46 protein-coding genes and 1 pseudogene (1 of these 47 cut by a window edge) are annotated in these 56,385 nt (G+C 68.2%); 15 read left to right on the forward strand and 32 right to left on the reverse strand.

Going from position 1 to position 56,385, the window contains the following annotated elements; all coding sequences use genetic code 11:
* Both ACIRRY_RS43720 and ACIRRY_RS43725 read left to right on the forward strand, forming a co-directional pair.
* Window positions 1-1,037, forward strand: partial view of an aldehyde dehydrogenase family protein gene (locus tag ACIRRY_RS43720; RefSeq protein ID WP_403984505.1) — the 3' portion only. Its footprint begins 427 nt before the window's first position; the window shows 1,037 of its 1,464 coding nt (coding positions 428-1,464); its start codon lies beyond the left edge, outside the window; the stop codon is at window positions 1,035-1,037.
* 245 nt (window positions 1,038-1,282) lie between these two features.
* Window positions 1,283-2,137, forward strand: coding sequence for a hypothetical protein (locus ACIRRY_RS43725; protein ID WP_403984507.1), 855 nt, complete (start codon window positions 1,283-1,285; stop codon window positions 2,135-2,137).
* Here the strand turns inward: ACIRRY_RS43725 and ACIRRY_RS43730 are convergent.
* The 3 genes from ACIRRY_RS43730 to ACIRRY_RS43740 form a co-directional block, all read right to left on the reverse strand.
* On the reverse strand, window positions 2,118-3,605 hold the full coding sequence (locus ACIRRY_RS43730) for a long-chain fatty acid--CoA ligase (protein WP_403984509.1): 1,488 nt from the start codon (window positions 3,603-3,605) through the stop codon (window positions 2,118-2,120). The genes ACIRRY_RS43725 and ACIRRY_RS43730 overlap by 20 nt on opposite strands.
* A 190-nt stretch (window positions 3,606-3,795) precedes the next feature.
* Window positions 3,796-5,145, reverse strand: a complete 1,350-nt coding sequence (locus ACIRRY_RS43735; RefSeq protein WP_403984511.1) for a ferric reductase-like transmembrane domain-containing protein — start codon at window positions 5,143-5,145, stop codon at window positions 3,796-3,798.
* Window positions 5,146-5,503: 358 nt separating this feature from the next.
* Complete coding sequence (locus ACIRRY_RS43740) at window positions 5,504-6,403, reverse strand: alpha/beta fold hydrolase (protein ID WP_403984513.1); 900 nt, start codon at window positions 6,401-6,403, stop codon at window positions 5,504-5,506.
* A 473-nt stretch (window positions 6,404-6,876) separates the two neighbouring features.
* On the opposite strand from ACIRRY_RS43740, the gene ACIRRY_RS43745 reads away from it, so the two are divergent.
* On the forward strand, window positions 6,877-7,524 hold the full coding sequence (locus tag ACIRRY_RS43745; protein WP_403984515.1) for a TetR/AcrR family transcriptional regulator: 648 nt from the start codon (window positions 6,877-6,879) through the stop codon (window positions 7,522-7,524).
* Window positions 7,525-7,943: 419 nt separating this feature from the next.
* On the opposite strand, the gene ACIRRY_RS43750 is transcribed toward ACIRRY_RS43745, so the two are convergent.
* From ACIRRY_RS43750 to ACIRRY_RS43780, 7 genes are all read right to left on the reverse strand, one after another.
* Complete coding sequence (locus tag ACIRRY_RS43750; protein WP_403984517.1) at window positions 7,944-9,230, reverse strand: PucR family transcriptional regulator; 1,287 nt, start codon at window positions 9,228-9,230, stop codon at window positions 7,944-7,946.
* 63 nt (window positions 9,231-9,293) lie between these two features.
* Entirely contained in the window at window positions 9,294-10,472 is a 1,179-nt protein-coding gene (locus ACIRRY_RS43755) for an FAD-dependent monooxygenase (RefSeq protein WP_403984519.1), read from the reverse strand.
* Between the two features lie 20 nt (window positions 10,473-10,492).
* Window positions 10,493-11,401, reverse strand: a complete 909-nt coding sequence (locus ACIRRY_RS43760) for a fumarylacetoacetate hydrolase family protein (protein ID WP_403984521.1) — start codon at window positions 11,399-11,401, stop codon at window positions 10,493-10,495.
* Window positions 11,402-11,424: 23 nt separating this feature from the next.
* On the reverse strand, window positions 11,425-12,540 hold the full coding sequence (locus ACIRRY_RS43765) for a cupin domain-containing protein (RefSeq protein WP_403984523.1): 1,116 nt from the start codon (window positions 12,538-12,540) through the stop codon (window positions 11,425-11,427).
* 119 nt (window positions 12,541-12,659) lie between these two features.
* Window positions 12,660-13,547, reverse strand: coding sequence for a MarR family winged helix-turn-helix transcriptional regulator (locus ACIRRY_RS43770; RefSeq protein WP_403984525.1), 888 nt, complete (start codon window positions 13,545-13,547; stop codon window positions 12,660-12,662).
* 80 nt (window positions 13,548-13,627) lie between these two features.
* A complete protein-coding gene (locus ACIRRY_RS43775) occupies window positions 13,628-14,638 on the reverse strand; it encodes a PDR/VanB family oxidoreductase (protein WP_403984527.1) in 1,011 nt (336 codons plus the stop codon).
* Window positions 14,635-15,747 carry a Rieske 2Fe-2S domain-containing protein gene (locus ACIRRY_RS43780; RefSeq protein WP_403984529.1) on the reverse strand — a complete coding sequence of 371 codons (1,113 nt, stop codon included), beginning with the start codon at window positions 15,745-15,747 and terminating at the stop codon, window positions 14,635-14,637. The genes ACIRRY_RS43775 and ACIRRY_RS43780 overlap by 4 nt, the downstream gene beginning before the upstream one ends.
* Before the next feature lie 512 nt (window positions 15,748-16,259).
* Between ACIRRY_RS43780 and ACIRRY_RS43785 the strand changes: the two genes are divergently transcribed.
* Together ACIRRY_RS43785 and ACIRRY_RS43790 are read left to right on the forward strand one after the other, a co-directional pair.
* Window positions 16,260-17,705, forward strand: coding sequence for an aldehyde dehydrogenase (locus ACIRRY_RS43785; RefSeq protein WP_403984531.1), 1,446 nt, complete (start codon window positions 16,260-16,262; stop codon window positions 17,703-17,705).
* Between the two features lie 491 nt (window positions 17,706-18,196).
* On the forward strand, window positions 18,197-19,642 hold the full coding sequence (locus ACIRRY_RS43790) for a carotenoid oxygenase family protein (protein WP_403984533.1): 1,446 nt from the start codon (window positions 18,197-18,199) through the stop codon (window positions 19,640-19,642).
* A 501-nt stretch (window positions 19,643-20,143) separates the two neighbouring features.
* Here the strand turns inward: ACIRRY_RS43790 and ACIRRY_RS43795 are convergent.
* Together ACIRRY_RS43795 and ACIRRY_RS43800 are read right to left on the reverse strand one after the other, a co-directional pair.
* The gene (locus ACIRRY_RS43795; protein ID WP_403984535.1) at window positions 20,144-20,497 is read right to left on the reverse strand and encodes a DoxX family protein; all 354 of its coding nucleotides are present in this window, start codon (window positions 20,495-20,497) and stop codon (window positions 20,144-20,146) included.
* 350 nt (window positions 20,498-20,847) lie between these two features.
* Entirely contained in the window at window positions 20,848-21,795 is a 948-nt protein-coding gene (locus ACIRRY_RS43800; RefSeq protein WP_403984537.1) for a zinc-binding alcohol dehydrogenase family protein, read from the reverse strand.
* A gap of 533 nt (window positions 21,796-22,328) precedes the next feature.
* Here ACIRRY_RS43800 and ACIRRY_RS43805 point away from each other — a divergent pair.
* The 8 genes from ACIRRY_RS43805 (at window position 22,329) to ACIRRY_RS43840 (ending at window position 31,247) form a co-directional block, all read left to right on the forward strand.
* Window positions 22,329-23,039 (forward strand): TetR/AcrR family transcriptional regulator, encoded by a 711-nt coding sequence (locus tag ACIRRY_RS43805; protein ID WP_403984539.1) that lies wholly within the window; start codon window positions 22,329-22,331, stop codon window positions 23,037-23,039.
* Window positions 23,040-23,283: 244 nt separating this feature from the next.
* Window positions 23,284-24,213: an ABC transporter ATP-binding protein gene (locus ACIRRY_RS43810; RefSeq protein WP_403984541.1), complete on the forward strand. Its 930-nt coding sequence runs from the start codon at window positions 23,284-23,286 to the stop codon at window positions 24,211-24,213.
* On the forward strand, window positions 24,213-25,091 hold the full coding sequence (locus ACIRRY_RS43815; protein ID WP_403984543.1) for an ABC transporter permease: 879 nt from the start codon (window positions 24,213-24,215) through the stop codon (window positions 25,089-25,091). Before ACIRRY_RS43810 ends, ACIRRY_RS43815 begins: the two co-directional genes overlap by 1 nt.
* 25 nt (window positions 25,092-25,116) lie before the next feature.
* Window positions 25,117-26,511, forward strand: a complete 1,395-nt coding sequence (locus tag ACIRRY_RS43820) for a sensor histidine kinase (protein WP_403984545.1) — start codon at window positions 25,117-25,119, stop codon at window positions 26,509-26,511.
* Complete coding sequence (locus ACIRRY_RS43825; RefSeq protein ID WP_403984547.1) at window positions 26,508-27,176, forward strand: response regulator; 669 nt, start codon at window positions 26,508-26,510, stop codon at window positions 27,174-27,176. The genes ACIRRY_RS43820 and ACIRRY_RS43825 overlap by 4 nt, the downstream gene beginning before the upstream one ends.
* 332 nt (window positions 27,177-27,508) lie before the next feature.
* The gene (locus ACIRRY_RS43830; protein ID WP_403984549.1) at window positions 27,509-28,141 is read left to right on the forward strand and encodes a TetR/AcrR family transcriptional regulator; all 633 of its coding nucleotides are present in this window, start codon (window positions 27,509-27,511) and stop codon (window positions 28,139-28,141) included.
* 285 nt (window positions 28,142-28,426) lie between these two features.
* Window positions 28,427-29,044 (forward strand): TetR/AcrR family transcriptional regulator, encoded by a 618-nt coding sequence (locus ACIRRY_RS43835; protein WP_403984551.1) that lies wholly within the window; start codon window positions 28,427-28,429, stop codon window positions 29,042-29,044.
* A gap of 505 nt (window positions 29,045-29,549) precedes the next feature.
* On the forward strand, window positions 29,550-31,247 hold the full coding sequence (locus ACIRRY_RS43840; RefSeq protein WP_403984553.1) for an MFS transporter: 1,698 nt from the start codon (window positions 29,550-29,552) through the stop codon (window positions 31,245-31,247).
* A gap of 324 nt (window positions 31,248-31,571) precedes the next feature.
* Here ACIRRY_RS43840 and ACIRRY_RS43845 read toward each other — a convergent pair whose 3' ends face one another.
* The 14 genes from ACIRRY_RS43845 to ACIRRY_RS43910 form a co-directional block, all read right to left on the reverse strand.
* Window positions 31,572-32,720, reverse strand: coding sequence for an NAD(P)/FAD-dependent oxidoreductase (locus tag ACIRRY_RS43845; RefSeq protein WP_403984555.1), 1,149 nt, complete (start codon window positions 32,718-32,720; stop codon window positions 31,572-31,574).
* Window positions 32,717-32,914, reverse strand: a complete 198-nt coding sequence (locus tag ACIRRY_RS43850) for a ferredoxin (protein ID WP_403594770.1) — start codon at window positions 32,912-32,914, stop codon at window positions 32,717-32,719. Before ACIRRY_RS43850 ends, ACIRRY_RS43845 begins: the two co-directional genes overlap by 4 nt.
* Before the next feature lie 62 nt (window positions 32,915-32,976).
* A complete protein-coding gene (locus ACIRRY_RS43855; protein WP_403984557.1) occupies window positions 32,977-34,158 on the reverse strand; it encodes a cytochrome P450 in 1,182 nt (393 codons plus the stop codon).
* A gap of 93 nt (window positions 34,159-34,251) precedes the next feature.
* Window positions 34,252-35,322, reverse strand: coding sequence for an alkene reductase (locus ACIRRY_RS43860; protein WP_403984559.1), 1,071 nt, complete (start codon window positions 35,320-35,322; stop codon window positions 34,252-34,254).
* A 178-nt stretch (window positions 35,323-35,500) separates the two neighbouring features.
* Window positions 35,501-36,316: a phytanoyl-CoA dioxygenase family protein gene (locus tag ACIRRY_RS43865; RefSeq protein WP_403984561.1), complete on the reverse strand. Its 816-nt coding sequence runs from the start codon at window positions 36,314-36,316 to the stop codon at window positions 35,501-35,503.
* Window positions 36,317-36,588: 272 nt separating this feature from the next.
* Complete coding sequence (locus ACIRRY_RS43870) at window positions 36,589-37,356, reverse strand: flavin reductase family protein (RefSeq protein ID WP_403984563.1); 768 nt, start codon at window positions 37,354-37,356, stop codon at window positions 36,589-36,591.
* Window positions 37,253-38,623, reverse strand: coding sequence for an acyl-CoA dehydrogenase family protein (locus tag ACIRRY_RS43875; RefSeq protein ID WP_403984565.1), 1,371 nt, complete (start codon window positions 38,621-38,623; stop codon window positions 37,253-37,255). Before ACIRRY_RS43875 ends, ACIRRY_RS43870 begins: the two co-directional genes overlap by 104 nt.
* A gap of 560 nt (window positions 38,624-39,183) precedes the next feature.
* Window positions 39,184-39,336 carry a hypothetical protein gene (locus tag ACIRRY_RS43880; RefSeq protein WP_403984567.1) on the reverse strand — a complete coding sequence of 51 codons (153 nt, stop codon included), beginning with the start codon at window positions 39,334-39,336 and terminating at the stop codon, window positions 39,184-39,186.
* An 867-nt stretch (window positions 39,337-40,203) separates the two neighbouring features.
* The gene (locus tag ACIRRY_RS43885; protein ID WP_403984569.1) at window positions 40,204-41,190 is read right to left on the reverse strand and encodes a hypothetical protein; all 987 of its coding nucleotides are present in this window, start codon (window positions 41,188-41,190) and stop codon (window positions 40,204-40,206) included.
* 26 nt (window positions 41,191-41,216) lie between these two features.
* Window positions 41,217-41,756: an acyl-CoA dehydrogenase family protein gene (locus ACIRRY_RS43890; RefSeq protein WP_403984571.1), complete on the reverse strand. Its 540-nt coding sequence runs from the start codon at window positions 41,754-41,756 to the stop codon at window positions 41,217-41,219.
* Window positions 41,757-42,020: 264 nt separating this feature from the next.
* Window positions 42,021-42,881, reverse strand: a complete 861-nt coding sequence (locus ACIRRY_RS43895; RefSeq protein ID WP_403984573.1) for a fumarylacetoacetate hydrolase family protein — start codon at window positions 42,879-42,881, stop codon at window positions 42,021-42,023.
* A gap of 208 nt (window positions 42,882-43,089) precedes the next feature.
* Entirely contained in the window at window positions 43,090-44,736 is a 1,647-nt protein-coding gene (locus ACIRRY_RS43900) for a bifunctional 3-(3-hydroxy-phenyl)propionate/3-hydroxycinnamic acid hydroxylase (RefSeq protein ID WP_403984575.1), read from the reverse strand.
* A 97-nt stretch (window positions 44,737-44,833) separates the two neighbouring features.
* Window positions 44,834-45,211 carry a carboxymuconolactone decarboxylase family protein gene (locus ACIRRY_RS43905; RefSeq protein WP_403984577.1) on the reverse strand — a complete coding sequence of 126 codons (378 nt, stop codon included), beginning with the start codon at window positions 45,209-45,211 and terminating at the stop codon, window positions 44,834-44,836.
* Window positions 45,212-45,582: 371 nt separating this feature from the next.
* Window positions 45,583-46,098, reverse strand: a complete 516-nt coding sequence (locus ACIRRY_RS43910; protein WP_403984579.1) for a VOC family protein — start codon at window positions 46,096-46,098, stop codon at window positions 45,583-45,585.
* Between the two features lie 275 nt (window positions 46,099-46,373).
* Here ACIRRY_RS43910 and ACIRRY_RS43915 point away from each other — a divergent pair, with 275 nt between their 5' ends.
* On the forward strand, window positions 46,374-47,045 hold the full coding sequence (locus ACIRRY_RS43915; protein ID WP_403984581.1) for a GntR family transcriptional regulator: 672 nt from the start codon (window positions 46,374-46,376) through the stop codon (window positions 47,043-47,045).
* Between the two features lie 178 nt (window positions 47,046-47,223).
* Here ACIRRY_RS43915 and ACIRRY_RS43920 read toward each other — a convergent pair.
* The 6 genes and pseudogenes from ACIRRY_RS43920 to ACIRRY_RS43945 form a co-directional block, all read right to left on the reverse strand.
* A pseudogene (locus ACIRRY_RS43920) lies at window positions 47,224-48,064 on the reverse strand (YceI family protein).
* 289 nt (window positions 48,065-48,353) lie between these two features.
* A complete protein-coding gene (locus ACIRRY_RS43925) occupies window positions 48,354-48,533 on the reverse strand; it encodes a hypothetical protein (protein WP_403984582.1) in 180 nt (59 codons plus the stop codon).
* 149 nt (window positions 48,534-48,682) lie between these two features.
* Entirely contained in the window at window positions 48,683-50,932 is a 2,250-nt protein-coding gene (locus ACIRRY_RS43930) for an MMPL family transporter (RefSeq protein ID WP_403984584.1), read from the reverse strand.
* 126 nt (window positions 50,933-51,058) lie between these two features.
* Entirely contained in the window at window positions 51,059-51,679 is a 621-nt protein-coding gene (locus ACIRRY_RS43935; RefSeq protein WP_403984586.1) for a TetR/AcrR family transcriptional regulator, read from the reverse strand.
* Between the two features lie 699 nt (window positions 51,680-52,378).
* Window positions 52,379-54,001 (reverse strand): ISL3 family transposase, encoded by a 1,623-nt coding sequence (locus tag ACIRRY_RS43940; RefSeq protein WP_403984588.1) that lies wholly within the window; start codon window positions 53,999-54,001, stop codon window positions 52,379-52,381.
* A 590-nt stretch (window positions 54,002-54,591) separates the two neighbouring features.
* A complete protein-coding gene (locus tag ACIRRY_RS43945) occupies window positions 54,592-54,762 on the reverse strand; it encodes a helix-turn-helix transcriptional regulator (protein WP_385444328.1) in 171 nt (56 codons plus the stop codon).
* A 386-nt stretch (window positions 54,763-55,148) separates the two neighbouring features.
* Here ACIRRY_RS43945 and ACIRRY_RS43950 point away from each other — a divergent pair.
* Window positions 55,149-56,385, forward strand: a 1,237-nt coding sequence (locus ACIRRY_RS43950) for a tyrosine-type recombinase/integrase (protein WP_403984591.1), incomplete at its 3' end; no start/stop codon positions are given.

Below are 56,385 nucleotides of genomic sequence, written 5' to 3' on the forward strand. Positions count from 1 at the left end.
GCGCGGTGGGCGTGGTGGGGGTCATCTCCCCGTTCAACGCGCCGATGTTGCTGGCCATGCGGGCGTTGGCGCCGGCGCTGGCCCTCGGCAACGCGGTCGTCCTCAAGCCCGATCCGCGCACCGCGATCTGCGGCGGCGTCACCATCGCGCGGGTCTTCGAGGAGGCAGGGCTTCCCGAGGGCGTGCTGCACGTCCTGCCCGGTGGCGCCGATGTCGGTGCGGCGCTGGTCGACGACCCGCGCGTGCCCGTCATCGCCTTCACCGGGTCCACCGAGGCGGGGAAGGCGATCGCCACGGCAGCCGCGCAGCGGTTGAAGCGGGTGCACCTGGAACTGGGCGGGAACTCGGCGCTGATCGTCCTGGACGACGCCGACCTGGACAAGGCCGTCTCCGCGGGCGCGTTCGGCTCCTTCCACCACTCGGGTCAGATCTGCATGGCCTCCAGCCGCCATCTCGTCCACGCCTCGATCGCCGAGGAGTACACCGCCCGCCTCGCCGAGCGCGCCGACGCGGTGCCCGTGGGCGATCCGATGACGGGCGCGGTCCTCATGGGCCCGATGATCGACGAGCGTCAGCTGCGAGCGACCCACACCGTCGTCTCCGACAGCCTGGCCGCCGGCGCACGGCTCGCCGCGGGTGGCACCCACGAGGGCCTGTTCTACCGGCCCACGGTCCTGGCCGACGTGCCGCTCACCGCCCGCGCCTACGCGGAGGAGATCTTCGGCCCGGTCGCGCCCGTGGTGGCCTTCCACGATCTAGACGACGCCGCACACCTGGCCTCCGACACCGAGTACGGCCTCTCCCTGGGCATCCTGACCCGCGACGTGGCCAAGGGGCTGGCGCTGGCCGACCGCATCCCGACCGGGCTGGTGCACATCAACGACCAGACCGTCAACGACGAGGCGACCTCCCCGTTCGGCGGCGTCGGCGCCTCCGGCAACGGCGCCCGCCACGGAGGTGCCGCCGCCAACGTCGAGGCATTCACCGAGCAGCAGTGGGTCACGGTCCGCGGTGAGATCCCCGGCTATCCGTTCTGAGTCCGCCATCACGGCTCCCGTTCTCGCGGTCCAGTTGAGCGCCGCCGGCGTCAGCACCGCCCTGCTGATCGGATTGCCGAGGACAGGTGTGGAGGTGGTCTGCACGGTGCTGATGGGCAGCCTCCTAGCATGCTTCGCCTCCCTCGGGGCCTGAGGGCTACCAGCTGCATGCACATGGTCAAGGTGACACTTGCCCTCGTGGCCCTCGCGCTGCTTTCGGCGCTCGGCCGCCTCAGATAGTTCGCGTGGAATCCAGAGACTTTCTCTCGGCCGCGGTGATGAAGAGCGTGGCACCAGACCGTTACTTGAGCCCGGGGCTCGGGCAGTACGCGCACGTCATCGAGCCGCTCAAGACGGTGGGCACGCATGTCGCCGTGATTTTCGACGCAGCCACCATGCCTCACATGTTGCTGCGCCTCAACGCGTCCCGGACCGGCCGGTCCGCGCGACGTTCCGCGAGTATTGCCGTGGGTCTGTTCGGCATCTTCCTGCTGCTCCTCATCACGGCGGGCTTCGGCTTCGCTTCGGCAGCCGTGGTGGGCGGTGCGGGCATCGCAGCCGACGCCTCTGGGCAGTCGTCCCTGATCTTGTTGGCCTCGCATGTGGTCGATGAAGGCTCACCACTGCGTACGGCGCTGATCACCCTCCTGGGATGCGTCATCTTTCTCACCGTGCTCACGACCGTCGCCAGTGTGACCTTCGCTGCCGCCGTGCCGCTGACTCACGGTGTCCGCGCGCGAGGCAAGCGCGTCCAGGCCCCCGAGGCGGGAAACCGGACCATAAGTGTCGCCGTCGCCTTGGGGGTCGTGGGCCTGTCGCTGTCAGCGGTCCCACACGGGTATCCGACCGAGTTCCTGAGCACCTTCTCGCTGAGCGCCGCGGCTTCGTGCATCTTTCCGGCGCTGGTCTACTCCCTGTTCTGGCGTAGGTTCTGTCGCAGGAGGCTGGTGCGGTGCGTCTATGGAGGACTGCTGCTGTCACGATCTTGCTGGAACGGGACACCAGCCACTGAGCCGGCGTCGAGCCGGTCGACGGCTCGGGCACAACGGCCCGCCGTGGCGCCTGCACAGACCGACTTACTCACACTGCGGGTGCGCTGATCTCCCGCTTCAGTACCTTGCCGCTCGGTCCCATCGGCAGCCTGTCCATGAGCCACACAGCCCGGGGGTACTTGTACGCCGCCACCCGGTCCTTGACGTACTGCCGCAGCTCCTCAGGTGTGGCCTGCGCACCCGGGCGCAGTACGACCGCGGCCGCGACCTCCTCGCCGAGCTGCTGATGGGGTACGCCCACCACCGCGGCGAGGGCGACAGCTGGGTGCTCATGGAGGACCTCCTCGATCTCGCGCGGGTAGACGTTGTAGCCGCCGCGGATGATCATGTCCTTCTTCCGGTCCACGATGTAGAAGTAGCCGTCCTCGTCCCGCCGGGCCAGGTCGCCGGTGCGCAGCCAGCCGTCCGGGATCGCGACCGCGGTCTCCTCGGGACGGTTCCAGTAGCCCTTCATCAGGTTGGGGCCGCGCACGGCCAGCTCGCCGATCTCGTCGGCGCTCACATCCTGGCCCTTCTCGTCCAGCAGCCGGACCTCCACGTCCTGGATCGGGGTGCCGATGGACCCTGCTTTGCGGGGCCGGTCGAGGTGGTTGAACGTCACCACCGGACTCGTCTCGGACATGCCGAAGCCCTCCAGAACCGGGCAGCCGAAGCGCTCCTCGAAGCCGCGCAGGACTTCCACCGGCAGTGACGCGCCGCCGGAGACGCACATCCGCAGCGTCGACACATCAGCCTGCGTCGGGTGGTGCAGCAAGGCCGCGTACATGGTCGGCACGCCCCCGAACACCGTCGCCCGGTCGCGGGTGACCGCGTCCAGCACGGTCTGCGGGTCAAAGCGCGGGATCAGCGTGAGTGAGGCGCCGCTGCGGACGGCCACGCTCATCGCGCAGATCTGGCCGAAGATGTGGAACAGCGGCAGACACCCCACCACCACGTCCTCCGACGTCATCCGCTGGACGTAGACCCCGTTGACCTCGGTGTTGTGCCGCAGCCCGCCGTGGGTGAGCGCGGCACCCTTGGGCTTTCCGGTGGTGCCGGAGGTGTACAGCAGGACAGCCACGTCGTCGCCCGCCGTCGGCGCCACCTCCGTCAGCGGTTCGTGCCCTGCCAGTAGGGCGGCGAAGGACGAAGACTCCACTGCCATGTGCCGAACCCCGGCAGCGGCCGCGCCCTGGCCGCCCTCCCCCGGCGCCTGGTGCCATTCGAAGAGCAGCACGGCGCCGGAGTCGGTGAGGTGGTACGCGGTCTCCCGCTCCTTCAGCAGCGGGTTCATCGGCACCACGATCGCCCCGGTGCGGAGCGCACCGTAGTAGAGCACCACGAACTCCGGGACGTTCGGCAGCATCAGGGCGACGCGGTCTCCCGGCCGTACGCCTTCGGCCCGCAGCAGCGCCGCCGCACGGGCGCTCTGCTCGTCCAGCTCCGCGTAGGTGGTGATGTTCGTCCCCAGCCGCAGCGCGGGGCGTTCCGGCCTCCGGGCCGCCGTCCGCACCAGGAACTCCGCCAGATTGGCCATGATCAGCCTCCATTGACTCATCGTCGAAATCCGTTGCGCACGTTCACGACATCCTGCTGTGGTCCGCCGGTGACGGGTCGTCAGGACTCGTTCCTGTGCTGGGGTATGCCGTCCCCTGCCACGGCGGCAGCGGGCCCTTGATGTTTTTTGAGAGCGCCTCGGCGCAGGGACACCGGGTTCTACGAGTCCATCAGCGGAACGCGAAGTGTTCGGTGTGCAGGTGGTCTCTCGATATGCCCGAGCGGCGCAGATCGCGGGTCAGTGTGCTCAGCATCCGGTCCGGTCCGCACAGGAAGATGTGGACGTCCGGGCCGATCGGTCCGACCTCCCCGAGGACGCGGGCCGCGGTCAGACGGCCGTCGGTCGAGCTGAACACCGGGTGCAACTGCAGCGCGGGGGTGCTCTCCGCGGCCGCGGAGAGCTCACGCAGGAACGGTGCCTGGTCAGCGCTCGGTGTGCAGTAGTAGAGGTCCGTGCTAGGTAGCGGTGCGTCGGTGCGGTCGAGCCACCCCAGGAATGGGGCGATCCCGATTCCCGCGCCGATCCAGATCTGGCGGGCCCCGCCGAGGGTGTGGTCGAACATGCCGTAGGGCCCGCTGAGCGTGGCGGGGGTCCCCGTGCACAGATCGGCGTGGAGATCGCGGGTCGCGTCGCCGAGTGCGCGGATGGTGAGGCGGACCGCACCGTCCCCGTTGACGCCGGCGACGCTGAAAGGGTGCTCGTGCCAGGCGTGGTCGCCGCCGACCTTCATGTAGACGAACTGGCCACCGGCGATCGGTAGAGCCGTCGTCCCGTCGGCCGGGTGGAGTGTGACGTCCACGATGCCCTCGCCCGGTCGGGAGACGGAGCGGATCGTGTAGTGCGCCGACGGTTCCTGTCGTCGGCGCACGAGTTCGGCGTACACGTAGGAGATCAGCCCGACCGTCGCGATGACCGGGTACGCGCTGTCGGCCAGGCCGGACGAGGCGAGCACCGGATCGAGCAGCCAGCCGTGCAGCACCGACGTGCCCACCAGCACTCCGATGAACCGGTGGATGAACAGCCACCGCTCGTACGGCAATCGGATGATGCTGCTCACCTTCGGCAGCGAGATGAGCACGAGCAGGCCCAGTGCGACGCCGGAGATGATGCCGAGCGCGAGCCCCGTCGCGATCGAGTTCGATGCCCCGGGGTCCATGCGACCGCCGTCCCACTGCGTCGAAACGATGTGCAACGTGATCAGCGCGATCGCCCACAGCGAGTATCTCTTGTGCCACAGATACATGCGGTCCAGCCCGCCGAACCATGGTTCCAGCCATTGGATGCGGGTGGCGAGTACCAGGCTCAGCGTCATCATGTAGACCGCCATCAGACCGGCCAGGTCGCCGAGGAAGTAGATTCCGCCGACCCCGGTGGGCCGGCCTTCGTCCCATACCAGGCCCAGGTCGACGGCCAGCACCGTGACGAAGATGGGGCCGAAGTAGCGCTTCTTCAGTCGTCCGTCGAGTGGTCGTCGCAGGATGCGCAGGGCGTACAGGGCGATCGCGATCAGCAGGCTCACAGCAGTTCTCCGTATCTCGGTCCCGGAGGCCCTCAGCCCGCCGAGGCGTTTCACAGTCGGCCCGGGTGCGCGTTGCCGGTCAGCGTGCCGATCGCCGGGATGTTCAAGGACGAAGGCGGGACCACAGAGCTGGAGTGGACGACTCGGACTCTTCGTCGACGGAATGCCGGACACCGATGCCCGACGTCGGGCGGACGGCTCGGGAGCCGCCGTCGGCACATCGGGTGGGTACGGGATCTCGTCACTCGCCTTGCCGTTGTTCGTCGTCATCGGCGAGGGGATGTGGCGGGCCCTGGACGGAGGATTGGTCTGGGACGGAGACATCGTTGAGCGCGCCCTGATATTTCGATCTCTGCGGTCATTGGTCGATGCGATCGCTCCTGGCGGTTATGAAGGAGGACACCAGCTCTGCGGTTTCCCCGGGCCGCTCGTACGGAGCCATGTGCCCACAACCCTCGATGATCTCGGTGTGCCTCGGCCGAACCAGGTCACGGGCTCGGTCCAAACCGCTGATGGGGGTGATCCGGTCCTCGGTCGCCCACGCCAGCAGGGTCGGGATGCCGAGGCTGCCGGCTCGCCTGTAGAGGTCCTCGCGGCCGGAGATCGGGTAGTTCTGCAGAGTGGAGAAGAAGGAGTACATCGATCCCTCGAACCGGTAGCAGTCCGAGATCATGGTGGTCAGGGGCTCGACGAGGGCGGGATCGAAGACGTTGCGTCCGAGATGGCCGAGCAGGATCTTGCGCCCGAAGCGCCGTGCGGCGAACGAGGCGATCCGGTCGGACCTCAGTGCACGCTGCTGGAGCGCGGTGTCGGTGGACAGACCCGCGGGACCGATGAGCGTGAGGGTCCGGACCGAGTCGGGGCGGTCGAGGAGGTAGGTCATCGCACCCAGCGCCCCCATCGACGTCCCCACGAGGTTCACTGGCGTGTCGATGCCGAGGAACGAGAGCAGTTCGCGGAGCTGGCGTACGAACATCGCCTCGTCGTAGCGGCCTTGAGTGCGGTCGGAGTAGCCGCGTCCGTACGCGCTGAAGGCCAGTGTCCGGATGCCGCGCGCATGCAGCTTCGACGCCATACCGTCCCAGTAGAACAGCGGGATGGTCATGCCCGGCGCCAGGACGGCGAGCTCGCCGGTCTCGGGACCACCCAACTCGTAGTGCGTGAACCCGTCGGAGAGCTGGGCGAAGCTGCCGCGCAGCGTTTGCCGAGCATTCGCGTCAAGCCGGAGATCCTCGTCCGGCATTACGAAGTACTTCATCGAGGCGTCTTTCCTTCGAGTGTCTGGAGGAGTCGTTCAGTGCCACGCCGACCGGGTCGGGCCGCCACTGCGGTCGGGCCGTCACTGCGGAGGAAAAGTGGCCGCGATCGGCATGGACACGTTGGATCGAACCGGGTAGGTCCCGGGCTGCGTGCCGACCGCCTACCGCTCAGGACGAGGGCGGATGGATCGCCCCAGAGTCCAACCCTGAACACCGTGGATCCGACGAGCAAGGCCATAACGGCTACATCGTTACCATAACTAGCCCGGAAGTCAAGAGGAACGCGGCGCCAGCCGGGGAATGCGGGGCACACATGAACCGCATGTCCTCGCGCGAGACGTTCCGCGTCGCCCACCGCTCCCGCATAACGGTTACAGTGATTCCGTTACGGTCCCCCTGGCCAAGCAGGCATACTTTCCCCGTGCCAACCTCACGAGATCAGGTGCGAGAAGGCGGGTCGTCGGCGCGGCGCTTGCCCGGCCGTCCACCCATCCCGCTCGAGCGGATCGTCGCCGCGGCGGTGCAGATCGTCGACGAAGAGGGGGCCGAGGCCCTGTCGATGCGGACGCTCGCCCAGCGCCTGGGTTCCGGCACGGCGACGCTCTACCGGCACTTCGACAACCGCGCGGCTCTCGTGGCCCATGTCGTGGACCGCCTGTTCGGCGCGGTCGAGATCCCGGCAGACGAACTTGGGGGCATGGGCTGGCGGGAAGCGTGCCGCACAGTGGTGCAGGCCATGTTCGACGCCCTGAGCCGGCACGGGAACGTGGCACCCCTGCTTGTCGAGCGGATCCCCGTAGGCCCGAACGCGATGGCCGTACGGGAGCGTTGCATCGCCTTCCTGCTCGCCGACGGATTCCCCCCGCAGGTGGCGGCGCACGCCTACGCAACCCTGTCCCGCTACGTGCTCGGCTTCGCGATCCAGCTTCGAGGACCTCACGACGCGGGACAGCCGGGCAGCGACGCCCAGGCGACCACCGTCTTCCGAGCCGCCGATCCGTCCCTGTTTCCCGCCACTGCGGCGGTGGCCGACTGGCTTCCGGTCCCACTGGAGGACGAGTTCACCTTCGGTCTGGAGCTCGTCCTCGACGGACTCAGTCGACTGCGGGACGGTGACTGACCGCAGCGAGACGCGTTGCCGCGGCGGGTGGCCACCGCGCACCCATCCTCGCTCGGCCGCAGGGGCCGAACGGTGCCCCTGTAGACGACCTACGCCTGGAGCCAAAGTGCTGCAGGAGTAGGCCATTGCACACGCCCCCTCCCGCAGCACAATCAACCGCGCATGCAGCCCGGTGCCCACAGGGCCGGTGTCCGGGTAAGACCGGACGTCCTGCGGTGGCAGGCGGAGGCCGAGAAGTACGCACGCCGCAAGCGGTTCGATGCGGTGGTGACGATTGAGCGCATCAGCGCTGCGCTCGGCAACCCCCCTCGCCTCCCGCTTCCCCAGGGAGAGCAACCGGGCACCCGCGCACCAGCTCCTCGCCGTCTTCGCCCGCTGGAGATCCCGAAGGGGCCGATTCGACCTCCGGTTCAACACGGTCACTCAAGCAAGGCGTCGTATCCGTCAGCGAGTTGCAGGGCCAAGTGGATCTGCAGGCGGTGATCAGCGAGCGGCATCGGCAGCAACTCCTCGATACGGCGCAGCCGGTACACGACGGTGTTGCGGTGCACATGCTGTTCTTCGGCGGTGCGCACCAGGCTCTGGCTGCTATGGAGGTAGCTGAGCAGAGTCGCGCGATGTTCGGCGGCGGCCCGGTCGTGGGCGGCGAGGGGGCCGAGAGTCTCCTCGATGAACCAGCGGACGCGTTCGGGATCGGGATGGGCCGTAGCCAGCAGGCTGATGGCTTGCCAGTCGATGACGTCGTCCGGTCCCGGCCGGGCCTGGGCGACACGTGCCGCGTCGAGTGCCTGCAGGTGGGTGCGACGGAAGCCTTCGGTACCGGAGGCAGGGGGGCCCAGGGCCACCCGTGTTCCTTCGAGTCCGGGGCGAACGGAGACCAGATCCTGCCATTCACGCGCATTGGGACGCTGGACACGGCTGAGCCAGGCCCACAGGTACTCACCGTCGGCGGCGACAGTGAGCAGCGTGGCCCCGGGAACACGGCCGGCGAGCTGGGCGGCGACCCGGCTCAGCCTGGCTCCCGTCGCCCCGCCGGGGCGCCACAGCACGACGCCGATGTGATGGTCGGCGAGGGTGAGGCCGAGATCACCTTCGATACGGTCGGTGCCGACCGGTCGACGCTCGAGAACGGCCTGGACGGTGGAGCGCCGCCGAGCTGCCCTGCCCTGGGCGAGACGGTCCTGTTCGGCCAGGTAGGCACCGACGATCCGGGTGATCGCGATGTCGGTCACCTCGGCGACGGTCAGAGTCAGCGCGGCCAGTGCCTCGGCGGCCAGACTCGTACGCACGCGTGACAGCAACTGTTCGAGCCACATCCGCTGGCAGTCGCGGATGCTGTGGACCACGGTCTCGAACGAAACCGCCTGCTCGGCGGCGGAAGCCGCGATCTGGCGGTAGTTGTCGGCGACGCCCGGTTGGAAATCGTGTCCGCCCAGTCGGGCGAGGATCTCCAGGAGCAACGCCTCCGCCGCACGGCGGATGGCAAGGACAGGCAGCTCGGTGCGCTCCGCTTCCTGGCGGACGATCACCTCCAGGGCACGGGCGCTCCACTCCACGGCCCAGGAAACCGGTCCGGGACCAAGGATGTCGGTCGCCTCTTCGAGTACTTCCGACCCCAGGGTCGGGCGCACGGGAGCGGCACCCGGTCTCTGGACGGGGCTCAGTACCGCGATCGCGGCGGCGATGTCGTCGGCTGGGCCCCGCACAGCTCTCCCTCGCATTGTCCCAGGTCATGTGTGCCGTGCCCTGGTTTCTTCATGGTAGGGGTGTCAGGCCCCCACAGGCAGGTACAGCCAGTCGGTGTGGCTGTAGTCGTCGGCGGACCGGCTGCTGAAGACATGGTTGCGCAGCGTCCTGCCGATGCCGTCGGTGTGCCACATCTCGCCCCAGGTCCTGGCGGTGGTCTGGCAGAGCGACGCCTTGGGCAGGCGCTCGTGCTCGTAGGCGGTCCAGGCCTTGGCATAGTTGTCACCGTGCTCGCCGAGCAGGCGGCCGACGGCTTCGGCGTCCTCCAACGCCTGGCAGGCACCCTGTCCCAGGTACTGAAGCATGGGGTGGGCGGCATCGCCCAGGAGGGTCACCCGGCCGGTGGTCCAGCGGTCGAGGGGGTCGCGGTCATAGGTCTTCCAGTGGCGGCTGCGGTCGATGAGCGCCACACCGCGGCGGACCTCCTCGCATCCTGTGGAGAACCGGGCGTCGAGTTCCGCGGGGCTGCCCCATTCCGCGGCGCCCTGCTCGTAGGCGTCGCTGTGGAAGACGGCGACGGTGTTGTACAGCTCACCGCGCCGGATCGGGTACTGGATCAGGTGCATGCCTGGTCCCACCCACAGCACGACGTCGTCCCCTGAGACGTCCACGGCAGCGCTGCCCATGGGCATGGTGCCGCGGTAGGCCACGTACCCGGAGGTGACCGGTTCGTCGTCGGACAGCAGCTTGCGCACGCGGGAGTTGATGCCGTCGGCGCCGATCACGGCATCCGCGTCATAGGCGCTGCCGTCGGCACACTCGACGCGCACCGTGCGGCCCTCGTCGCGAACCTCGGTGACCTCCTTGCCGTTCTCGAGGGTGATCAGGTCGTTGTCGCGGCAGGCATCAAGGAGGACGTCCAGCAGGTCGCTGCGGTGCAGGACGACGTACGGCGCCCCGTAGCGTTCGCGGAAGGCGGGGCCGAAGTCGAGCGCGGTCAGGTACTTCCCGGTGACCGCGTCCATGAAGACACCGCGCTCGGGAAAGACTGCGACCTCCTTGATCCTGGGGTACAGGCCCAGGTTCGTCAGGACACGGATGGCGTTGGGGCCGACCTGGAGACCGGCGCCGATCTCGGTGAAGGCCGGCGCGCGTTCCAGCAGCCGGACGGGGCGTCCTGCGCGGGCGGCGCTCAGCGCGGTGGCCATGCCGCCGATGCCGCCGCCGACGATGAGCAGCTCGGTGCGTTCGGTGGTGGTCATGAGGGCTCCTTGGATCGTGGTCACTTGTGGCGCTCGAGTGCGGGCGGCGGAACTGGACCGCGGTCCGCACCGCCGGTCGGGCAGGGCACGGCGCCGTCCGCGCTGACGGCGGCGCGCAGGCTGCCGATGCGGTCCACGCGTAGTTCGACGGTGTCGCCGTGTTCAATGGGGGCGACGCCGGCGGGCGTCCCGGTGGTGACCACGTCACCGGGTTCGAGCACGGTCACGGTGGAGGCGTAGGACAGGAAGCGGGCCGCCGACCAGATCAGGTCACGGGTGTTGGCCTTCTGCCGCGGCTCTCCGTTCACGGTCAGTTCCAGTTCCACGTCCTCGGGGGATCCGAGTTCGTCGGGGGTGACGATCCACGGGCCCAGCGGAGTGAAGGTGTCGAAGGACTTGCGGGTCGAGCGGTCCTCGCCGCCGCGCATGGTGATGTCCATCAGGCCCGTGTAGCCGAAGACGTGCTCCAGCGCCTGCTCTGGCGTGACGTGGCTGGCACGCCGGCCGACGATGAGCGCGAACTCGGCCTCGTGGTCGAAACGCCGGTCGGTGTAGGGCAGCCGGATCGTACCGCCGGGGTCGAGGAGCGAGGACGGCGACTTCAGGAAGAACCCGAGCGCGCTGATGTGGAAGGCCTCGTTCATCTCGGACTGGTGGTCGCGGTAGTTCACCGGCGCCGCGACGATCTTCGTCGGGTCGGGTACGGGGGCCAGCAGCCGTACGTTCTCCACCGGCAGTCCGGCAGAGGGACCGGCCGCGTCCACGATGTCGTCCAGCAGCGGGCGAACGGCGGCGAAGTCGCTGATCAGGCGGCGGATGAGACTGCGGGGGGCGGTGGGAAGGCGTCCGGCAAGCTGGTCGGTGACATCGAGGACTCGGTCGTCTAGGACGACGCCGATGCGGTCGTCGTCGAAGCGTGCGATGCGCATGATGTTGCTCCTGCGAGAGTCGGTCAGAAGGTGTCGGTGGCGGCGGGGACCTGTTCGGTCCGGTAGAGAGCCAGGGCTTCCAGAACGGGGGCATCGCTCACCGCGAACAGGTCCAGCCGCTGGTCGGCGACCACCCGCTGGGAGGTCCACGACGGGACGGCGATCAGATCACCGGGGGCGACGTCGTACCGCACGCCGTCGAGGACGACGGCGCCGGTGCCGTGGAAGACCGCGATGAGGGAGGAACCGGTGCGGCGCTCCTCGGGTTCGGTGTGACCGGGCAGATAGCGGTGCATCTCGCAGCGCATCGTGGGCATGACGTCCCGGCCGTTGGTGGGATCTGCAAACCTGACATGCGCATGTCCGGAACGGGCGGCACTGGAGGCGGAGTCGTGCAACTGGCCGTTCAGCGCCCGGTCGGTGTCCGTCCAGCGGTACCGCAGCAGCGGGGAGTGCGCGGGTGCAGGGGTGGTGGCTCCACCGGGAAGCAGTCCCGGACCGCCGCCGAAGTGCCGCTCGGAGGCCGAACGTCCCGGGGCCGAAGGCTCGGAGGCCGAACCCCCGGGGTTCGCCGGCTCGGCGGTGCGCCCGGCGCCCGGCTCGAAGAACACCGCGTCCAGCGCCTCCACCAGAGGGAGGTCCAAGGCGTCGAACCACGTCATCGGGGCGGCCCCGGGGTTGTGGTGCTCGTGCCAGGTCCAGCTCGGAGTAAGGATCAGGTCTCCGGCGGCCATGTGCAGCGGGTCGTCGTCGACCTGGGTCCACACGCCCTCGCCCTCCAGGACGAAGCGCAGGGCGGCGGGGGTGTGGCGGTGTGCGGGGGCGGTCTCGCCGGCGCCGAGGTACTGCACGGCGCCCCAGAGCGTGGACGTGGCGTACGGGGCGCCGCCCAGGCCGGGATTGCTCAGGGACAGCACGCGCCGGTCTCCGCCCCGGCCGACCGGAACGAGTTCGCCCGCCCGCTCACCGAGGTCACGCAGGTCCTTGCCGCGCCAGCGGTAGGGCACGGCCCTGACCGTCGGGGTAGGGGTCAGCAGCCCGCTCAACTCCCACAGCGGCTGCAGGTACTTCTCGGCGACGTCGGCGTACAGGGCGTCCAGAGCGCCGTCATCGGTTGCGTCGAATCGTCGGGTCGGCATACCCGGCTCCCTATCTTCGTAGTGTGTGTCACTTCTGGCGGAAGACTCTTGTTAGTTCGTGTCATTACGACTTGCTGAGAGGTAGGCCAATGGGGACAGAGCCCTGCACCGCAGGACGGCTACACCGTGCTCATCCGACGCAGCAGTGCGAGCAGTTCGTCCCGTTCGTCGGCGGTGAGCCGCTCTGTCAGCCGCCGTTGGACGTGCAGGACCGCGGGCATCGCATCGTGTACCGCCCGTAGTCCCGTGTCCGTGAGCGTGAGCAGCTTGCGGCGCCCGTCGGCCGGATCGCCTTCGCGGCGGACCTCGCCACGGTCGATCAACCGTCTGACGATCTCTCCCGTCGGCGCTTTGGCCAGGGACACCCGGTCGGCGAGGGTGGTCTGGTCGATGCCAGGTTCTCGTGTCAGCCGGTAGAGCACCCCGTACTGGGGGGAGGTCGGCCGGGTGCCGACGGTCTCCGTCCAGTACCGGGTGTGCAGTTGCTGGGCGACGCGGATCAGATGGCCGGGGATGCGCGCGGGGTCGGCGGGCAGGCCGACCAGTCCCGGCGCGCGCCCGGCAGCCGGGGCGGTGTCGGCTTCGATGCCGGTGACGGTCCTCATCAGGCACAGGAAGTGCTGCCGTTCGTCCTCGCTCAGGGGCTCGGCCAGTCGCAGCTGTACCTGCGCGACCCAGGGCGCGGAGGACAGGAAGGCGGCCTTCCCCGCAGAGGTGAGGTGCAGGGCGTTGCGACGGCCGTCGCCGGCGGTCCGCTCACGGCCGACGATATCCATCAGCTCCATGCGCGCCACGAGTTCGGCGACCGTGGCCTTGTCGAGGCTCAGTGCCGCGCCCAAAGTGCGCTGGTCGATGCCGGGACGAAGACTGAGCCTGTGCAGCACCGCGAACTGGGGCGAGGTCTGCCGGCCGGGCACCAGTCTCTGCCACAGCGTGTCATGGACCTGCTGCAGCGTGCGCAGCAGACCGCCGACGGCGAAGACGTCCTCGCCCGGGATCGCACCCACCGGTCCCTGAGCCCCTGGTCCGCCCTCTGCCGTGGCAGCCTGCCCAGCCGACGGCCGAAGGGGGACAGCGGCCACCTCGTTCACGGTGTTGCCGCCCTGCCGAGGTAGCGCTCCGGATCGGGGCGCAGCCCGGTGTCGACGGTCACGCCGCCACCCATGACGCGGGAGACGCACACGCACATGCGTGCCCCGGCCGCCTTCTGCCGGTCGCTGAGGAAGACGTCGCGATGGTCGAGGACGCCGTCGCAGCTGACCACCCGGACCGCACACAGGCCGCACTCGCCGCGCCGGCAGTCGTACATCATGTCGACGCCGGCCAGGCGCAGGGCGTCCAGCATGGAGGTGTCCGCGGGCACGGTCACCCGCTCGCCGGTCTCGCTCACCTCGACGGTGAAGGTCTGAGCGTCCTGGCCGGCGCCGGAGGCGAAGCTCTCGAACCGCAGGAGGCCCGCAGGGCGCTTCTGCTCGAGCCAGGCGCGCCGCACGGCGTCCATGAAGCCGACCGGACCGCACATGTAGGCCGCGCCCTCGGAAGGCAGTCCGGCCAACTCGGCAGCAAGGTCGATGTCGTCGGCTCCCTCGTCGTCCGCGCACACCCGCAGGTTGTCCCCCAGGAGTTCGCTCAGCTCGTCCAGGAACGGCATCGACGAGCGGGAGCGCCCCGCGTAGACGAGCCGCACCGGCACCCGTGCGCGGTGCAGCGCGTGAGCCGTACCGAGCAGAGGGGTGATCCCGATTCCGGCGGCAAGCAGCAGGTACGCGGGCTGTCCCCAGGACAGTTCGAAGCCGCTGACCGGACGGCTGATCCGGATCCGGTCCCCCGCAACCAGACGGTGCATGGCGGTGGAGCCGCCCCTGCCGCCCGGCTGCAGCCGCACCGCGACCCGATAGGCGCCGTCAGCGGGAGCCTGGCCCACCAGGGAGTAGCAGCGGGTCTGCGGCCGCTCGCCGACCAGGACCTCCACCACCACATGGGCGCCGGTGGGGTACGGGACGGTGCCGGAGGCGGGTTCGATCTCGATCAGCGCGACGCCGTCCGCGGCGGGCGTCACGTTTGTGACGCGTGCCGCGTCCACAGGGCTGCTGCTCATCGAGGGTCCTGTCCGTTCTCACGGTTCTCACGGCTCTCCGCGCGACGTTCCTGGGCGATTCGGGCATCGATGACGCGCCGGGCCCACAGTCCTCCGCCGTCGAGGTTGAGGTTGTAGAAGATCTTGTCCGCGTTGTCGGACATGGCCGCCTGCTGGGCTTCCAGGATGGCCTTGTCCTCGGCGAAGATGCCTCCGACGCCCTGGACGAGCTTCTCGGTGAGCCCCGCCTCGTCCGTACGGTAGCTGCGGGCGTAGGCCCAGAAGTAGTGGCAGGAGTGGTCGCGCTCGGGTGTGATCGCGTGCAGCACGTAGCCGTCGACCCCCTGCGACTTGTCGCCCTGAGGGGCGCCGGTACCGGTCGGGGCGATCCCGACGTTGATGCTGACCACCGACGGGCCTTCGAAGCGGACGATCTGCCAGCGGTCGACGAGGCAGTCCTTCTGCAGCTGGCCGGCCCAGAACGGCGGTGCCTCGATGCCGGTCATCCAGCGGGTGACCGTCACGGTGCGCTCGCCGTGGGTCACTTCGAACGGGGCCACGGACAGCGCCTCGTTGCCGATGGTGGATGCGTGCACGAATTCCTCATGGGTCAGATCCATGAGGTTGTCGATCATGAGCTTGTAGTTGCAGTCCAGGCGCATGTACGAGCCGGCGCTGACCCACTCCGGGTCGGTGTTCCAGTGGAAGTCGGGAATCTCCGCGGGGTCCGCCAGTGCCGGGTCCCCCGTCCACACCCAGCACAGCCCGTGGCGCTCGACCAGCGGGAAGGCGCGCACCGCCGCGCCGGGGTGAACCGTCTCCTGCGCGGGCATGTGTACGCACCGCCCACGTCCGTCGTACCGCAGACCGTGGTACGGGCACACGATCGTGTCCCCCCGCACGGTGCCGCGCGACAGGGGGGCCAGCTTGTGCCAGCAGGCGTCCGCCAGCGCCGTGGCCGGGCCACTCGCCTGCCGGAACATCACCAGGTTGTGGCCGCAGATCGTGCGGGCGAGCGGCGCGGGCCCCAGCTCTTCGCTGCGCGCCGCCGCGTACCAGCCGTTGGCCGGCCATCCGGGGTCGGTGAACGACTCGGTCGTCGGAACGGGTGGTGATGTGGAAACGGACATGCCGGCCCCCTTGCCGTGAGTCGCGCTCGTTCGTCAGGTTCCTGAGGTCAACGGACAGAAAAGTTCGTGCCGTTAAGACCATTGGCCGTCCAGGCAACAGCGACGTCAAGCCCCGGAAACACATGAAGACGCCGTGCGGCCGGATTCTGTATCCGCCGTACAACAGTCCGCTCGATCTTTGGACGGCGAGCCCGATCCGCTGGTGCCGCGACGGGTTCATCGTGAACCTCCCGGACGTCCCGGACGCCGTCGCGCACTCACCGGCTCATCCCGTCGAGCGCAGTGCGACGTACGGCTTCGAGGGCGCCGGCCCAACCGTCGGAGGCTCCCAGGACGGCAACACCCGTCATCCCGCCACGGCCTGCATCCGGGCGTCGAGCACCCCCGGTGCAGCGATGCAGACGTCGCCCGAGCAGTGCGTGGGACGCACCGGCCATGGGCTGTGTCTTCGACTTCCGCCAGATCAGTTCCCAGTCCACAGCTCATCCCTCACGCACACGAGGAGCCGCGAGATGAACGTGCGCTACGACACCCTCTACATCGGTGGGGCGTGGATCGCCCCGCACACCGATCGAACGATCACCCCTGTCAACGCCAGCACCGAGGAATCGCTCGGCCAGGTCCCCGAGGGAGCGGAAGCCGACATCGACACCGCGGTCGCCGCCGCCCGCCGAGCCTTCGACGAGCCCGCGGGCTGGGCCCATTGGGAGCCCGGCCGACGGGCCGAGGTGATGGAGCGCCTGGCCGTCGCGATGGAGAAGCGAGCCGACGGCTTCGTGGAGCGGGTCAGCAGCCAGAACGGTATGCCGGCGACGGTCGCCCGCCAGCTGGAAGCCGGTTTCCCCACGGCCATCCTGCGGTACTACGCGCAGCTCGCCCGTGAACTCCAGGACTGCGAGACCCGGCCCGCGCTGCTCGGAGGGTCCGTCGAGGTTCGCAAGAACCCCGTCGGGGTGGTCGCGGCCATCGCCCCGTGGAACTTCCCGCAGACCCTGACCATGCTCAAGATCGCTCCCGCGATGGCCGCCGGCTGCACGCTCGTCATCAAGCCGTCCCCCGAGACCGTCCTCGACGCCTTCCTGCTCGCCGAAGCCGCCGAGGAGGCCGAGGTGCCGGCGGGCGTCATCAACATCGTGCCCGCGGGCCGGGAGGTCGGCGCCTATCTGGTGGCACACCCCGGTGTGGACAAGGTCGCCTTCACCGGCTCCACGGCCGCGGGCCGCTCGATCGCCGAGGTGTGCGGCCGTCTCCTGCGCCCGGTGACCCTCGAACTCGGCGGCAAGTCCGCGGCGATCGTCCTCGACGACGCCGACCTGGACCTGGCAAAGATCGGGCAGGACCTGTTCGGGGCCACTCTCATCAACAACGGGCAGACCTGCTTCCTCGGCACCCGCGTCCTCGCCCCCAGCAATCGCTATGCCGAGGTCGTGGATGTCTTCACCGCCCTGGCGCAATCCCTGACCATCGGCGACGCGCTCTCCGAGAGCACACAGATCGGCCCCCTGGCCACGGCGCGGCAGCGCGAGCGCGTGGAGTCGTACATCGCGAAAGGACGGGCGGAAGGCGGCCGGGTCACCACCGGTGGCGGCCGCCCCGCACAGCTGGACAGGGGCTGGTTCGTCCAGCCGACGGTCTTCGCGGACGTCGACAACAGCGCCACGATCGCCCAGGAGGAGATTTTCGGCCCCGTTCTGTCCGTCATCCCGTACACGGACATCGACGACGCCGTCCGGATCGCCAACGACTCCGCCTACGGCCTCGGCGGCACCGTCTGGACCAGCGACCCGGACCGCGGGGCGGCCGTCGCCCGCCGCGTCCAGACCGGCACCATCGGCATCAACCACTATCTCCCCGACCCTGTCGCCCCCTTCGGTGGCGTCAAAGCCAGCGGACTGGGCCGCGAGTTCGGTCCGGAGGGCCTGGCGGGTTACCTGCAGACACAGTCGATCTACCTGTGACGCCCGTCGGTGCCTGCAGGAAACCCCCGGTTGCTGCAGGCCACCCAGACGCCCGGCCCCCGCCCTGGCCTCAGGCCGCACGGACGTGGTCGAGCCGTCATCCGAAACGGTGCTCGACGGGCTACTGCAGGCCGACGCCGCCGCGACCGCAGGCGTACTCGGCTTCCTGCCCGGACGGCCGCGAACTCGGCGCCCATGGTGTCGCACTCCGGCATCGACAAGGTCGCCCTCACAGGTCCACGACCGGTGGCCGCGTCGTCACCCAGGCAGGTGCGGCGCTGCTGCGGCCGGTGACCCCGGGCGGGCCTACGCCGTCGCATCCGCCGTCAAGACCGGATCGATCGGCATCACCGGCTGCCTTCCCGACCTGTCCGCGCCCTCCGGTGGAATCAAGGCCGACGGTATCGGCCGGGAGTTCGAACCCGAAGGCGTGGCGAGCTGCCAGAACGTCACATCCATCTACCGCTACTGATCGAGAAATGGTGAGTCGAATGTGGGACACGGACAACATGTACCTCAACGGGCCGTACACGCCCTGGCGTCAGGAGGGTGTGGCCTTCGATCTGCAGATCGAGGGGGAACTGCCCAGCGAGCTCAGCGGAGCCCTGTTCATGACGAGTGCCAGCTCGCTCTACCAGCCGATCGAACCGAATCGCCTTCACTGGTTCGACGGTGACGGCATGGTGTACGGCATCTACCTGCGCGAGGGTCGCGCGACCTTCCGCAACCGGTATGTGGCCACAGCCGGGCTGAAGCTCGAGATGCAGGAAGGCCGGGCCGTCTTCGGAGGGCTCATGAACGGCATGACGAACCCGGTGCCCCCGCCGGCCGGTGGCCCGTTCTTCAAGAACCCCGCCAACACCAACGTCGCCTTGTTCGATGACCGGCTCCTGGTCTTCGCCGAGGTGGACGTCCCGCACGAGCTACGGCCGGACAACCTGGAGACCGTCAACGAGCGCTACGACTTCAAGGGCGCGGTCTCCGGTCCTGTCACCGCGCATTTCAAGGTCGATCCGGACAACGGCGACATGTTGTTCTTCGGCGCCTTCGGAACCGAGGTCACCTGGTACCGGGCCGACCGGCACGGCAACGTACTCGACACCCACAAGATCGATATCGGTGTCCCCGCGCTCCTGCACGACTACGTGGTCACGGACGACTACGCGATCTTTCTGGTGAGCCCCAGCATGTGGCGCGTGGAGAACCTCATGCGTGGTCTGCCCGCGGCGGTGTGGGAGCCCGAGACGCTGGAGGTCACCCGTTTCGCGGTGATGCACCGCCGCAGCGGGAAGGTCCAGTGGATCGACGCCCCCGACACCTTCATGCAGACCCACTTCTTCAACGCCTACCAGGAGGGCTCGACCGTCATCATCGACGGGCAGCGCACCGACCGGTTCGGCATGACGGCGGACGAGATCAAGAACACTCCGTCGGACGGCGACTGGAACAAGTGGTTCAGGGAGATGCGGGCCGCCCCCTGGCGCTGGGAACTGAATCTGGAGACCGGGGGGTTCTCCCAGAAGCAGCTCACCGACCTGCTCGGCGAGTTCCCCCGGATCAACGACCAGCACGCCGGCCGCGCCCACCGCTTCGGCTACTACGCCACCACCCGCGACGCAGACCGCTGGCTCACCGACGGCCTGGCCAAACACGACTTCCTCGCCGACCGCACCGAACTGAAGACCATCCCCGGGCTGACCGCTCCCAACGAACCCGTCTTCGTCCCTCGCGAGGGAGCCACCGCCGAAGACGACGGCTGGGTGCTGAGCACCTGGTACGACGCGGCACAAGACCGCAGCGAGGTCGTCGTCCAGAACGCCCAGGACTTCACCGGCACTCCCGTCGCACGTATCAAGCTCAACCATCGGATGCCGCTGGGCTTCCACGGAAACTGGGCACCCGGCGCCGAACTCGACGCCGCCATCAGCAAGGGCTGACCCGAAGAAGCGAAACATTGCATCCGTCCTGGTCGGCATGCCGTGTACTGCGCGTATCACGGCGCGCCGGTGGGGATGGCACAGCCGGCGCCATCCCTGGATTTGCGAGTCTCTACCGATGGACCGGTCGAAATCGGGTGGGGAAGCGATCACCGCCGTCTTCCGCCACAGCGCAGCGGGCGTGGTCGCCGCGGCACTGACCAGGTGGGCCCCAGATCTCATCGGCCGCCGGGCAAGACGCCGGCATGGTGCGGCGACCCGGACTCAGAGCCGCGCACTGGCGAGAGCTCGCCCCGCTCCTGCTGGACGCGACAGGCCGGCGGGCAGAGGGACGGGCACGGGGCGGATCACCGCGGGGTGGTCAACGGGGACGCTCCGGGGCCAGGAACAGGGCACCCTGGCCTGACCTTCCGGACGGCGAGTCTTGGCAGGCCGTCTACGCCCGTCACCGCCCGCCTGTAGGCCTACGATGCGCTCGCGGGGCGGGCTGACCAGCAAGGTTCATCTGCTCCAGGTGAAGAGAACCGCGAGATAGGCGGCGACCAGCACCGCGCAAACCGTTGCGGGGGTCAGTTCGGCCATCCCGTCCCCCTTGCGCAAGTGCACGACCGCGGCTCCGGCGAGCAGCAGCAACAGCCCCGCGCCGGCGAGGCCACCGAGCAGCGGTACGGCCGGGCCGAGTGCCACGCCGACGGCGCCCGCTATCTGCAGCACTCCTATGCGGCGGTATGCCGCGACGGAGAAACCGGTCTCCGCGGCTTTCTCGCGCATCTTCGGCAGAGCCAGGGCTCCGGCCGTGCCCAGCACCGAGAAGATCAAGGCGAGGAGACAGGTGAGCACAATGGACAGGATCATGAGGCGTTCCCGGGGTTTCGGCATCGGTGTCGGGCGGCATGGCGCAGCGTGGTCCCGTCCTGTCGGCGGCAGACGGGCGCCGCCGGGCCAACACGGCGGCGTCAGGCACGACTGCGCGTGTCGAACTGCGGGACGCTGGGCAGCGTCCGGTGCACAAGGCTGGCACTCGCCTCGATCACCCCGATGCGGTCGTCCGCTCTGGTCAGTTCCTGACGCCACAGATGTCCGACCGGGCCACGTCTCCGAGGGGCATCGCCCGGATGTCCAACGAGCCCGGCGGGACCGGTCGGAGCGTCACTCAGCCGGTCGGAGATCCGGCGGACTCCGGGCGATGCCGTGGTCGATCCTCGTCAGCCGGCGACCAGAACCGGGCGGGGTCCTGCGGGGGCCGCCCACGCCTCGCTGATTCGGGACAGCGGGTAGGCCTGGGCGTTCACGTCCACCTTGCCGTCGGTGATGAGCTGTACGTAGACGGCGACCTGGCTGAAGTAGCGGCGCATGTCGAACGAGCCGATGCCGCTGCCGCTGAGGCGAAAGGGGCGGCTGCGCAGCAGCGAGGCGGGAACGGCGGCCTGTTCGTCGGCGGCCGAGCCGATCTCCACGTAACTGGTGGCGCTGTTGCCGGGCACGGCCGCGAGAGCGTGGAACGCGGACTCGGCCGCGCCGCCCCACAGGAAGTCCAGAACGAGGCCCGGTGCCTTGCCGTCGAGGGCCTCGCCGATGGCCGCCGCGTCCGCCGCCTTGTCGCCGACGATTTCGACGGTCTCGGCACCGAGCCCGGCCACGCGCTTGAGGTCGTCGACGCCGCGGCCCACGCCGATCACGCGTCGTACGCCGAGTGCCTGGGCGTTCTGGACGGCGAGGCCGCCGGCCGCTCCGGTCACCCCGATGATCATCACGGTGTCCGGGGTGCCGTGCTCGTCCGCATGGGCGGTCAGCGGCATCCAGGACGACATGCCCGGGTTGACGCCCGCCGCCACCGCGACCGGGTCGGCGCCATCAGGAAGCGGGAGGGTCATGGCGACCGCCATCCGCTCGGCGAACGTGCCCCAGGGCGCCTCTATCTCGCCGGTGTACACCAGTGCGCCGTCGGCGGTACGGGCCACCGCGTCCACCCCCGGCACCAGCGGGAACTGCCCGTCGCTGCTGTAGTGCTCGCCGGAGGCCTTGTGGCGCACGATGGGGTGGATCGCGGAGGCGACCAGGTCGACGATCTGCAGACCCTGGCCGCCCTGCGGGTCGGAAAAGTCCTGGTACTCGGGTGCTGCGCCCGCCGTTGTCACGACTGCTGCCTTCATCACTGCTCTCCTTGGTTGGGAAATCCACTGCGGTTCCCGCATCGCTCCGGTTGGTGAGCGGACGCCGAAGACCGGCAATCGGACGTCGACGTGTACCGACGACCACCTTACGGATACAGTGTAGCCATAATTTCACGACCACCGCCACCGGGCAGATCCGTCCAGTCGCCGACCCGCCACGAGGTCGCCCGGCGCGAGCCTCCGAACAGCAGCGACCTCGCGACGCCGGAGGGCCCGGAGGCCCCGAACCGGCATCGATAGCCGAATCCACCGCCCTCCATGGACACGGCCGGCCACCGAATGTCCGCCCGCGTCCCCGACAGGCAACGCCATCACCTCGGAACCCGAAGCCCACACCGACCTAATTACGGCTACGATGACGCCATAAATATGAATCCTCCTGACGCTGGCAAGTCAGGACTGCGGCTGAAGGGGGCCGTTGCATGGCTTCGGAGGCACCGCCGGTTCCGGGCAGTCCTGCCTGGTGGGCACGGCGGACGCCCGCTCCCGCATACCGGCGTGGGCGTCCCCCGATGGACGTCGATCGGATCGTCGACACGGCTCTGAGGCTCATCGACGAGGTCGGGGTCAAGACGCTGAGTCTGCGCATGCTCGCCGATGCCCTCGAATCGGGCACGGCGACGCTCTACCGTCACCTGCGAAGCAAGGAAGAGCTACTCGTTCTCGTGGCGGACAGAATCCTGGGCGACGTACGCGTCCCGGCCGAGCAGATGGACGGCCTGTCCTGGCGGGAAGCCGCGACCGTGGCCGCGGACTCCTTCTACGCATCACTGCGAAGGCACCCTCATGCGCTGCCTCTGCTGGCGGCCCAGGTCCACGTCGGCCCGAACGGCCTGCGCGTCCGGGAACGGCTCATCGGGCTGCTGCTGAGCCATGGGTTTCCGGCCGGCCTGGCCGGCCGCACCTACACCGCACTGGGGCACTACGTGATCGGCCTGGCCATCCAGCAGCACGGCCCCGGGACACCACGCCCTGACGATCAGGTGCACCTGCGGGCCTACTACCACTCCCTGGACCCGGCCGCCTATCCGGCCACGTCGGCCGCGGCCGACGACCTGACGTCCGTACCCCTGTACGAGGAGTTCCGGTTCGGCCTCGACCTGCTCCTCGACGGCCTCGAACAGGCCAGACGAGCATTGCCCGAGCGGCCCGGAGGGACGGCGTACAGCGAGCCCGGCAGATCAGTCGAAATCCTGCGGCCGAAGACCGTCACGGACGACTGACACATCGACCGCTGCGGCGCGGCCCGAGCAGGAACTCCTCGACAACCGGCTTGAACTTCGCCGAGTATCCGCTGGGTCCTCGCCGAGAGCTGTCGGCGCAACCGGTCCCAACGGTACCGGGGTACCACTGGACGCCGAAGACTCCCCCGTGGTCCCAGAGAGCGGACCGTTCGCGCTCATAGCGTCGAGAACACAGACACCGCGGTGCATCCGCGGCCGAGTTCGAGGCAGGAAGGCCCCTCCCATGATCGAAGCACGTGAACTGACGAAGCGGTACGGCGACAAGACGGTCGTCGATCAGCTGAGCTTCACCGTCAAGCCCGGCGAGGTGACCGGCTTCCTCGGTCCCAACGGCGCGGGCAAGTCCACGACGATGCGCATGATCGTCGGCCTGGACTCCCCCACCAACGGCTCGGTCACCGTCTCCGGCCGCTCCTACACCAGGCACGCCGCGCCGTTGCACGAGATCGGCACCCTGCTGGAGGCCAAGTCCGTCCACCCCGGGCGCAGCGCGTTCAACCACCTGATGGCGCTCGCGTACACGCACGGCATTCCGCGCAGCCGGGTGGACGAGGTCATCGAGCTGGCCGGACTGACCAGCGTGGCCGGCAAGCGGGTGGGCGCCTTCTCGCTCGGCATGGGTCAGCGGCTGGGCATCGCCGCGGCCCTGCTCGGCGACCCCGCGATCGTCATGCTCGATGAGCCGGTCAACGGCCTCGACCCCGAAGGCGTGCTGTGGGTGCGCAACCTTCTGCGCGGGCTGGCCGACGAGGGCCGGGCCGTGATGCTCTCCTCGCACCTGATGAGCGAGACCGCGCTCATCGCCGACCATCTGGTGATCATCGGGCGCGGCCGGCTGCTCGCCGACACCACGGTCGACGACTTCACCCGAGAGGCCGGCGGCAGCGGCGTGAAGGTCGCCACCGCCGAGGCCACGAGGCTGCGCTCGTTGCTGGCCGGCCCCGACGTCACGATCAGCTCCTCCTCCGCCGAGGAACTGCTGGTCACCGGACGCGATGCTCGCGAGATCGGTGCGATCGCCGCCCAGCACGGGGTGGCGTTGTACGAACTCACCCCCCAGTCCGTCTCGTTGGAGGCGGCCTTCATGGAACTCACCCGCGACGTCGTCGAGTACCAGAGTGCTCCGGCCGACACCGAACGAAAGGCCGCCTGATGCCCGACACCGCGCTCCGCCGCAGCCTGCGCCCCGGCAAGCACGCCAACCCGTCCTCGGTGCCGGGCCCCGGCACGTCCCCCACCCGCTACAAGGTGACCGGCCCGCGGGTGCTGCGCTCGGAGTGGGCCAAGTTCTGGTCGCTGCGCTCCAGTTGGATCACCCTGGGCGTCGCCGTGTTCCTGCTGGTCCTCTTCGGGGCGATCGCCTCCTACACCTACAGCCCCGACGCCACCGCGACCGCCGGACCGCCCGGCGCGGGAAGCGCCGACAGCAGCGCGGTGAGCCTGGCCCTGACCGGCGTCACCTTCGCCTCGCTGGCCGTCGGCGTGCTCGGGGTGCTGCTCTCCGCGGGCGAGTACAGCACCGGCATGATCCGCTCCACCCTCACCGCGGTACCGCGCCGACTGCCCGTCCTGTGGTCGAAGGCCGCCGTGATCGGCCCGATCGCCCTGGTCCTCACCACCCTGGGAAGCCTGGCCGCCTTCCAACTGGGCACCCCGGGCCTGGACGGCGAGAAGATCGCCCTCTCGCTGGGCGACGACGGCGTGCTGCGCAGCCTGGCCGGCGCCGGCCTCTATCTCGGTCTGGTCGCCGTCTTCGGCGTGGCCCTTGGCGTCCTGATCCGCTCCTCCGCCGGTGCCATCGCGTCCCTGGTCGGCATCCTGCTCATCCTGCCCGGCCTCGCCAACCTGCTGCCCGACTCCCTCTACGACAGCATCAACCCCTACTTCCCCAGTAACGCGGGCTCGGCGGTCTACGCCCTGCACCAATCCTCCGATGCCCTCTCCCCCGGCGCGGGACTCGCCGTCTTCGCCGGCTGGGTGGCCCTGGCTCTCGCCGGAGCGGCCTTCCGGCTCGCGAAGTCCGACGCCTGACCTGGGCACGGGGACAATGGCGTACATGACTGCGCACCGTGCGGCAGCCCCCGGGGACGCGGCTGAGGGGACGGCATCACCGCCGCCGTCCTCCGGGTTCGACGCCGCCTGGGGACACCCCCTTCTGGGCCGTCTGCTGCGCGACCAGGGCCGTCGGCAGCGACTGGACCGCCGGCATCCATGGCTGCTCGACAGCGCGGTGGTACTGGCCGTCGCCCTGTTCAGCCTGCCGGCCGTACTGCGGGGCCACGGCTCCACCCCCTTCGATGACGCCGACGTCCGTGACCAGTTGCCGTACGGAGTCCTGTTCGCCTGTGTGGCCGCACTCGTCGTTCCGCTGTGGTGGCGCCGCAGGGCCCCGGCGGTCACGTACTTCGTGATCGTGTCGGTGTCCCTGGTCCAGTGGTCACTGAGCGTCTGGCTGCCCACCGGCATCGCCGCGCTCATCGCCCTGTACACCCTGGCCAGGAACGGGTCGTTGCGGGTGCTGGGCTGGGCCGCCGCGCTGACCGTGGTCGAGGCGGTGCTGGCGGTGTTCGTCATGGTGCCGGTAGGGCATCCGCTGCTCGGCCTCTTCTTCGTGCTCGGCACGGCGACGGCGGCCGTCGCCACCGGCCTGACACTCCGTATCCGGCAGATGTACCTGACGGCGCTGGAGGACCGCGCCAGACAGCTTGAGATCGAGCATGACCAACGCGTCCAACTCACCGCGGCCTCCGAGCGCTCCCGGGTCGCCCGCGAGATGCACGACATCGTCGGCCACAACCTCTCCGTCATGGTCAGCCTCGCCGACGGCGCCGCCACCCTGGCCGCCAACCGGAACGAGCGGTCCGCCGAAGCCCTGCGCATCCTCGGCGACACCGGCCGCCAGGCCATGAGCGAACTGCGCCGCGTCCTGGGCGTTCTGCGCGAGGAACCCGGCGGCGACCTTCCGCTCAGCCCCCAGCCCGGCATCCGCGACCTGGACCTCCTTCTCGTCCGGGTCCGGGCGGCGGGCCTGCCGGTCGGCTACCGGACCGTGGGCGACCTCGACGCTCTCAGCAGCGGCGTGCAGCTCACCGCGTACCGCATCGTCCAGGAATCGCTGACCAACACCCTCAAGCACGCGGGAACCGGCACGTCCGCCGAGGTCACCCTCGCCACCGAGGCGGGAGGGGTACGCATCAAGGTCGCCGACACCGGCACACCACCCGGGGCACCCTCGGCGCCGAAGCCAACGGCACAGGACGGCGGCCCCGGCCACGGCCTCGTCGGCATCCGCCAGCGGGCCGCCATGTACGGCGGCACCGTCGTCATCGGCCCGCGCGACACCGGCCACGGCTGGCTCGTGGACGTCGTGCTCGACGTACCGTCCGCACCCGGCCAGCCGGAAGCAGAGGCACCAGGAACACCAAGAGCGCCGGGAGAACCGCTGCGATGACCACCGTTCTGATCGCTGACGACCAGCCCCTCCAGCGCATGGGCGTCCGTATGCTCCTGGAGGGCACCCCGGGCATGGAGCCGGTCGGCGAGGCGGAACATGGCGCCGAGGCCGTCCGGATGGCCGCCGAACTCCGCCCCGACGTCGTCCTCATGGACATCCGTATGCCCGGCATGGACGGCCTGGAGGCCACCCGTCGCATCATCGCGACCGGCGGTCGCACCCGCGTCCTCATCGTCACCACCTTCGACCTCGACGAGTACGCCTACGACGGTCTGCGGGCCGGTGCGAGCGGCTTCCTGCTCAAGGACACCCGCCCGGAGGAACTCGTCGCCGGCATCCGGGCGGTCGCCACGGGCGACGCCGTCGTGGCCCCCCGTCTGACCCGCCGTCTGCTGGACGCCTACGCCCACCAGGTCCTCCTACCGGCCGGCGCCACCGCACCCGAGGACCCCAGGCTGCGTTCGCTCAGTGACCGTGAACGCGAGGTCCTGGTGGCCATCGGCCGGGGCTGGACGAACACGGAGATCGCCGAACGTCTCGTCCTGACCGAGTCCACCGTGAAGAAGCACGTCGGCCGTGTCCTCGCCAAGATCGGGGCGCGCGACCGTATCCAGGCAGTGATCACGGCGTACGACGCCGGGTTGGTCAGGGCCAAGCCATAGCCCGCGAGGCCCGGCCGGAATGCCTGGCGCGGTCACGCGCATGCGCGAGGGACACGGCAACTGCCCTGTGTCGATGGCGCATCGTGCGCGGTTCAGCTTCCTGAAGTTCATCTCGCAGTGAGTGAGAAGGCCCTTGCGGTGGGAGAGGTGGCACAGGTCTCGGGCACTACTTCCTCCCATTCATCGGCGAGCGGCTGCCCCGGTTGGTAACGGCCGGGGGCACGGCGTCTGCGGCTTCGGCCAGGCGGTGCCGGATGTCGTCGTGGACCCCAGAGACACGTTGCCTTTCGGCAGCCGCCTCCCTAGGATCGAAACGAAATCATTTCTTTTCTATGGAGAAGCTTTTGCTCACCAACGTCACAGAGCGGCCCGGCAAACGGACTCGCCTGAGCCCGGAGCGGGAGGGCGAGCTGTACGCCGTCGTCGTCCAGCTCCTGCGCGAGGTGGGTTACGAGGCACTGACCGCTCAGGAGGTCGCCGGCCGGGCCAAGTGCAGCACCGCCACGCTGTGGCGACAATGGCAGGACAAAGCCGGACTGGTTGCCGCCGCCCTGCGACACGAGCAGCCGCATCCAGGACCGGAGCTGGACGCGGACACCGGCACCCTGCGGGGGGATCTCCACGAGATGGTGCGCCGCGCGATCAGGGTCGCCCCGTCGGAGCACGAGCTGATGGCAGCGCTGGCCCACGCCGCGCTCAGAGACCGCGAGCTGGACAGGGCGATGCGGGACCAGTTCGCCAAACCGGTGCACGAGCTTCTGGACCGGATCCTGGACCGAGCCGTCGCGCGCGGCGAGATCTCGGCCGACACCCCGGCTCGCCGTTTCTGCTCCAACGTGATCGTCGCGGTCAGTCTGATCCGCCCCGTGCTGGACGGACACCCTGCCGACGAGGAATTCATGGTGCGCTTCGTGGACGCCGTCCTACTTCCCGCCCTCGCTCGCCCCGCACCGCTCCAGCGCTGAAACCCAGACCTTGTAGGACCCGGCAGAGAGCTGACCTCACGACGGACCCAAGCGGACCCCCGCGGACGGTACGCAGGCGTGATGTTGATCCTCGCCCGCCCGCGTCGCCAATACCGGCGGGCCGGCCCACTGGCGAAGCAGGTGGCTCGGCGACCGTGGGTGAGTGTCTGGCCCCGACGCCTCCCGTGCACCGGAGGTCACGGTTCGGTTACCGCATGGAGCAAGGTCACATACTGTCAGGCACCGTACTGTCGAAAAGAAGTGCTTCGCTCGCTGAGGAGATTGATGTCTGCGCATCTGGATCCAGCGTCGGGCAGACGGTCCCGCCTGACGCCTGAGCGGGAGGGCGAGATCTACGCGGCTGTTGTCCAGCTGTTGCGGGAGGTCGGTTACGAGGCGCTGAGCATGCAGGAGGTGGCTGCCCGCGCCAAGTGCAGCACTGCCACGCTCTATCGGAAGTGGCAGGGCAAGCCCGCACTGGTCGTTGCCGCCCTCCGACACCAGCAGCCGCCCCGCGACGCGGATCCCGACATCGACACAGGCAGCCTGCGCGGGGATTTGCACGCACTCGCCGACCGACTCGCGAGCATCGCTCCTACTGAGCACGAACTGATGGCGGCAATGGCGCACGTCGCTCTCGGGCAGCCGGAGCTGGCAAGGATCATGCGCGAGCAACTCGCCGATCCGGCCGGGGGAGTTCTGGATCGTGCCCTGCAGCGCGCCACTGACCGGGGTGAGATCTCCAGCCGTACGCCGGGCCACGCTTTCTCCCATCACCTGATGTTCGCCGTCGCCCTCGCCCGCCCCATGATGGAGGGCTGCCAGGCCGACGAGGAGTATCTGAAGTCGTTCGTGGACGCCGTGCTGCTGCCCGCCCTCGAACATCCGGCGCCCCTGCCCTGACGGTCACCCCGAGGACAGGACACTTCTGCAGACGCGTCGGCCGCCAGTCGGTCGCCGGCGCCCTCGATGTGACGCGACGGAGCGGGGCTCGCACCCCCGTCGGCGTGCACGCCTGTTGATCTGCCGGCGTGCCGATCCTCGCGGCACCTGGCAGCCTGGAGCCCAAGGCCCGCCCCAGGCGGAACTCCAATACACCCGCTTCACCACCGGATCACTGAATCCCACATCGAAACGGTTGCATTTCGCTTGGAGTAAACCTAGGATCGTATCGAAACGAAGTAGTTTCGTTTCGATGGCGGGTGTGTACCCAGCGCGTCACGGCGCCCCACAGCGGCGGCCCTGCGGCCACCGTCTCGGAGCAGCCCATTCCCTCGCACCCGGCAGCGGCCCTCACTTCCTTCGATCGCCGCCATCCCTCGTATTCAGACGTGCCGTTCGGACATCGTCGTCCAACCGGTGCACACACAACCGAACCATCCGAACCCCTGAGGGGGAGGTCCCCACCTTGTCATCCACCTCGGTCGACACAGCCCAGACCGGGCCGTCAGGCCAGATCCCCGCGCCAGCGAAGCACCGATGGTGGGCGCTGGCCGTGGTCAGCCTCGCCCAGCTCATGGTGGTGCTCGACTCCACGATCGTGAACATCGCGCTGCCGTCCGCCCAGAAGGCCCTGGCGTTCGACAACAACGGGCGGCAGTGGATCGTCACCGCCTACTCCCTGGCGTTCGGCAGCCTCCTGCTGCTGGGTGGCCGGCTCGCCGACCTCTTCGGCCGCAAGACGATCTTCATCGTCGGGATCGTCGGCTTCGCCGCCGCCTCGGCGATCGGTGGCGCGGCCAACGGCTTCACCATGCTGGTGATCGCGCGCGCGGTGCAGGGGCTGTTCGCCGCCCTGCTCGCCCCGGCGGCACTCTCCCTGCTCACCTCGACGTTCACCGACGCCAAGGAACGCGCGAAGGCGTTCGGCATCTACGGCGCCATCGCCGGTTCCGGCGCCGCCCTGGGCCTGGTCCTCGGCGGCCTGCTCACCGAGTACCTGGACTGGCGCTGGACGTTGTACGTCAACGACGTCATCGCGGTTCCCGCGCTGATCGGTGCGATTCTCTTCATCCAACGCTCCGTCCCGACCGAACGGCCTCAGCTGGACATCCCCGGAGTCGTCCTTGTCTCCGGTGGTCTGTTCGGCATCGTCTACGGCTTCGCCAACGCGGAGACCCACGACTGGGACAACTGGATGACCTGGGGCTTCCTCGCCGCAGGTGTCGTCCTGCTGTTGGCGTTCTTCCTCTGGCAGACCCGGGCGAAGCACCCCGTGCTGCCGCTGCGCATCCTGGCCGACCGCGACCGCGCCGGCGCCCTGTCGGCCCTGTTCATCGCGTCGGCCGGGATGTTCGGAGTATTCCTCTTCCTCACCTACTACCTGCAGTCGACGCTGGGCTACTCACCGGTGAAGAACGGCGTGGCCTTCCTGCCGATGGTGGGCGCACTGATGGTGGGGTCGCAGTTGGCGACGAACTGGCTGCTTCCGAAGATCGGCCCCAAGGTGGTGGTGCCCTTCGGCGCGCTGCTGGCCGCGGGCGGCCTGGTCTGGCTGACCCGCCTGGATCTGCACAGCAGCTACGCGGCACACGTGCTGCCGCCGATCCTGCTGCTGGGCGCGGGTATCGGTCTGATCATTCCCTCGGCGATGAGCTACGCCACCCTGGGTGTGCGGGAGGAAGACCAGGGCGTGGCCTCGGCGGCCGTCAACACCACACAGCAGGTGGGCGGTGCGATCAGCACCGCGCTGCTCAACACCCTGGCCGCCAGCGCCGTCACCAGCTACGCGAAGGACCACTCGACCGACCCGTTGGTCCAGGCGAAGGCGGCGCTGCACAGTTACGCCGTCGCCTACTGGTGGTCGGCCGCCTTCTTCGCCTTCGCGCTGATCGTCACAGTGCTGATGTTCCGCAGTAGGAAGAAGAGCACGAGCCCACCCCAGGAGAATTCCCAGACCAGGACTCCTGCCGTGCCCGAGGAAGATGCCGCCGGGCGGACCGGCACCATGGCCACGTTTCCGGCCACCAGGACCCTCGACACGGGCGGGGGCGGTGCGGCCGCCATCCACGAACGGGCGCGGGACAGCACAGGCGCACCCGTACCACACGGCGATCACCCTGCTGGACACGGCGGGCCGCCAGGTGGCCCGCGCCACCTCCCGTAAGGACGGCTCGTACGCGATGGACACGGCCGAGCCCTGCAGCCTCGTCGCGAAGCAACTACCTCCGCCACCGCCGGAACCGACGGCGGTTACCGGCTCACCGAGTTGCTGCCCGGCGGCTGAGCGGTAGCCAGGAGAGCGTCGATACTGCTCAGTCACAAGGAGGCCCCGGGCCTCGGGCGACAACCCGACGTCCCCCGAGGCCGTCCTCGGCAAAAGGCCACCGCATCCGGACAACGATCCCCGGATGCGGTGGCCTTTGCAGCCGAACCGAAAGTCTCCTCGGCGAGCCTGGCCTTCCAAAGGCCCGATCCGGGCTTGGTGACCTCATTGCGTCAATGCGGTTTTGGCCAGTGTCCGGAGTGCGGTGACGGGTTTGCGTATGCCGTAGGCGACAACGGTCGACGATCCGTCGGGGTGATTCCAGGTGAGCAGGGCACGCCCGTTCTCCACACTGCCCTCAAGGGTGGCGGGTTCGCCGGTGAGCGGCAGCGGGCCGACGACTTTGAGGGCGAGGCCGGCGATCTCGGTCCAGAAGTAGTCGTCGTACGGCGCTCCCGCGGGCGCAAGCCCGAGAGCGGAGGCGGCGGCGACCTTGGCCTGGGCGAGAGCGTTGGACCAGAACGGTGCACGACGGTCAGGACCGCTGCCGTCGGCGCGGCGGTAGGTGACGTCACCGGCGGCGAACACACCCGGCACGCCGGTGGCGCAGATACCGTCGATGCCGACACCCAGGTCGTCGGCCAGGCCCGTGCCCGCCAACCAGTGGGTGCAGGGTGTCTCCCCCGCGCAGGTCACCACGAGGTCTGCGGTGAGCCCGGTGCCATCGCGCAGACTCACGCCGTGCACGGGGTCGCCCGTCAGCGTGGCGAAGCCGGAGGTCCGCAGACAGCGGATGCCGTACGCCTCGGCGCGTGCGGTGAGTGCGGCGGACAGGTAGCCGCCCAGGATCCGCTCCAGCGGACGCTCGACATCCACGACCGTGACCGCAATGTCGCGGGCGGCGCACGCGCTGGCCACCTCCATGCCCAGAAAGCCCGCGCCGACGACGATCGCGGAAGCCGCGGTGCGCAGGCGGCTGCGCAGCAGTCGGGCATCGTCCAGGGTGCGCAGGACGAGTTCGCCGCGCAGGCCAGGTGCGGCGAGCCGGCGGGCCTCGGCCCCGGTCGCGATGATCAGCGCGTCATAGCCGAACACACCTCCGTCCGCGGTGGTGACGGTACAGCGGCTCGTATCGGCCCCGATGGCCGGCGAACGGACGATGTCGATGCCGAGTCCGTCGAGGTCCTGGCCGAGGGTGCCGTCGGCGCCGGGGTCCTTGAGAACACTTTTGGACAGCGGGGGGCGGGAGTAGGCGCCGTGTGGTTCGGCGCCGATGATCGTGACCGGGCCGGTGTGGCCCAGGGCCCGCAGCTCTCGTGCGGCGCTCGTCCCGGCGAGCGACTCACCGACGATGAGCACCGCACGCGGTGTCATGGCAGCACCCGCAGAGCGGCCACGGGACACACGGTCACGGCCGCCCGGGCGGCCGACCGGTGCTCGTCGGGCACCTCGGCACCGTCGAAGCGGTAGGTGAGTTCGGCGTCGTCGTCCAGACCGAACACGTCGGGGGCCTGGTCCGCGCACAGGCCGTGGCCCTCACAGCGGGCGTAATCGACGGAGATCTGCATAGAACTGTCCTTCAACGAGGGGTTCAGCAACGAGGGGTCCTGACCGGGCAACCGGCGGTCGTCTAGGCGGGGATGAGCGCCAGCGGCAGGCGCTCGTAACGGTGGACGACGTTGTTCACCAGCCATTCGGGCGTCCCTGCCGGTTCGATGCGGTCGACGCGGGCGATCAGGGCGCGGAGCATCGCTGAGGTCTCCATACGGGCCAGTCCCTGTCCGGCGCAGCCGTGGGTGCCCTGTCCGAAGCCGAGCTGGCGGGCCGCGTCGCGGCGGACGTCGAAGGTGTCCGGGTCGTCCCACTCCAGCGGATCACGGTTGGCGGAACCGTAGACGACCAGCACCCGGGAACCCTTGGGCAATGCGGTGCCCGCGAGTTCCGTGTCACGGGCGACACTGCGCGAGAAGGCCCGGATCGGGGACTCGTAGCGCACCACCTCGTTGACAGCATTGGGGATGAGCCCCGGATCCGTCTTCAGCAGACGCCACTGCTCGGGATGCGTGGCGAACAGATGAAGGGCATTGGAGATGGCACTGATCGTGGTGTCCAGCGACGGCGCCAGATAGTCCACCATCATCGTGACGCACTCGGCGGGCATGACCTTGCCCTCGTCGACCGCGTCCAGCAGATCGTGGGCCATGCTCCCCTCCAGTACCGACCGGTCACGGACGACCCGGCGGGCGTAGCGCATCATCCCCAGACCCGCGGGAAGGGTCCGCACGAACTGGCGGTTCACCGGTCCAAGGCCGTCGAAGGCGGCGCCCGCCCAGCGCAGCAGGTGCTCGCGGCCCTCCTTCGGCCAGCCGATGTAGTCGGGGACCACGGACATGGGCAGGGCCGTGGCAAGCTCGATTCCGTCGACATCGCGGTCGGCGACAGCGGCCTCGACGACAGCGGCGGCCTGCTCCTCCACGGTGTCCGTTATCGCGCGCAGAGCCCTAGGGGTGAGCCGGTGCGCCACTTGGCCACGGTAGCGGGCGTGTTCCTCGCCGTCGCTGAAGAGGGTGCCTCGTCCCCCGCGGTTGGCGAGGGGGTTGAGGGCGACGCCCTCGCCGGAGATGAAGGTCTCGTCGTCCAGGAGGACCGCCTTGCACTCCGCGTAGCGCGGCAGGGCGTAGACCTTCTGCTTGCTCAGCCACACCACGGGACCAAGAGCGCGCAGCGCCGCATAATGGGTATGGGTGTCGCGGATGGCCGCGGGCGAGTACAGGTCAGCGCGGTAGACGGGGACATCAGTGTGAGCAGGCATCAGAAATCCATTCCAGATGTGTTGTTGGCTTGTGAACCGGGCCACCGAAGCGCCCACATCCACCGCGTGTCCGAGCGGGCTGCCTCGGGGTCGTCAAGAGGCGGTGTAGGTCGGGTAGTCGGTGTAGCCGGATGCGCCGCCACCGTAAAACCCCTCGGGCTTGGGGGTGTTGAGGGGGGCGCCGGCTCGTATGCGCTCGACCAGGTCGGGGTTGGCGAGTGCAGGAATGCCGACGGCTATGACGTCGGCCAGGCCGTCCTCGACGTCCTTGGCACGTGTGGGGATGTCGGTGCCGCCGCGGTTGAGCACGAGGGTGCTCGGCCACAACTTCCGCAGGGTGTACAGGAGTTCCTCGTCGGCGCCGTGGCTGATGTGGAGGTAGGCGAGGTTGAGCGGGGCGAGGGCTCGCAGGAGGGCCGGGTACAGCTCCCTGGTGTCGCTCTCCGTGATGTCGCCTAGGTTGAGAGGGTTGCCGGGAGAGATCCGGATGCCGGTGCGGCCTGCGCCGATCTCGTCAGCCACGGCAGTGGCGACCTCCACCGCGAAGCGGATGCGGTTCTCGATGGAGCCGCCGTAGCGGTCGGTGCGCTGGTTGGCGTTGGTGGAGAGGAACTGGTGGACCAGGTAGCCGTTGGCTCCGTGGATCTCGACGCCGTCGGCGCCCGCCTCGATGGCGGCCGCGGCGGCGCGGCGGAAGTCGTGGACCGTCGCGGTGACTTCGTCGATGGACAGTTCGCGGGGCACCGGAAGCTCGCTGGGCCCGGACGCGGTGAAGAAGAGGCTCTCCGGCCTGATCGCCGAGGGTGCCACGGGCTGCCGCCCGTGGGGGGTGTTGTCGGGGTGGCAGATTCGGCCCGAATGCATCAGCTGGATGACGATCCGGCCGTCCGCCGCGTGGACGGCGTCCGTGACCTTGCGCCAGCCGGCGATGTGTTCCTCGGTGTAGATGCCGGGCGACATCGGGGCGCCCTGCCCGTCGGCGGAGGGTTGCGTGCCCTCGGAGATGATGAACGCGTGCGAGGCACGCTGGGCGTAGTACTCGGCGTTCAGCTCGGTGGGTACGCCTTCAACGGTTGACCGGCTCCGCGACAGGGGTGCCATCGCCAGCCGGTGCGGCAGGGCGATGTCTCCGGCCGTAGTCGGGTTCCACAAGGCATTCAGCACGGGAGTTCCTTACGAGTGGGGTGATTACGGGCGCGGGACACCGCGGACGCATGGCCGATCGGTCGGACCGGCCGGGATCGGGAAGGCCGTCCGAAGATGCGATCGAGTTGTTGATCTCAAGGCAGGAGTGACAGCGCCGGTGGTCTGCCACCCCTGCACGCACAACCCCGGTCGGCGGTCAGTTCGAGCTCAGCAGTGGAAATAGCTCGTCATGTCGGGGGATGTCGCCGTCCGCAAAGGCGAACGGGGGAAGGCACTCACGGAAGTAACTCATCCCCAAGAAGTGTCCCGGTCGATTCAACCACCGCGCGTCGTCTCCCAGATAGCGAAACGCCACCGCTTCTCGTCGACGGTCACCGGTGGAATTTCGCTGCGCGAAGTGCAGCGTCGTGGGTGCATGCATGAGTACGTCGCCGGGTGCCAACTCCCAGGCGAGCACTTCGTTTTCCGCGATGACGCGCTCTGGGTCCTCCAAGACCGGCATCGGCTGATCAATGACGGGATCACCGGCTGAGAACGGTGCACCGCGATAGAGCGTGTCCCAATTATGGGAACCCTTCACGTAGCTCACGACACCGTTGTCGGGCGATACGTGGTCGAACGGCACCCAGATCGACACGATCTGTCGTCCGGTCAACGGCCAGTACGACAGGTCCTGGTGGAGTGGTGTCGTTCCGTGGCTGTTCGGCTCCCGGACGAACAGTTGATCATAGAAGAACCGGACGCTCTTGCTGGCCATGGCGCTCGCGGCGAGATCTACGAGGGGGGAAGTACGGGAGAACTCCTGCACCGTATCGTTCCACCTGCTCATGAAAGAGCCTTGGACCCCACCATCCTTTTCCTGGAGCATGGGGGGCGGCGACGCAATCATCTCGTCGATCGCGAGCCGCATCCGCTCAATCCATTGCGGATCGATGAGCCCCCTGACAACGGCCGCTCCGTCTCGCTGGTAATCAGCAATCACCTTGTCGAGGTCACGCTGCGCCGTAGACACCTATTGTCTCCTTTGCTTGGCGCCGGGCCTATCGGGCGAACTTCCCGGCTCCTGTCAATGACGAATTGGCCCTGCCAGGGCGCGAAATCAACTCAGAGCAAGTCCCGAACCCACTGGTCACGCGGCGCGAAGAGGGTCAGTTGCAGGTGAGGACGAGCTCGCGGCGGACATGACCGCTCCTGCTCATCGCCTGGTCGTTGCGGGCTTCGGTCAGCCGGTCTGCTCAGACTGCGTGGTCGGCTCGCCTTCGTGGCTGCCATGCCCGGTTACCGCTACTGGCGATCGCGGGAGGCGAGGCTCCAGAAGCGGCTGCCGTGGAAGACCAAGGGGGCGGCAACCGGCACCATGCGCAGGCCTTGGATCTCAAGGAGCGCGATCGTGTGGTCGCCGCCTGGCAGTTCCGCGTGGAGGGAGCAGCCGAACATGGCCACGGCCCCGTCGAGGAAGACGGCGCCGTCTGGCGACGAGTGCCACTGCACATCGGCGAAACGGTTCTCGTCCTTGCTCGCCAGGCGGCGGCACGCCAGGTCCTGGCCCTCGGCCAGGACGCTCAGCCCCAGTCGCCGCCGGTCACGGAGCTTCGGCCAGGTGGCCGAGGTGTCCTGGACGCACACCGACAGCAGGGGAGGACCGATGGACACCGATGTGAACGAGCTGACCGCCATCCCGACCGGCTCACCCTCCACCACGGCGCACACAGCTGCCACACCGCTGGGAAAGCAACCGAATGCCTGCCTGAGCGTCTGAGCATCGAGTTCTGCGGCGTCGAGGGCGACCATGGGCGTGTGACTCTCACCGATGCGGGGTGTCTCCAGGACTGCGCGGGGCGACGTTTCCGACATCGTTCTTCCTCTCAGCTGATCTGCACGTGTGGAGCCGGGGCGGCGCCGCGGCTCCACAGATAGCCGCAGGTACACCGCGGGATGGCGCGAAGGACTACGGCGCGGGCGGGAACGGCACCGGGTCGAGGCGGCTCTCGCCGAGGCGTTGGGCGGTCGTGTGGTACTGCGTGGCGATGTGCGTGCGATACATCGAGACATCGCGCAGATAGCGCTGCATGCGCTGACCACGTCCGGACGCCGACGTGCCGGCTGAGCGGAACAGTATGTCGACCGTCTGGCAGGCCGACTCCGCGGCCTCCACCATCATCGCCCCCACCCGCTGGGCCTGCTGCGTGGTGTACGGCCTGACGTTCTCGACATCGTCGCGGCACCACTGCGCGTGGAGGTCGCAGGCGTGCATCATGATCGCCTCAGCGCTGTCGGCCTTCATCATCGCCTGGCCGAAGTCACGCTGATACAGCGTGTCCTTGTAACGCGGCCCCATCCGGGGCAGAAGGGTGATCTTGGTCCGCGCGAGCTTCTCACTCTCGTCCAGCGCGGCGCGGGCCGCACCGATGACGCTGCTGGCCAACTCCACCGCGAAAAAGACCAGATGGACGGAGGGAAGGTATAGGGGGTTGCCGTGCAGCTCGAGCCCCGGGGATGTCGCCTTGTGCTCCGTATCCGGCGCCAGCTCCATGAAGTCGCCGTAGACGCCGTAGTACTCGGGCACGACCTGGTCCTTGACCACGACCGTGTTCGAGCCGCTGGACCGCATGCCGAAGACGGCATCACCGCCCCAGTCATCCTGGATCTCGAACTGACCAGCGGGGATCAGTACGTGGAGCATGGGCTCCGGCGCACTGGGAAGAAGCCCGGGACGCCCCGGGCCGCCGGGAGGCAGGGGGGCGCCGGCCCGGGCACTTGAGGGAACGGCAGAAGTGGCGTTCCCCGCTGTCTCGTCAGCTGTCTTCTCATCGACGACCTTGACGGTGACCGTGACATGGCTGGCGTAGGCGCTTCCTGACTGGTAGGGCGACTTGGCGTTGATCAGCCAGCCGCCTTCAACCCGCTGTGCGGTGCCGGCCGAGGACAGGCTTTGGGAGGCGCGGAAGTAGCCGAGGGCATTGGTGAACACCTCGTCCTGCGCCTGCTTCGGCCAGTTCGCGGCGGTAGACAGTCCGTGGCCCTGCCCCAGGCACAGGCACCAGGCGGTGCCCGGGTCGGCGCGACCCACTTCCATCATCACCCTGGCAAAGGTACGCACGTCGACATCGAGGCCGCCGTACCGCTTCGGGGTCAGCAGGTGGTAGAAGCCCGCCTCCTTGAATGCCTCGTGCACCTCGGGGGTGTAGTGGCCGAGTTCCTCTGCCTCGTCTGCCTGCTCGCGGATCAGGTCGCGCAGCCCAGCAGCACGCTCGACGAGCGCCTCAGGCGAGACCTCAGGGGGGCCATCGAGCGTAGGGGCCGGGGTTTCGGTGGCCATTTCGTTCAGCTCTTCCTTCGCAGTGGTCGGAATCGGTCTGCGCCCGGGACCGTCCAGGGTGAGTACGTCGCGGCCCTGGTTTTCCGATCTCCGGCGGGGTGGGGGGCGATCGATGAGTTGGAGCCCTTGCTGGAGTGCGGTGTGCGGGTTGCTCCGAGGACGGTGACCGTCGGGTCACCGCGGGCGCCGCCGTGACGTAGTACGCAAGCAGGGTGCCATCGAAACGAAACTACTTCGTTTCGATCGATCCTAGATTCACTCCAAACGAAATGCAACCGTTTCGATGCTGGGATTCAGCCATTTGCCGACGGCCGCGCGCGTGCCGAGTTCCCCCTCGGGCGGGGCATGCCCCGGGCTGCCACGGAGTACGAGGATCCGCACGCCAGCAGATCAACCGGCATGTAAACCGCTGGAGTTGCGAGCCCTGCTCCGTCGCATCACATCGAGAGCGCTGGGGCCCGACTGACGCAGAAGCGGCAGCGGCGTGGCACCTGGCGGGTGCGCGCAGAGGCCGGGTCGGCCGGAACGTTTGCAGAAGTGCCCCGTCTTCGGGTCGACCGTCAGGACAGGGATGCTGCTTGTCCGAGGGCGGGCAGCAGCACGGCGCCCACGAGCGACTTCGGGTACTCCTCACCGGCCTGGCAGCCCTCCAACGTGGGACGGGACAGCACATACGCACCCGTGCCGCACACTGCGATCACCCTGCTGGACACGGCGGGCGTCCAGGCGGCTCGCACCACACCCCATCAGCATCAGTGCGGGCAGGCATCAGAAATGCATTCCCGAGGTTGGTTGCATGACGATCAGGGCCGCGAGGTAGCAGGCGAGGAACGAGGTAGCAGGCGAGCGCGGGCGTCATGCCGCAGGGACCGTCGCCCTTGCGCGTGTGCGTGATCACGGCACCGGTCATCAGCAGCAACAGCACGGCACCCGCCAGGACGCGCGTCATGGCGAAGACCGTGCTGTGCGGGCCGCATGAGAGGGGGGCAGATCCCACGTGAGGAAGCCCCTCCAGCCTTCCGCCGAGTACGGCGCGGACCGCCAGGAGCGTGTCGGGCCTGTGCGTGCGAACAGCACCAGGCCAGGAAACGGCGAAATGCTGCCCGGCGCCAACGAGAGGCCAAGGCCAGCTGTCACGGCGCACGGCAAAGGAGGTGCAGTGGCGTTCAGCAGGGACACCCAGGACAAGGAGGATCTCGTAAGGGACCTGCCGGTACGTGCCGGGGTGATACGCCGGTGCGGAAGGTGTCACGCAACTCGTCGTCGCGCTCCGCTCCGTCGACAGGGCGACGAACAGCGACGTTCAGCGGGCCGCCTGCGCACTTGGCGACCCCAATGACGGGCGCGCCGGTGATCTCCGGGAGGCCTTCGACGACATCGGAGAATGTGGCGCTGCCCAGCAGTACGCCGTTGCGGGTTGAGAATGGCTGGTGATCTCGCCCTCAAGAGCGGACTCCAGCAGCCGCTGGTCACCTGGAGCAGCCCAACCTCGCCGGTCAGCTGAACGCCCTCGGCCTGAGGCCGGCCCACCGCTCGCGCATCAGCCGGTCGACCACAGACTTCGCCGAGATCGCCTCCGCTCATGTCAACCGGCTGAAGCAGACCCAGCAGGGCCCGAGCTGCTCGCACGTCAAGCGTCTGTCAGGCACCTGGCGTAGCTGGACAAGCTCGGGGACACCGCGGTGACCGCGGGCAGGCAGGCCCTCGCACGCTTCCGAACGGGCGCCGGATGGACTCGGCGGCCAACGCCGGCAAGCCGCTCGACCGGGATGACGGACACCCCGTCGAGCTCGAGCAGCAATGTCGTACCGTTGCTGCGCCCGTGGCTCGCAGATGATCGTTCTGCGAAGAGAACAGAAATGATCACCCAGGACCACGGGCGTCGCGCGTTCGGGGCTCGCAATCACGCCCGGCATCATGGACGGTGACCAAGCGTCAGAGAGTTCGACGAGGGCGTACCGCTCAAGTTCGAAGACCCAGAAGACCGCGCGAGCCGCATGACAAGGCGAGGGCACCGAGAAGCTCTGCCCCGCCAGTAGCGCGCCCAGCTGCCGCATTGCGTCCATGTTGCCGACAATGTGCTGGGAGACGCAGCGCACATTGCGCCAACGGCGCTGCAGCGTACGGGTGTTGTAGAGGTCGGCGCTGCCCGCGAGGGTCATGATCTCGTCGAGGATCCGGCTGCCGTCGTGGTGGATGTGCTCGGTGCTGCCGGTATAGGTAAGCCACTCGGTCGGGGTGGGCTGCTCTCCGGCGAGGGCACGGTCCATCATGATGCCTCCGGTGTGCTCCGCCAGGGCCGACAGGGCGGTCGTGCGCACGTGCAGTTCCGCGAACTCCTCCTGGAAAAACGGGCCTTCGCCGAGCAGCGCCATGGGGTTGCACGCGGGCCGCTTGGTGGCGGCGATTGCGGCGAGATCGGTGAGCGCGCCGTCCAGGGCGCCGAGGATTACGGCGTTGCGCGAAGCCCCCGTCGGGGTGTAGCGCAGGTCGAAAAGGGGAGCGGGTATGTTGTTGTCGCCGAATATCGGCCTCGTGTGATCCTCGGGAATGAAGACGTCGTCCATCGTGAAGTCGGTGCTCTGTGTGCCCCTCAGGGCGACCGCGTCCCACGTGTCGAGGACGTGACCTGGTCGGTCCGGAAGAGCGCGACCCGCAGGTCCGGGAGGCCGCCCGGACGCGGAGGCGCCCCGTCGACCAGAAAACCCGCGAGCATCCAGTCCGGGGTGACCGGGCCGCTCGCGAGCGACCAGCGACCGCTGAGTCGATAGCCGCCCTTCACCGGCGTCGCCCGACCTTTCGCGGTCACCGCTCCACGGGACAACAGGTCGGGGCCGTCGGCGAACACCTTCTCCAGCGTCTCCCGAGGCAGTGACCGTACGAACAACCAGCTCAGCGAAGCGACCTGGACGGTCCAGCCCGTCGAGCCGTCGGCTCGCGCGATCCCCCGTACGACCCGGGCGCCCTCAGTCAGCCCGAACTGCTCGCCGCCCCACACCGTGGGCAGGGACATCCGGAACACGCCTGCCTCGCGCAGGGCGGCGACGATGTCCGCCGGAACAGCCCGGGCATTCTCACCTTCGGCGGAACGTGCCGCGATCTCGGGAAGGAGTGGGCGGACACGGTCGAGCACACTGTCACTGGTTACCCGGTCCTCGGACTGAGCGGGGTCAACAGGCGTGGGTCATGAAGGGGTTCCTCACAGCAGGTGTGGGGGTCTGATCGTGAGAGATCGACTTGGGCGGCGGACCCACTCAGCCAGGCGTCAGGTCGAGTCCGACATCAAGCCGGTGGCGGTCCACATGCCTCGCCGGGCTCAGGTTCGGTCCTGTTGCTGCCGACATGGGTGTATCTCCCGTGGTCGGGAGATACACCGAACGTCCTGCAGTGCCTGTGGTCAGGGCGCGGTGCAGGTGTTGCTCAGGCCGCCGAGCCCCTCGATGGTGGAGTTCAGCACACCCCCGGGGGCCATGAAGCGAGGGGGATTGCAGGCGAGTCCGACACCCGCGGGAGTACCGGTGAAGATCAGGTCTGCCGGCCGCAGTTCGCACACGCTGGACAGGTGGCTGATCAGGGTCGGGATGTCGAAGATCAGGTCGCTGGTGCGTCCCTTCTGGATAGATTCCCCGTCGTAGGTGGACGACAGTGCGAGGTCGGTCGGGTCGTCGAGTTCGTCGAGGGTGGTGAGCCAGGGGCCGATCGGGCTGAATGCCTGGTAGCTCTTGGCGAGACCGAACTGCGGAGGGACCCCGGCCAGTTGCATCGTGCGCTCCGAGATGTCCTGGCCGACGCAGAATCCGGCGACATGGTCGAAGGCCTTGTCGGAGGGGATGTCGCGGCCGCCTTCGCCGATGACGACGACGAGCTCGATCTCCCAGTCGACGGTCTCGGTGGGCAGCGGGATCTCCGCAGTCGGCCCGGCCAGGCTGGAGGGCCACTTGGTGAACACCAGCGGAGCGTCGGGGACGGGCGCGTTGTTCTCGGCGCTGTGGTCCCGGTAGTTCAAGCCGATGGCGAAGATCTGGCGCGGATCGGTGACGGGAGGCCCGAGCGGGCTGGCGTCGGCTTCCAGCATGGCCAGTGTGGTCGTCGGGTCCGCCTTCGGACGGGTGGCGGCGAGCCACTGGCGGATCTCGGCGACCCGGGTGACGGAGGCGTCGAGAGAGGTCGAGAACCGGCCGTTGGAGGCGGAGTTCAGGTCGATGACACCTTCGGGTGTGACGACGACAGCGCGGCCGTCAAGGTTGGCGAGTTTCATGGTGAGGTCCTTTCGGGAGAAGAGCGCCTGCGGCGGCGCATACGGCAGCCGCAGGGCAGGTGAGGGCTGAGTTCGGAGTGGCGTCGACGCGATGGCGAGTCGGCAACCCGACGACGACGTCGACGCGTGGTCCCACGGTCGGGCGCGGCTGGGACCGTGGGGGGCGTGCCACGCCCGGCGACTGCGGCATGGTCCGCCGGGACGGGCCCTAGTCCCGGGCCGTCAACCGGGCGCCGGTCGGGGCGGGCAGTCCACAGCGCAGACGCTCGGTGAGCTCGCGGACCAAGGCGTCAGCGCCGTCGAGTGAGGCAGCAGTGCCGAAGACGTGGAAGTCGGGGCGGACCAGGATCACATCACGGTCCCATTCGTCGAACCAGGCGGCGTACCCGCCTTCCACGTCGGTCACCGGTGCATCCGGCCCGATGTGAACGGCGATGCCCCCGAGGCGCTCCCATGCCTCACGGACCGGCGGCGACAGCGCCTCCAGCGGGTCCCCGGTTCGGCTGAGCAGCACGTGTACGCCCATGCCGCACACGTCGTCGAAGAAACCCTCCCGGCCGCCGGCCCGCACGAGCCCCTGACGGCCCAGCCGTCCCGCGTGCGGGTCCCCGGCCGCCAGCGAATCAGTGCCCATCCGCCATTCCATCTGCGGCGGCCCCTCACCGATGTTCTCCCGGATCACCCTGTCCCGCTCGGCGCACGCCTCAGGGTCGACCATGCAGAGAATGTTGCCGATCATGACGGCATCGGAGATCAGCTTGCTCACGTGCGGAATACGCTCGCGGGCGTAGTCGTCGAGGGTGTCCATCGGGACCACCCCTCTCAGCACCAGGTCCAGGCGCCAGCCGAGGGTCGCCACGTCGCGGATTCCGGAGTTCATGCCCTGCCCCAGGAACGGCGGCATCAGGTGGGCGGCATCACCGGCCAGCAGCACCCGCCCCTGCCGCCATCGCTGGGCCCAACAGGCACGGAAGCTGTAGGCCGCGTACCGCACCAGTTCCGAGTCGGCCGGAGTGACCCCGCGCTCGGCGAGCAGCCGCCACACGGTTTCGTCGGTGGCCATCTCCTCCTTCCGCTCCCCCGGCAGCAGCATGAACTCGAACCGACGCCGCCCAGGCCCGGCCGGCACCGATGTCACAGGACGCGGCGGGCCGAGAACTTGACCGAAGTGCGGGAACCAGTCCCGCTGCACCGTGGGCTTGAGGTCCACCACCAGCCAGTCGGAGGAGAACTGCAGGTCGCCGTCCAACGGAATCCCGGCCAGGCTCCGGACGGTGCTCGTGGCGCCGTCGCACCCGACGACGAACCCGGCGATGCACGTCAGTTCACTCGCCCCGGCACGGGGGCCTCCGTTCTCGTCGGAGGGTACGAAACAGACCCGGACTCCGTCCTCGGCCTCCTTCAGGTCGGTGACCACATGGCCCCGCAGCAGCCGGATCAACGGCTCCGCCCCGACCTGCGCCTCCAGCACCGCCTCAAGATCCGGCTGGTTGAACGTCCCGCCATGCGGCCCCTCGGCCCTCTCAGGCATCTTCATGACTTCCGAGAAGAGGACTTCTCCCTCAGGGGTGACGTAGTCGAGGCTGCTGCTCTTCGCATCCCACAGAATGTGGGGCTCCAGTGGCTCGGTGATCCCCGTCAAGTGCAGCACCCGCCGCCCCTCAGTGCTGAGACCCACAGCTCGGGGCAAGGGGTACAGGGCAGGCCATCGCTCCACCAACAGAACGCGGTGCCGGTTGCGGGCGAGCAGCAGGCTGAGGGTCAGTCCCGCCGGTCCGGCCCCTACGACAAGCACATCCCACGACTCGACAACGGAGTCGTCCGGTGACTCAGAGCGTTCGCCATTCTGTTCCATCCCAGCTCCAAACAGTCCACATATTACGGAAGACGGGGCCCGTCGATGCTCCTCAGGCTCCTTGGGCGTTATCTGCGGCAATGCCGACCAGCGGCGGTCAGGACTCGATGTCGTCGTCGGACTCCTGCTGGATACGGGCCCACTCCTTCTGAATCACACCCTGCAGATGACGCGCTTTGGGCCAGCCGCTGTAGACGGCGGTGTGCAGCGTAAACTCCTCCAATTCCGCCAGGGTGAGATCGCCACTGTTGAGCGTGGCCCGAACGTGATCCTCTAGCGCCTCCGGAGCGCCCGCCGCGCTCACGCAGGCCAGCGTCACCAACCGTCGATCACGGTTGCTCAGCCCCGGCCGCGCCCACACCTTGCCGTAAACGAAATCACGGGCCTCTTCATCCAGCGGCGTGGGAGTGTAGCCGTCCGGGAGTTTCACCGTCATGACCCTTTGGATAGTCTCTTCGGCATCGGAACGGGACATTGGCATCCTCCTTGACAGCGGAATACGAGAATCAATATTCGGTTTCATAGGCGAGTGATGAGTCCAGTCGAGTCCGCTCGTCAGCAGCTCGACTCCTACCCTCCCCCGCGGCCGCGTGCGGAGCGCGGGCGACGTCGGGCAAGGCATGCGAGACCGAACCGCTGTGGCTACCCCTGGCCATCGCTCGCGGCGTTGGCGGACGTCGAAAATGAGCTGCTCACATGAGATTCGCAGGAACCCAGCGGTCCCATGAACGGGCGCGAACGCAAGGAACGCCGCGATTGTCGCCTCGGCGCCCTGCTAGGTGTCGAGTTCGGCCTTGGCCGAGCCCACCGATCCGGCGCCGGCTGTGGGGAGAGAGCTCGGGCGGATCATGGGCGCTTGGTCAGTTCGGACTCCGGCTCCCCGGCCTCGAAGCGGGCGACGAACTCATCGGGGTCGAACTCCACCCCGATCGGGTTCTTCTGGAATTCATCGGACAGCAGGTACTCCTGCGTGGACTCCGCGTCGGGGAAGTTGTCGATCTGCAGCTCGATACGGTTTCCGTCGGGGTCCGCGTAGTACAGCGACACGGTCATGCCGTGATTGATCACCCAGACCGGCTTGATGTCCTTCTCCTTCAACCGCTTATAGGTGCCGACCAGGTCACCCAGCTTCTCGTAGGTGAAGGCGAAATGCTCCAGCCCGGTGTGCTCCATTTCGGGCATCACCGACGAACCGAGCGCGAGAAACGCGACTCGGTGATGCTCGTCGTCGTAGGTCATGAAGCCCAGCATGTCATTCGAATAGACCGGGCGGCCATCCAGAACCTGTGAATACCAATCGATCATCTCCTGCATACGGCCGGTCTTCAGCACGACATGCGCGAGTTTGACGGGAGCGACCATTTTATGCCTCCTTGATTGTGCGGCACTGCTGAATGTCAGCGGCCACCACGTGTTCCTGAAGTGAAAGCCCGCCGAGATGTGGCGTGGATAACGGTTGCCGTCACTCATGACCTGTAGAGCCGCGTTGTCGAGAAATCACCCTCGCCGAACGACGGCGCAGTCCGCCCGCTCTCCTGCTCCACCACCTTCCCCTGGAGGGCCGATGGAGTATCACCAACTAGATAAACAATAATCTATAGATTCCATTTGGGGAAGGGCTGAGGAAGAATGTGGCCATGTCTCCTTCCTCGACCTGGCCGGCCGATCCCCCGCAGACCCGCGCGGACTGGGTTGACGCGCGGTTGCGCATGGCCATCCTCACTGGGCAACTGAAGGCCGGGACCAGGCTCCACGCGGAACGTCTGGCCACCCAGTGGGGCGTGTCGGCCACGCCCCTCAGGGAGGCGTTCCAGCGTCTGGCCGGCGACGGACTGGTCGAGATCGCACCCCAGCGGGGTGCGCGGGTGGCTGGCCTCGACCGCGAGAAGGCCGCCGAGTACTACGAACTGCGCCTCCTGCTCGAACCCCGTGCGCTGGAGTCCTCGCTCCGCCAAGCCGACGCGGCCTTCCTTGATGAGGTCCGGCGTGCCATCAGCGAGTTGGAGGCAGTGGGGACCGCCGACAGCGTCGAGACCGGTTTCAGTGCGCATCGCAGCTTCCACCAAACGCTGCTGTCCCGCTGTCGCAACCGGGAGATGTTGCGCATGTGCACGCTCCTGCAGGACCAGACCCAGCGATTCGCCGCCAATTCCATCGACGTGAAGCACATTGGCCAACACCGCGCCCTCGCCGAGGCAGTCCTCGAAGGGGATATCGGCGAGGCTGTCCGCCTGATCACCCTCCACCTGCACACCACCGTGGACGCCGCACACTCCCCCACTGGCGCCCTCCCTGCCGGAGAACCGTAAAGCGCACGACTCGGGGCCTTTGGCGGTGGCGACGAAGCGTGACGGGTGCCCTGTGCATGGCATGCGGGACGTCAACTCCTCTGTCAAGCCGTCGTTCGGGGCGTGGAAACTTCGAACAGGCAGCGTCCACCGGCCCAGCAGGTCCCGGACGGCGGACGTGAAGGCGCCCCCTCCACTGTCACGCGAGGGGCGGCAGTTGCTCGCCCTGGACGGCCTGGACGTCGAGTTCTACGCGAAGGGTGGTGCCGATGGCCGCGATACCGGCCTGGACGACCTGGTTGTAGTTCATGGCGAAGTCCTCGCGCCCGCAGTTCGGTGGCGGCGCGGAACGACGCCCGTACGCCACCCCACGGGTCCGGACCGGTGCCCAGGTAGGCCAGGTCCAGATCGACGGACTGGGCCACGCCGTGCAGGGTGAGTTCGCCTTGGACGGTCCAGCGGGCGCTGCCCGCCGGGGTGATGCCCGTGCCGCGGTAGGTGATCTTGGGGTGAACGTCCACGTCGAGGAAGTCCGCGGAGCGCAGGTGACCGTCGCGCGTGCCGTTGCCCGTATCGATCGAGGAGGCCTCGATGACCGCCTCCACGCTCGACGCAAGCGGGTTCTCCGCGATCTCGATCCGGCCCCCGAACTGCGTGAACCGGCCGTGCACACTGGTCAGTCCGAGGTGCTGGGCGACCGCGCTCACGGTGGAGTGGGCCGGGTCGATCGTCCACGGCCCGGTCGGCGGGAGCTCCACGTCCCCGGCTCGTCCCAGAACGAGCGTGCCGAGGTCGGCGCCGCCGGAGGCGGTCACGATGGCGGTGCGGGCGACGAGGTTGTAGCCGACGGCGGTGACGATCACGGTGTACGTTCCGGACGTCAGGGCGCCGGTGGCCACGGTGCCGTCCTGCGACGTGGCCTCGCGGAGTATCTGCTGCCCCGTCATGTCGGTGACGGTCACTGCGGCGTGCGGGACGGCCCAGCCGTCTCTGGTGCGGATCCGGGCCCGCAGGCCGCCGCCCGTTCCTGTGCTTTTCATGGTTGCTGCCCCTCGAAATCGTCGCCGGAAAAGTCGCGAGGAATCTTCGATGTGATGCGGGCCCCGGCCGCGACGGCTTGTGCCGTCCCCTGCTCCGACCGCCCCGGCCGGGGCCCTGGGGTACCGGCCCGTACGCATCCGAGGCGTACGGACCGGCGTCTGGTTCGACCCGGTGTGGGTCACCCCGAGGGGTGACCCAGCTCCAGGTCCAAGTCGTCGGCGCCGGTGCCGTCGACAGTCAGCGCGGTGACGACCGGCCCGCTGACTCCGGAGAGCAGCACGTCGTACGTCACCGGCCCTTCGCCCACCACAGTGGCGGGCTGCGGCTGGTGGCATTCGCCGCCGCGTACAGGACGTACGAGCCGGCGCCCGGCGGCAGCAGCGAGTACCGGCCGTCGGACCGGGCGGCCCTCCGGCCGAGTTGACGCCCGATCAGGGAGATCAGCGTCAGCGTGGTGCCCGCCGACACCCGTACCGTCCGTGGCGCGCACCTGGCCTCCGATGGACGGCCCGCCCGTCGCGGGGATCGCGTCCCCGGTCCGGGTGTGGGTGTGCGCGGCCTGCGGCTGGGACTTCGTCCGGAGCTGCACAGCACCCACCTGCGTCGACGAGCACCGGCTACCGCTGCGGCTGTGGTTGTGGTTGGGGTTGGGGCTCGGAGGACAGGGCCTCCGAGTCCTCGCTCTGCTGCTCGATCCCGGTGCGCAGGCCCTCGCCCTCGACGTCCACGTTGGGCAGGGCGCGGTCCAGCCACTTCGGGAGCCACCAGGCCGACTTGCCGAGCAGGGTCAGGACGGCCGGAACGATGGCCATGCGGACGACGAACGCGTCGAAGAAGACCGCGATCCCCAGGCCGAAGCCAATCATCTTGATCATGGACTCGCTGGAGCTGATGAACCCGGCGAAGACGCAGATCATGATGATCGCGGCAGCCGTGACCACGCGCGCGCTGTGCCTGAAGCCCGTCACCACCGCCTGCTTGGGATTCTCCCCGTGGACGTATGCCTCGCGCATCCGCGTCACGAGGAACACCTCGTAGTCCATCGCCAGGCCGAAGACCACACCGATCATGAAGATCGGCACCATCGACATGATCGGGCCGGTTTCCTCGACACCGATCAGACCGGCCAGCCAGCCCCACTGGAAGACCGCGACCACGGAACCGAGCGCCGCCAGCACCGACAACAGGAAGCCGAGGGCCGCCTTCAGCGGGACCAGGATCGAGCGGAAGACCACCATCAGGAGCAGGAAGGCGAGGCCGACCACCAGCCCCAGGTAGGGGATCATCGCGGCGGTCAGCTTCTGCGAGAAGTCGATGTTCAGCGCCGTGGTGCCGGTGACCAGCACCTGCGCGTCCGTGTCGGCCTTGATGCCGTCGGCCTCGTCACGGATCGCCTGCACCAGGTCCTCGGTCTGCGTCGAGGACGGCTTGGACTTCGGTATGACAGTGACCGTCGCCGTGTCGCCTGCCTTGTTGAACATCGCCGGGCTGACGGTGGCGACGTCCTTCAGGCTCTTGATCTCGTCGGTCACCGTGGTGGCGGCCGCCTTCGGGTCCCCGCTTTCCTTCGTGTCGACGACGACCATCAGCGGGCCGTTGAAGCCGGGGCCGAAGCCTTCCGAGAGGAGGTCGTAGGCCTGCCTCTGCGTCGTGGACGTCGGCTTCGTGCCGTCGTCTCCCAGGCCGAGTTCCAACTGGGTCACCGGGATGGCCGCCGCACCCAGCGCGACGACGCTCAGCATCAGGACAGCGGCGGGGCGGCGGACGACGAAGTCCGCCCAGCGGGTGCCCATGTTGGGCTTGTCCCCAGTGCGCTCCTTCGCCTTCCCGCCGCCGAAGCGCTTGCTCTTCGTACCCGCCGGCTGGATCCTCCGGCCCGCGTAGCCGATCAGCGCCGGAATCATCGTGATGGCGATCAGCACCGCGACCGCGACCGCGCAGGCCGCCGCGATGCCCATCTTGGTCAGCAACGGGACGTCGACGACCGAGAGACCGGCCAGCGCGATCACGACCGTCAGTCCGGCGAAGACCACTGCCGAGCCCGCCGTGCCCGTGGCCCGTCCGACCGCGTCCTCGCGCTCGCGGCCCTCGGCCAACTCGCCCCGGTAGCGGGAGAGGATGAACAGGGCGTAGTCGATGCCGACGGCGAGGCCGAGCATCATGGCCAGGATGGAGGTGGTGGAGCCGAGGTCGAGCGCGTTGGCGAGGGCCGTGATGCCCGCGAAGCTGATACCCACCCCGATGAGCGCGGTCAGCAGCGGCAGCCCGGCCGCGACGAGCGAACCCAGGGTGATGACGAGGACAAGTGCGGCAACTGCGACGCCGACGATCTCCCCGGCACCCGTCCCTGCCACCGTGTCGAGCGCGTCACCGCCGATCTCAACGGTCAGCCCGGAGTCCCGTGACTCGTCCACCGTCTTCTCCAGGAAGTCCTTGGTGGAGTCCTTCAGTTCCTGGGCCGGGGCGGTGTACTTCACCTGCGCGTAAACGATCGTCCCGTCCTTGCTCACCGCGTTCCGCTGGGTGAACGGGTCGGTGACGGAGGCGACCTCGGCGCCTGAGCCCAGGTTCTTGACGGTCTGCTCGACGACCGCCTTGTTGTCGGCCTCCGTCATCTTCTCCCCGTCGGGAGCCTTGAAGACGACGTTGGCGGTTCCACCGTCCGCGCTCGAGCCGGGCGAGCGCTGGTCCAGCAGATCGAAGGCCTTCTGTGCCTCGACGCCGGGGATCGAGAAGGACGATGAGCCCGCGGAGGGAGCGTTGGCAGCCGCTACACAGGCGGCGGCCAGCAATGCTGCCCAGAACAGGGCGATGAAGTGCCGTCGCCGGAATGCGAATCGGCCGAGTTTGTAAAGAAAGGTGGCCACGGGACGTGCTCCCGGTCAGTTGTAAGGGCGGTTCAGGGCAGAGCGGACCGGCCCGACGACGATTGGGTCTTTCCCATGCCCGCAAGGCATTGAGGAGGTCGTGTCGGGTACGGCGGGGACATCGGGTTACTGCTGGGGACCTGGGGAAGGGGCAGGGCAGACGCGGAGGGCGGGGAGGACCACTGCGTCGAGGTACGAACGCAGGAAGGCCTGCGTCGGCGGCCGGTCGTCGATCAAGGTGCGGGCGACGAACGCGCCGATCAGCATGTGCACCACGAACTCCAGCGCCGGGTTGTCCGCACGGATTTCGCCCCGGTCGACGGCGCGCTGCAACACCCGGCTGAACTCGTCCGTCTCCGGTTCGATGAGCAGTTCCCGGAACGCACGCTTGAGATCAGGGTTGTGATGCATCGCCATGTCCAGAGCGCGCATCAGCGCGGAGGTCTGTTCCATGGCGGAGTCGTCCTCGTGGGACAGCACTGCATGGAAGTCGCCCCGCAGCGATCCGGTGTCGGCGTGGGCGATGCTGCCGGGCTTGTGGTGACGCATCGCCCTGACAACCAGCTCGGCCTTGCCGCCCCACTGGCGGTAGAGCGTCGCCTTGCTGGACCGGGTGCGTGCGGCCACGGTGTCCATGGTCAGCGAGTCATAGCCGACCTCCCGGAGCAGGTCGAGCACGGCCGCGTACAGCTCGGCCTCACGCTCGGGCGTGATCCGACCGCGACGCGGCGCCGCTGTCTCCGCCATTCCACGCACCTCCTACGTAAACGAAACTACTTCGTACAGATGGAACGCATGTTGACGACCATACCTCGGAGGGCGACAGAAACGAAACCATTTCGTACACTAGGTGGCACAGGCCCCGGCCCGACCAACTCAGCCTTCCCTCCCGCACCGGGCTGGGCACCGGCCGGGCACCGCGTCAGATCCGAGATCGATTACAGCCGCGGGCCGGAGAAGACCTGGGTTTGCGGGGCCTTACACGACCGGTCGGGTTGGCGTCCTCGACCAGTTGCAGGAACTGCCGGTAGAAGACGCTGTTGCGGGAGGACACGGTCATAGTGATCTGCTGGCCGTCCCGGTGAGATCTGGGTCGCCACCGACAACCTGTCGTCCCACAACAGCCTGTCCACCCGGACCTGGCTAGAGGACCATCCCGCATCCGCCACACGTTCATCTCTGTCGGCGCGTGCGGGCTCAACCTGCAGGAAAGCTGGTGGCGCATCTTCCGCAAGACCACCCTCGTCGGCCGGCCCTTCGCCAACCCCGACGACATGGGGCCGATGCCTTCACTGTTGCTCGAAACCTGCCCTGCACGCCAACAGCCCCTATGAGCAGGCGACTTCGAAATCCGCTTCCGCGAGACGGAAGTGTTGGCGACGGGTGAAAATCGTGGTTCTGGATCACTTTCCGTGCCAGAGCCACGGAGGGTCACCGAACCCGCGATCATGAACGGCCGCTCGCGGCGAGGAGGACGCGCTTGCGCAGGAGATCGAAGTTGGCCCGGCCGAACATCTGCCGTTTCAGCATTTTGATCTTGTTGTTGTGGCCTTCGACGGCACCGGAGCTGTAGCGCAGGCTGAGACCGGCGACGACGGCGTCGAGGTCCTGGCTGAGGCCGTTGACGAAGGAGTGCAGAGCGGGCAGATCATCGGCCTGGACGTCAGCGATCCACTGGTCGAGGTCGCGGCCCTGGCGGTTGTTCATCAGCTCGGCGAAGCTCCGGACGTGCCGGGCCGTGCGGTCGAGTTGTGGGCAACGGGTGAGGACGGCTTTGAGCCGCTGGGCCTGATCGCCGTCGAGCCTGTCCGGGTGACGGGTGATCCAGCTGGTCACGTCACGCACGGACGGGTGTCTCCTCGGCGGATCAGCATGGGGAAAGACCTGGCGGAGCTTGCGGATGTACGTCTTGACGACGCTCTCACCTCCCTCGTATCCGCGCTCTTGGAGCTCCTGGAACAGTCGGCGGGCGGTGGTGCAGCCCTCGGACCACCGCTGGTGGAGGAAGGGCTTGTAGGGGTCGAGGATGCTGGGTCGGCCGGTCCACTTCCCTACCAGCAGCTCGTCCGCGGTTGTCGCCTGGGCGAAGCGGCGCACGGTGTTGCGGGCCAGTCCGAGCCGGCGCGCGATGGGCCGCAGGCCCACACCCTGGCCGAGTAACTCGTGGACGGCTGCGTGCTGTTCACGCACCCGGTCCGAGAGCCGCCCCGACTGTCGAGGCCCGGCAGCGGCTTCATGGCCGAGCCCTTTTGTGTCCAGGGTTGGCACGGTCTGAGGTGTGTCCGGTTCGCCGTGCTCGCGCAGCAGGGCGCGATACTGGATAACGGTCTTCTCCACAGATTCGGCCAGGTTTTTCCAGATGTGCCACCTGTCCGCGACGTGAATCGCGTTCGGGGCTCCGAGCCGTCCGGCCTCGGCGTATGCGAGAGAGCGGTCTCGGCAGATCACCTCGATGCCTGGGTGAGCGGCTATCCAGGCGGCCACCGTCGCCACGGTCCGGTCGGGCAGTAGATCGACGGGCTGACGGGTCTCTATGTCCACCAGGATGGTCGCGTAGACGTGTCCCTTACGCAGGGCGAATTCATCGACCCCGAGCACTTTTGGCGTGTCCGCCACCGGATCGGGCAGCGCCCGTATGAGGCGCAGCAGCGTCGAGCGGCTCGCGGTCACCGCGAGCGTTGCCGCGAGCCTGGCGCCGGCCCGGCCTGCCAGCATCAGCGCCAACTGCTGCAAGACCCGCTGCAGCCCGGCGCTTCGCCGTCCGTAGCGGAACGTCAGCCCGTCGATCTGCTCCACGAAGGTCGCCCGAGTGCATGCAGAGCCCTTGCAGCGAAACCGCCGGACCCCTAACTCGATGACCACCCCGCGGCGGGCAACCGCACTGTCCGCGAGTCGGCGAACGTACCGGCTGTGAACCCGAGACGACGCCACACCGCAGCCCGGACACCTGGCCAGCGCCGCTACCGCACACGCTCGCACGACGACCAACTCGCCCTCAGCCAGAACGTTTTCGATCCGGACCCCATCAACCCGGTGGAACCACAGGTCCTGGAGGAGTACATCAGCCACGGCCGTTCATGATCGCGGGTTCGGTGACCCTCCGTGGCTCTGGCACGGAAAGTGATCCAGAACCACGATTCAACCGCCGCCGACACGGAAGCCGTGTTGCGGCCCCACGAAGCCCCTGCGGACGTTGTCGCCACGCCACAGAGACGGGAACCAGCCACCATGCCTCACGCCACCGCGTTCGCCAGGAACCAGCGGTTCCCGGCAGGAGTCGTCAACGAGACGCGCTCGCCAGTGATCACTTCCAACAGGCTCCACTGCCGGACGCACCATCGGCGATCGAGTTCAAACAGAGCAGGTCGGCGGGAAGACGTCTCGTACATGTACTTCCGAGCGCATCAACATCCGGGATGTTGCCTTCAGAGCGACACTGGACCGCATTTGGCACCTGAAATGCCCGAATATGCAGCATGCGCGGCGGACAAGAACGACGATACCAGTAGCGCACATTCGCCCCGGATTCAACCCGGAGGGTTTGTTCAATTAGTAAATAAGGTCTCTGGCCTGCGGAAATAAAGAGCGGCAGACGAGCCGGGCCGTACGCCGGGTTCTGTCGCCCTGTCGTCACGAATGCACCAGACGCAATCAGCCAATCAGACCGTGCGATCCACCGCCTGAGCTTCCAGCCATGCCTCCACCTCCGGCCAGCGGTAGCGCAAATAGCGGCCGACCTTGTGGGCTCGCGGACCCTGGTGTCGGTGATTCCATATGTAGACCGTGTTCAGCGGTATGCCCAGGAAGTCGGCCAGTTCCTCAGCACTCATCAATGGACACCGGCCCCCCGCACCAGTGGCGGCTTCTGCCGCACGAGCAGTGGTTCGACGCATGGGTACTCCAGAACGATTCAGAACGGGCAGGAAAGAACCACGTGAGCGGCAGTCCGCTCCGGTGACCCGCGGAACATTGACATGGAATTTCAGCCGGACCAAATAGAAGACTGTGCGGCGAAACTCCTACAACTCTTCCGAACTCTCGAAAGAAGCCCGCGAATCCTCGGCGAGGGCTCGTCGAACCCTCGCCGACGCCTCAGCGAGGGTTCGTCTAGGTGAGATCTCCCATACCGCCCTGCACCTCTTTGCCGCGAAGATCCCAAGAATGCGTTTGACAGTTTCATCTTGCCTGGATCAACATCCCATTCACCCAGGGTGCGATGAACTTCAAGGCCTGCCGAGAATTAGTAGTTGCGTCCATGCCATACGACCGCTGGCACAAGTCACGCCCGAACGCCGGAGAGTCGACCTGCAGGGAACACGGCAAAGTTCCGACGAGGGATCACGGGGCCGGGAAGCGGTGGCAGGCTCGCTGGCGCAACCAAGAGGATGTCCAGCAGACGGAGTTGTTCCGCACCGAGGCCGAAGCCCGCAGGCACGAGACCAAAATGCGGTCCGGAGTGGACGACGGCTCATACATCAACCCTCGCGCCGGAGAGGTCAGGGTCGGTGAACTCGCCCTTACGTGGCTCAAGGGGCACGAACACAAGAATCCGCGCACATACCGACGCCACAAGGAGCGGGTTCTCCTACACATCGCTCCTACCGCAGTTGGGAAGATGCGTGTAAAGGACGTGAACGCGTCGTCTTTGCTGGACTGGTTGCACGACCGCCGTCGGCTGCTCGAAAGTTCCACACTGCGCCTGGTCTTCGACAATCTTCGGGCTGTCTTTGACCTGGCTGTGGACGACAGCCTGATACCCAAAAATCCATGCCTCGCCAAATCGGTGCAGGACGCCAAGCCGAAGCGAGGAGGTGGCGGCCGGGCAGAGCTGAGCCTGACTTGGGAGGACACCGAGAAGATCCGTGCCGAACTTCCCGACCGCTACAAGGCACTCGTCGACTGCGGTCGCGGCTTGGGCCTTCGCCAAGGAGAAATATTCGGCCTGTCACCAGATGACATCGACTGGGCACACCCGGACGGGCCGATGGTGCACGTGCAAAGGCAGGTAGTCCACGACGGCTCGTTCCTGGCATACGCCCTCCCCAAGGGCGGAGGCGACGAGGACCCGAAGGACCGGTGGGTCGAACTGACCGACGACGTGGCCATCCCCCTGCGTGAGCACATGGAGAAGTACCCGCCCGTCGAGGTGACCCGGCCGTGGGGAAGCAAAGGCGGCGACCCGGTCACAGTGCAGCTGATTTTCTACACTCGCGAGAAGACCGCCGTTCAGTCGAATTGGTTCAACTCCTACCGCTGGAAGCCTGCTCTGGCGGCGGCCGGCCTCATCAAGCCCCTCGACCTCAACGCGAAGGGACGACGCTGGGAGAAGTCCCGCGACATGATGATGCATGCCCTCCGCAGGGCTGTTCCAAAGTCCTGCCGGGTGGGTGAATGTGCTGGTCACGGCGTGGTGACGATGTCGGCGCGGGCCGCTACGAACAGATCGAGGCTCC

The sequence above is a fragment of the Streptomyces sp. NPDC101776 genome, assembly GCF_044766845.1.
Lineage (GTDB): Bacteria > Actinomycetota > Actinomycetes > Streptomycetales > Streptomycetaceae > Streptomyces.

Coding starts and splice junctions, on each gene's coding strand:
- ACIRRY_RS43905 (WP_403984577.1), bottom strand. CDS start 45,211: ATGTCCCGTTCCGATGCCGAAGAGACTATCCAAAGGGTCATGACGGTG.
- ACIRRY_RS43825 (WP_403984547.1), top strand. CDS start 26,508: ATGACCACCGTTCTGATCGCTGACGACCAGCCCCTCCAGCGCATGGGC.
- ACIRRY_RS43915 (WP_403984581.1), top strand. CDS start 46,374: ATGTCTCCTTCCTCGACCTGGCCGGCCGATCCCCCGCAGACCCGCGCG.
- ACIRRY_RS43785 (WP_403984531.1), top strand. CDS start 16,260: ATGAACGTGCGCTACGACACCCTCTACATCGGTGGGGCGTGGATCGCC.
- ACIRRY_RS43790 (WP_403984533.1), top strand. CDS start 18,197: ATGTGGGACACGGACAACATGTACCTCAACGGGCCGTACACGCCCTGG.
- ACIRRY_RS43910 (WP_403984579.1), bottom strand. CDS start 46,098: ATGGTCGCTCCCGTCAAACTCGCGCATGTCGTGCTGAAGACCGGCCGT.
- ACIRRY_RS43875 (WP_403984565.1), bottom strand. CDS start 38,623: ATGGCCACCGAAACCCCGGCCCCTACGCTCGATGGCCCCCCTGAGGTC.
- ACIRRY_RS43805 (WP_403984539.1), top strand. CDS start 22,329: ATGGACGTCGATCGGATCGTCGACACGGCTCTGAGGCTCATCGACGAG.
- ACIRRY_RS43775 (WP_403984527.1), bottom strand. CDS start 14,638: ATGAGCAGCAGCCCTGTGGACGCGGCACGCGTCACAAACGTGACGCCC.
- ACIRRY_RS43755 (WP_403984519.1), bottom strand. CDS start 10,472: ATGACCACCACCGAACGCACCGAGCTGCTCATCGTCGGCGGCGGCATC.
- ACIRRY_RS43830 (WP_403984549.1), top strand. CDS start 27,509: ATGGAGAAGCTTTTGCTCACCAACGTCACAGAGCGGCCCGGCAAACGG.
- ACIRRY_RS43780 (WP_403984529.1), bottom strand. CDS start 15,747: ATGTCCGTTTCCACATCACCACCCGTTCCGACGACCGAGTCGTTCACC.
- ACIRRY_RS43765 (WP_403984523.1), bottom strand. CDS start 12,540: ATGCCGACCCGACGATTCGACGCAACCGATGACGGCGCTCTGGACGCC.
- ACIRRY_RS43810 (WP_403984541.1), top strand. CDS start 23,284: ATGATCGAAGCACGTGAACTGACGAAGCGGTACGGCGACAAGACGGTC.
- ACIRRY_RS43885 (WP_403984569.1), bottom strand. CDS start 41,190: ATGGACGACGTCTTCATTCCCGAGGATCACACGAGGCCGATATTCGGC.
- ACIRRY_RS43870 (WP_403984563.1), bottom strand. CDS start 37,356: ATGTCTCGATGTATCGCACGCACATCGCCACGCAGTACCACACGACCG.
- ACIRRY_RS43900 (WP_403984575.1), bottom strand. CDS start 44,736: ATGGAACAGAATGGCGAACGCTCTGAGTCACCGGACGACTCCGTTGTC.
- ACIRRY_RS43935 (WP_403984586.1), bottom strand. CDS start 51,679: ATGGCGGAGACAGCGGCGCCGCGTCGCGGTCGGATCACGCCCGAGCGT.
- ACIRRY_RS43835 (WP_403984551.1), top strand. CDS start 28,427: ATGTCTGCGCATCTGGATCCAGCGTCGGGCAGACGGTCCCGCCTGACG.
- ACIRRY_RS43895 (WP_403984573.1), bottom strand. CDS start 42,881: ATGAAACTCGCCAACCTTGACGGCCGCGCTGTCGTCGTCACACCCGAA.
- ACIRRY_RS43795 (WP_403984535.1), bottom strand. CDS start 20,497: ATGATCCTGTCCATTGTGCTCACCTGTCTCCTCGCCTTGATCTTCTCG.
- ACIRRY_RS43820 (WP_403984545.1), top strand. CDS start 25,117: ATGACTGCGCACCGTGCGGCAGCCCCCGGGGACGCGGCTGAGGGGACG.
- ACIRRY_RS43815 (WP_403984543.1), top strand. CDS start 24,213: ATGCCCGACACCGCGCTCCGCCGCAGCCTGCGCCCCGGCAAGCACGCC.
- ACIRRY_RS43945 (WP_385444328.1), bottom strand. CDS start 54,762: ATGAGTGCTGAGGAACTGGCCGACTTCCTGGGCATACCGCTGAACACG.
- ACIRRY_RS43760 (WP_403984521.1), bottom strand. CDS start 11,401: ATGCGCATCGCACGCTTCGACGACGACCGCATCGGCGTCGTCCTAGAC.
- ACIRRY_RS43845 (WP_403984555.1), bottom strand. CDS start 32,720: ATGACACCGCGTGCGGTGCTCATCGTCGGTGAGTCGCTCGCCGGGACG.
- ACIRRY_RS43740 (WP_403984513.1), bottom strand. CDS start 6,403: ATGAAGTACTTCGTAATGCCGGACGAGGATCTCCGGCTTGACGCGAAT.
- ACIRRY_RS43850 (WP_403594770.1), bottom strand. CDS start 32,914: ATGCAGATCTCCGTCGATTACGCCCGCTGTGAGGGCCACGGCCTGTGC.
- ACIRRY_RS43855 (WP_403984557.1), bottom strand. CDS start 34,158: ATGCCTGCTCACACTGATGTCCCCGTCTACCGCGCTGACCTGTACTCG.
- ACIRRY_RS43800 (WP_403984537.1), bottom strand. CDS start 21,795: ATGAAGGCAGCAGTCGTGACAACGGCGGGCGCAGCACCCGAGTACCAG.
- ACIRRY_RS43730 (WP_403984509.1), bottom strand. CDS start 3,605: ATGGCCAATCTGGCGGAGTTCCTGGTGCGGACGGCGGCCCGGAGGCCG.